Here is a 57,671-nt window from a genome sequence, read left to right as displayed (position 1 = left end):
CCTTGTTGATGATTTCAGTTGGGGATAAATTACTTGCCGTCTTTTCTGAATGATGCTTGCTTTCCGTTTCTAAGTTTGCCTCAGTTCTGTTTGTAGTGGTGGTGTGTACAGGCTTAGTTGAAGGTACTGAATTGTTGATGACTTCTGGCTTAGACAATGGTGACGTGTGAAATAAAAAATCTGCAATGCCCAAACTCTTAAGATGTGGCAGACGGCGAGGCCTGTTCGGTTGTTGTGCCAATTCAAATAGCGTTTCTAATTGTTCAAAAATATTCAGATCAAAACCTTCGCGTGGGCTCATACGCGAATTATTGAGTAAACGCTCCAGATAAACGACGACTTCGTCGGTCGGCCACAGTTCTAATATTTTATTTTGCACGTGCGGGTAGTCAGACAGCTGTTTTTTTTCAGTCGCTGAGTGTGATTGCCAGGCGTGCAATTTGACGTTAAAAAATTTCTTAATTTCTTTACTGATGGATTCAAACCCGTGCTGATCTTTGTTTTGCAAAAAGCCATCGAGCATGTGTAACCATGGGCGTGGCGATTCTGGTTTATTCGCTGCCGCTAAAGCTTCTTCGTAACGTGGGTCACCTGGTTTGTACACATTTAACCAAGCGTCGAAGAACCCGCGTATGTCAGAAAATTCATCGCCATGGGTGCCGGTGTTCGGGTTAATCGTTTTACGAAAAGCGCTATTAGTATGTGGTGCAGAATTTTCGGCTTCTGGTGTTGCGATATGAAATGAAGAAATGTTGCTGACTGTACTGAGCTGCGACGTATCAATGAAAGACAGCGAAAATAGCGAATCCTGAAAGTGTTTTAAAGATGTGGTCAGTGCATCGATACCATGTTGGAATTTGTGCTGCACATGCAAGCGCCAAAATGAAAACAAGGAGATCAACATCATTAACACTAAAAATCCGATCAGGCACTGCGTCCAAAAAACGCGTTGTGATTGAGCTTCCAGGAATTGAATTTTTTCTTTATTGATACGGGTATTTTCAGCGAGTAAATTGTGTAATTCTTGTTGCAACATTGCACGCTGCGAAGGTGTACTGTTCGCTGTGGTATTACTTTGCTGTGTAGTTGGCGATGCGTTTTGATTAGCGCCAACTTCACTGTTCTGTTGTGCATGGATGGGCACATAGAGACTGAAACTGAAGCAAAACACCAGAGCAGTCAAGTAAGGCCGTAGATTGCGTGAGAGCAAAGCAGAGATCGCCATAGCACTGTCATCCTAAAAAGAAGTGCTTGAATTTTAAGGTAGATTGTCTGGAAATCAGGATATATCGCGACAAGTTTGCATAAATCACACACTATCAGCAGCAGTTCTGTTGAAGTACAGAAATAAGCGTTCTTTGCGGTAATATTAGTTTCTCTGTGGAAGTAAATAATGCCTTAAAGCTAAACGAAATTGTTCCCAGAGAATAATTTTCGTCTATTTCGAAAAAAGATTGGAAGCGCTAAATGATTTATCAAGGTAGTTGCCATTGCGGTGCGGTGCAATTTGAGGTGGATGCACCAGATGAAGTTGAGGTGGAAGACTGTAATTGTTCCATCTGTCGGATGACAGGATTTTTACATTTGATCGTGCCACAGCGTGCGTTTCGATTATTGTCTGGTGCTGATCATTTGACTGTGTATCGTTTTAATACCGGAGTCGCCGAACACAAATTTTGTAAGATTTGTGGGATCAAACCCTTCTATGTACCACGCTCTAATCCTGATGGGATGGATGTTAATTTACGGTGCCTGAAAACCCAGCCTGCTGTTGTGAAAATCGTCGGTTTTGATGGGAAAAATTGGGAACAACACGCGGCTGATCTGGCGCATAAAACTTTGTAATTTTCCATTTTTTAATTTGAATTTTTGATTGCTGACCATGTTCAAAAAAATTTCACCAGCACTGTTAGGGATCGCGGCTCTGGCCACAATGATTAGTGTAGCCACTGCAGCCAATGCAGCGAGTACAACAGACAACAGCATTTTGCTGAAACCAGATCGCGTATTTGATGGCCAGCAAATGCATACCGATTGGGTCGTTTTGGTGAAAAATAATAAGATCGTCGAAGCCGGTGCTATGCGTTTTAAATTGGCAGCCGATACGCAGGTGATAGAGTTAAAAGGCATGACCTTGCTTCCTGGTTTAATCGAAGGTCATTCGCATTTATTGCTACATCCTTACAATGAAGTGAGTTGGGATGATCAGGTATTAAAAGAAAGTCGCGCGGAACGCGTGCTACGCGCCAGCAATCATGCAAAGGCAACCTTGAGCGCAGGCTTTACCACCGTGCGTGATTTGGGGACAGAAGGCGCTGAGTATGATGATGTTGGCTTAAAGCGCGCGATAGAGAAGGGAGTGATTCCGGGGCCGCGCATGATCATTGCGACCAAGGCTTTGGTTGCCAAGGGTGCGTATGGTCCGCGCAGTCAAAATCCTGATCTGGATTTGCCGCAAGGTGCTGCTGAAGTGTCGGGCTTGGAGCAAGTTTCGCATGAAGTCCGCAGCCAGATCGGAAAAGGCGCGGACGTGATTAAAGTCTATGCTGATTATCGTGCTGGCCGCGATGGTGAATCCGTTCCGATTTTTTCGGTAGAGGAAATGAGCCTGATGGCGAAAATCGCGAATAGCGGCAAGCGCCAACTAGTCGCACATGCATCGACCCCTGAAGGTATGTTGCGTGCTATCGAAGCCGGTGTCTCCACCATAGAACATGGCGATAGCGGCACACCCGAAGTCTTTAAACGCATGAAAGAAAAAGGAGTAACGCTTTGCCCAACATTGGCAGCGGGCGATGCGATTGAACAGTATCGTGGCTGGAAAAAAGGGGTGAATCCAGAACCCGCAAGAATACTGGCAAAGCGTCAGAGCTTTACGCAAGCATTGAAAGCTGGCGTGACTATGTGCATGGGCGGCGATGTCGGTGTTTATGCGCATGGCGATAATGCCCGCGAAATGGAATTGATGGTGGACTACGGCATGTCGCCGCTAGAAGTGCTGCGCTCAGCAACCTCTGTTAATGCGCAAGCCTTTGGTTATGCAGACAAAATAGGACGTATCGCCCCGGGTTTACTGGCAGACTTCATCGCTGTTGAAGGAGATCCATCAACTGACATCAAATTCATCCGTAAAGTGAAACTAGTGATGAAGGACGGCAAAGTGGTACAACTGCCATAATTTAAATTCCGCAACTTTGCTCGCCCAAAGCAAATGAAGCGATGGGCGAGTGAAGTTTGGATGCGGCGTTGAGCTAGCTTTTTAGATCACACTCAAAGCTAAGCGTGGAGCGGCTTCTTGATAAGTATCGTTCAAGAAGAGAGCGATGAAATACGAACCTGCACTCAGACCGCTAAAACTAGTGCTACCGTCTGCCGTAGTGACATAATTCCACTTTGTTGAAGGTGTGGAACCCGGTGTTGTTCCTGCTTTATACACACCTATCCAATTCTTAGGATTGGCGGCGAGATTTTTCCAATTCACTGTGACTGCCTCCGTGCTACGAATTTGGCTGACAGGGCAAGTAAAACTTACAGCTTCAGGCGGCGTCGATCCGCGATTGATGCCATTGAGAACAGGATCGGTGTAGTCCAGTCCAGCACCTTCTAAATGTCCGGCAAAACGACGTACATAGGTATTGTCACCTTCAATGCTGACACTCAAGTCATACCAACCCTGACTATTGATGAGTGACTTCAGCACCGATTTGGTTTCGCCCGGTAAGGTGTCGAAGGTATAAACCGTGCGATCGCCGTAGGCTTTATCGATGAGCTTGAAACGGCAGGCAGTCTTACTGGAATTTTTGAAATCAATTCGCACTGCTTTAGAAGCCACGTCGTCCACCAAACTAACTTCAGCGCCACGTGAACTGTTGCTAAAAGCACCTGCAAATTCGCGTAGGTAACCGTTGGCGCTGTGAACCACCAGATGATATTCATTGCCCGACCAGTTAAACACTTCATTGTCGATACGTTTGCCAGCTTCGACCGTGTAATGCCAAGGACCATCAGTGCGTAGCTTAGAATAAACACGATAAGCTGCGGCCATATTGCCTATATTGATGAAGCTGAGACTAAACTGAGAATTGCTCAGATGCGTCACACCTTCTGTCACCAAGCGATACGCTAAAGGACAGGCCGCTCTAGGTACGCCGCTAGTCACAACTTCTTGCGTAGGCATCGTTTGGACTGCAGGCGGCAAAGCATCTGCACTCCCCCAGCCTTTGAAATAATTCGCAGTACGCGGAATGCTGGCAACCCAATCCGTATTCGCTGCCGCAAAATTGAACGCGCGTGTCATATCACCACACACCGCGCGGCGCCAAGGCGAGATGTTCGGGCATTGCACATTGCTGCGTGCATAGCCTAAGCCTTGCACTAGCCATTCTTCCATGAAACGTATGAGTGAAGTATGGTCAAATAATTCTGAACATACGCGGCCACCTTTACTCCACGGCGATATCACGAGCACCGGCACACGTGGGCCGAGACCTATCGATTCATTGTTGTAAAGCTCGCCTTGCGTCGCATTTGCCAGTGTGGTTCTGCCGCGATCAGCATTGGGCGGTGGCAGATACGACGGCATGTGATCGAAGTAGCCGTCGTTCTCATCGTAGGTCAGGATCAGTGCGGTCTTAGACCAGACTTCCGGATTATCGACTAATGCCGATAACAGTCTTGCCGTAAAATTTTCTCCGGCATTAGGCGTGGCTTCTGGGTGTTCGCAATATTCAGTCGGCGCGCAAATCCAGGAAACTTTCGGTAAGGTATTGTTCCTGACATCGGCAGCAAATTGGTCAATCAAGTATTGGCCGGTCGTGCCAACTGCATTACCAGAGTTGGAGCCGGGAGCCATGGTGCGGGCTTTTTGATAGAGCGGAGAATTTGGGGTGAGTGGTTTGCCACTCGCATCAACCCGAAAATTTTTGAAATATTGCAGATAGTTATCGCCGTAGTTATCCCATTCCTGATACACCTTCCAGCTAATCCCATTGCTTTCTAAAATCTCGGCATAGGTCTTCCATTCTATGCCTTTCGCTGTAGGCTTATCGTTGGCGATATCGGCGTTATAAATGCCATTCGTGACGTTATACAAACTGCCATCCGATAGTCCGGTAATGTTGTTCGGAGAATGCCCACTTAAGGCGTAGAAACGATTTGGATCAGTGGGGCCAAACACGGAACAGTGATAGGCATCGCAAGTCGTAAAAGCATCGGCCAGCGCATAATAGAATGGGAGGTCAGTGCGATTAAAATAGCCCATGCAACGCACCGTTTTTTTGGTGATCCAGACATTCCAATCCTTCCAAGTCGCTTCGCTGCCTTTCCACGAATGGTCTAATCCTATCCGTAAAGCTTTAGTGTTGCGTACGTCAAAGTGATAAGGCAAAGTGTAGCTGCCGGCATTGGGTTGATACCATACGGCCTTGCCGTCAGGCAGGTTGAGCGCACGTGGATCGCTGTAACCACGAACTCCGGCCAGCGTTCCAAAATAAGAATCAAAAGAGCGATTCTCTTGCATCAAAATGACGATGTGCTCAAGATCTTTGATGCTATTGGTTCTACTGTTGGCGGGGATGGCGAGCGCGCGCGTGATCGCTTGAGCTAGGCTAGGCATGCTGGCAGCCGCGGCTCCAGCAGCCGTACTAGCGAGAAAGGTGCGACGAGTTAGTGTAGTCATGTTTGAATTCGATTTAAAAAAAGAGTGTTGATGAACCGAATAATGGCCATCTGCAATTTCTACTTTGTGAGCAAAATTCAAACGAAAATATCGTCGGCTTGCAGACCTAGGGTCTTACCACTATTGACTTCGTGATTGAATACGATGGATCAACATCGCAACTGTATTATTTTCTCTATTTAAAATGACCATTTAATGACATGGGGATAGCGGTCAAGAAAAATGTCTTTGGTAAAGCCATGAGGAGAATTAATTAGAAGTGTTGAAGCGCCAATTGATACAATGTTTACTTTTCGCCAGTAGTTACCATTAGTCACTAGTAGCCACGGGAAGTCGCTCAATATCGTTTGCGAAAGATGTCAAATGTGCGATCAAAGAATCGTGCCGCGATTTGAAAGTAGGCGTTAATCTGATCGGTAAAATGGAAGTGTAGGCATCAGATTCAGGTATTAGCTTGATAAGTTGTGATTGCTCGGGGAAGTTAGAATTGATAAAAATATTAGTGTGATTTATGGATGTACGAAGCCTTAGTGTTGAGATGAAAAACCGCATTGAAGAAGAGTGATGAACTCTGCTTGTGAATGGCGAGTCGATATTTGAGTTTTGAGTTTTGAGTTTAATGCGAAAAATAATGCGAAAAGTAATGCGAAAAATAATGCGAAAAGAAATGCGAAATGTAATGAAAAATGAAGGGATGTGAAATGAAGAAGTTGATTTGTGTGATGATGATTGCTGGGTTTTCTATGTTTTCCAATGAACTCTATGCGCAATCTAAAGATGGAAAGTCTATTAGCGAAGATGCGCCGGCACTAGGTACAAGTTTGAAGAAGAAGGTCGCAACTTCGTCGATATCAATGGACAGAAGTTATCAAGAACTGAGCGAAGAGGAAAAAGAAGCAATCCGCAGTGTGTATGACAATATGCCCGAAAACGATGAGCCGCCATATCCTCTGTATGGTACGCGTGAGATTCACAGAAAAATGTCGCAGACACAGCAATACGTCGCAGCAAAAGGAGTATTGACGATGACGGTCGATGTTTCCAGTACTGGTGAAGCACAGTCGGTGTCGATTTATGAATCGCCGGATCCTGATATTACGCGAGTGGCGTCACTAGTGCTGATGGAAACCAAATATAAACCTGCAGTATGTGGCGGTAAAGCGTGCAAGATGCAATATTTCTTTCAGGTGCAGTTTTCCAGAGTGTTATAAGAGATTTTGATTTGCCAAGTCACACATGGTCGATTGAAATGAGCATGCAATTTAATTGAAAGCAAAAAGGTCCGTCAATGCGAATAAAGAAAATAAGCATCATTGCATCATTCATCATGCTATGCGTAACTGGCACAATGTTGCATGTAGATGCCCACGCCAGTGAGAAAATTGGAACACATTCTAAGCTGCAAGTGCAGCAGGCTAGCTACAAAGACTTATTACAACTTTTTACTGAGTGGCGTGCGTTTGAACGCCCAGTGTTGAAAAACGGGGCACCGGATTACACCGCGAAAACCAGATTGGCTGCGATGGAACAGGCTAGAGGTTTACATGCTCGATTGATGGCAATGGATACCAAAGCTTGGACAGTGGAACAGCAAGTTGATTGGAAAATCGTCGATGCAGAAATGAATGGCTATGAGTTCAATCAAAGTGTATTGCAGCCATGGGTGCGTGATCCCGCTTTTTATCAAAGCATTTATACGGAGGCGAGTGATACTCCTGCACGTGAAGGGCCTACCAATCACGCAACGATCGAAGTGTGGAAGTATCGCTTCCCACTGTCGGAACAAGATCAACTGCGCTTGACAAAAGAGTTGGCGGTGATGCCGCCTTTGCTTGCCCAGGCAAAAACCAATCTGACTGGCAATGCTCGTGATCTGTGGATGGCGGGAATCAATACTTTTGAGTTGCAGGCAAGCGAATTAAAGTCCTTAGAAAAAGACCTTGCTAGCTATGCGAGTCCCGCACTTAAGCAAGCGTTGACAGCGGCGCTAACAGCGAACACGGATTTTATTCAATGGCTGAGCGCGCTGGCGGCACGCAAGACAGGACCTTCAGGCATAGGCAAAGACAATTACACCTGGTATCAAAAAAATGTGCATTTGGTGCCCATGACTTGGCAACAAGAAGTCGACTTGTTACAGCGCGAACTAGATCGCGCGTGGGCAAATCTGAAGTTGGAGGAACAGCGGAATAAAGATTTGCCACCCATGCACGCGGCGAGTACAGATGCCGAATACAAAGCAATGGCTGATCGTGCCGCCAGCAAACTCATGCGCTTTTTAGCTGACAAGCAGGTGATGCCGATTAAAGCGAATATGGAGCCAGCCTTGCGCGAACATTTGCAAAATTTTGTCCCCGAAGATAAACGCAATTTTTTGCAATAACCTTGCACTACGATCCTTCTGCTTTGTATTGTCATTGGTACCATTGGTTTGATCTGGCACAGGTAAGAGATGAGCCGCATGCGAGTCCAATCCGGCGCGGCCCATTGTTGTATAACATTTGGGATAACCGAAATGAAGGCGTCGCGACTGGCGTAGAAGAAATGTTCATGCATATGGGGTTGCACGATGACAGTCCGCGTTCACGCGAATTGGTATGGATACTCCTAGCACAACGTGCTGCGCGTGGCCTCGGTTCTTTATATGCGCACGCGAATATGAAAAATATGGAAGAAGCTAGTCGTATGCATCTCGACTGGACGCCACGCAACTGGATGCGACGTGAACCGCATTTGATTAAATTTGAACAGCACTTATACTTGCGTCAACCCGGGTATGGTACTAGTTATGTAGTCGGAAAATATTTGATAGAGCGCCTGATGGCGCAGCGCGCTAAACAATTGGAACTGGAAAATAAACCATTTGTGATGCAAGATTTTTTTAAAGCATTTAATGACTACGGTAATATTCCAGTGATGTTGACCAGTCAGCAAATGTTGAATCATTGAGTCCGTGTTGAAGGTGAGAAAAATCCATAAAATGGCAAGGTATTCTATGGATTTTTTTGTCTTCGGTCTTTTTATTGTGCAGCAAACTTGGTCCCCAATAACTTTGACTTGGGATGCGCAGGAACCAGGCTGATGAGTTTCTTGATCTCTGTTTTTGCGCGATCCATATCACCTATTTTCATGTAGGCTTCGGCGAGGTTTTGGTGGATTTCGGCAAACCCGCTCGCCATTGTCTCTGCTTTTTCAAAACTGCGTATCGCTTCTTTGAAGTTATTTCTACTCATTGCATACATACCCAAACCTATCCAGTAATGTGGATTTTTTTCATTGCTGGCTCTAATCGCAGTGGATAATAGTTCGGCTTCACCATCACGTTTCTGCGAGCGTAATAACTCTTGCAAACTGCGCATAACGATTGCATCTTCAGGATTATGAATCAATGCGCGCCTTAAAGTGGATTCTGCAATTTCTTGGGCACCAACTTGCAGATAAAGTTGCGCCAGGTTGTTGAGTGCTAATGAATTATCTGGTGTGGTCATTAAGGCTGCTTTGAAGTAAGCGTATGCAATGTTTTTTTGTTTTTTTGCCAGATATTCAGCACCAAGATTATTGTAAAAACGCGAGAGGATTTGATCCTCACTGAGAACACGACCTCTTTGTAATACCATAGTCTGCGGCTCAAAATCAATAATCAGGTTGCCACGCTGCTCTGAGTCACCTTCAAACCAAAACCCTTTGTGCAATATAATCGCGTTCACATGCGAGCTAAGAAACTCGATGTTGCCTCGACGGTCAAATTGCACAGGTACATCAACATCTTGCATTGTGATAGGCAAATCGAGCGCTTTGCCAACGGCATAGGCGAGTATCGTCAGTGAGATGCAATTGCCACTTTTGTCTTCCCAAGTTTTTCTGGCAATAGTAGTGTCGTTAGGGTTGTAGACAAATGGTGAAACTTCCGGCGAATACACTAATTCAAGAAAATATTTTGTGCGTAAATAGACAGACAGATTCCGAACTTCGGGTTTTAACAATTGCGCTTTTAGCGCCGGGCTAAGCTCGAAAATTTCGTCTTTGCTAAGAATCTGAGGCGCTTGCTCTTGCTTGAAAAGCTGGTCTTGCCAGACGATTTGTTCTCTTTTGAGTGGCGCAGAAATTGTGCTGCAAGCACTCAAACTCAGTAGGACAAGAAGTGTGAGAAATGCACGCATAATAGTTCCCTATTTGATCTGTTTGCGCATGTTATTTTTTGAAAGCCTTAGTTCTATTTTAGTCATTTATTCAAAAAATGTACGATAAATATTAAGAGTTTTTCCTGGTTTTCTGTATATTGTCGACATCCAAAAGATAGAAACAGTAGACTCCCGACTATTCATAAAATTGATATAAGAGAGATGATGATGGCACAACACGAAGTTAAAAGCGATTTAGAGATTGCTCAGAGCGCGAAACTCAAACACATCAACGAGATTGCCCAAGTATTAGGCGTAGAAGTCGATGATCTCGAACACTATGGCAAGTACAAGGCTAAATTGCCTTTGCATTTGATTGACCCAGAAAAAATAAAGAAGAGCAAACTAATTCTGGTTACGGCGATCACGCCGACCCCGCCGGGCGAAGGCAAGACGACGACATCCATTGGTCTAACGGAAGGTCTGAACCGCATCGGCAAGAAAACCACCGTAGTTTTGCGTGAGCCTTCACTCGGCCCAGTTTTTGGTATTAAAGGCGGGGCTGCGGGTGGTGGTTATTCGCAAGTCGTACCTATGGAAGATATTAATTTGCATTTCACCGGCGATTTTTCGGCCATAGAAAAAGCAAATAATTTATTAGCGGCGTTGATCGACAATAATATCTATTTTCAAAAAGAGAGTTTAGGCATCGATCCCCGCACGGTGAAGTGGAAGCGCGTCATGGATATGAATGATCGCTCCTTACGCAGCATCATTACTGGTCTCGGTGGTCGCCCCGGCGGCAATCCACGCGAAGCGGGTTTTAATATCACCGCTGCATCAGAGATCATGGCGATCTTGTGCTTAGCAGAATCCTTTCAGGATTTAAAGACTAAGCTAGGTAATATTTATGTCGGCGATACCTATGACAACAAGCCGATTTATTGCCGAGACTTAAAAGCACAGGGCGCGATGGCCGCTTTGTTGAAAGATGCTATTAAACCGAATTTGGTGCAAACCTTAGAAGGTAATCCAGCGATTATCCACGGTGGCCCATTTGCGAATATTGCACAAGGTACTAACTCCGTTCTGGCAACTAAACTCGGTTTATCCTTATCGGACTACGTTGTCACAGAAGCAGGTTTCGGTGCCGATTTAGGTGCAGAAAAATTCCTTGATATTAAGTGTGGCTACTCAGGTTTGAGCCCCTCGGCAGTGGTGATCGTTGCCACCGTACGTGCACTGAAATATCATGGTGGACAATGTCTGAAAAGTTTAACTACACCTAATTTAGGCGCGCTAAAAGCAGGCTGCGCAAATCTTGAAAAGCACTTAGAAAACATCGCGCAATTTGGTTTGCCCGCCGTGGTTTCTATCAACCGTTTCAGTAGTGATAGCGATGAAGAATTAGATTTCTTAAAAACACGCTGTAAAGAATTAGGCGCACACGTTGCTTTGTCGGAAGGCTGGGCTCTGGGCGGTGAAGGTACGACGCAATTGGCGCGTGCAGTCGTCGAAACGGTAGAGAACTTCAATGGACGCTATACACCTATCTATGATTGGAACAGCGACATTAAAACCAAGGTAGAAACTGTCGCTAAAAAAATCTACGGTGCTGGTTCTGTGGTATTTCAAGCCAAAGCTTTAGCCGATATCAAGCATATAGAAGCACTTGGATTGGGACACTTGCCTATCTGCATCGCAAAAACGCAAAAATCCTTCTCTGACAACGAAGCCTTGATTGGGCGACCTAGCGGTTTTGAGCTAACGGTGAGGGAATTTGAAATCGCAGCGGGGGCGGGTTTCTTAGTGCCGATTACAGGGGCAATTATGCGCTTGCCGGGATTGCCAGCCGTGCCCGCTGCTTTGCATATAGATATTGATGATAATGGCGTGATTAGTGGTTTGTCTTGAGTTTTTGATTTGAGCCAATTTAAGCCAATCGAAGCTTGTAGTTTGAGTCCGTGACCCATAGCAACGGATTGATAGAAACGGATTGATAGAATCGCTAAGTACGGTATGCGCGTGATTCTTAGGCAGATATTTTTGCTGTCTTGCCCCATGCGCAACCTAAGCTTCACGTACTTACATGACAAAAATGGGATTCTACAGATCGCCAGCGGTAATTGTGGCGATCGATTCGGCGCGATACTTTGCAGTGCAAGGACTGAGTATACGAAGCGCCATTTTCAAAGTCGATTCTACGACGATTAAAATGCGCGCCTCGATATAATAATTCTCGTGCAATCACGAGTGAAATATCTTCTAAAATTTCTTGATAGACCAACATATTTTGTTGCGCCAAAGGGCGATACATAGTGAGCATGCACATACAAAATTCTTGCATGTCTGGCGCGCTATGTTGATCGGTGGTGGTATGCATGGCACTGATTTCGGCGATGATATTGAGATCTTCACCGTGATATAAATCATTGTCACAACTATTCATTGCAGCGATAATGGGATTGAGATAATTGAGTGTGATCAAGTGTCTCACTTTGACTTGTTGTAGGGTCGCAAATATCTGTTCTCGTAAGCCCATTTTCCCCACGGGAACTGGAGGAGTATGGGTGCTCGTTACTATCCCTATAAAAACGGCGTCAGCATTATTGATCTGCTCTTTCAATTCTGTGATGTTGGAATGATGAGTCAGCTCGTCGTCATCCTTATATGGATTCGCAGAGTCCATTTCCCAGAGGTAGGGATCAACGAATATGACTTCTGTACCAGCGTTGCCTAAGATGTCGGCAATCTTCCTGACGATGGGATTGATGATGCTGATGATGACAAACATAAGTCGCTGACCATTCATTAAAATAAATTGCGTTACTGCTCAAATTTGGTTTTGACGCGTACTCGATTTACACCTGTTAAGTTGGCGCGTTGTAGCAACTCATCGTCACGAATATGTTTCGGCTACAGAAAATTGGCGTATTAATTCTGAGCAGCATTTGAATACGTCATGAGCACTTACGACATCGCTACGAGTTCAGAATGCGATGAATTTGGCTAATCCACAATATGACAATTGTCGGGGTATATGAATGCACTAGGTAAATTCACTAGCTCAAGATCGGTCTGCTTAGCTTGCGTTGGAAGTCGAGTGTGGCAGTTTGGCTAGAATTGATAATGGTGCGTTTTCAATTTCATATAGATATCAGCAGAGCCATATGTTGGTTTGCAACATATGGCTCGCTTTCGTGCTTTATAACTAAGTTTATATCTGAGCTTTTGACCGAGTAATAAAATTACTTAGCGACGACGCTATATGCCCAATAGCCACCGCTAGGTGTTTTTGCATAGGCGTAGCTCATTGCCACTGGACCGTCCCAAGGATCATTGATTAAGACCGTCGCGCCATTGCTCTTGTAGCCTGTGATTACAACTGCGTGACCACTACCGGAATTCCATGCCCATTCCAGAGCGATAGGTTTGTTCGCATTGATGGCAGAAACGATTTCGCTTTGAGTTAACGCGCGTGTATAGTAATAACCACCAGGCAGACCCCATGCAGCCATGATGACACCTTCCCATCCCCATCCCGGCGAACCATTGGCGGCATTATTCCATGCGGCACGCGGGCCACTACTTGGGCCATTGCAGGCATTGGTGACGCCTAATGCCCAGTTTGCAATGGTGCATTGAGCGACTGATTTTCCTAAGAACTTCATCATCATTTGACTGCTAGCATCCCAGCACCAACGGTCATATTGCTGGTAATACATAGGTACAGCTAAACTTTTGTTTTGGGCATGTGCAGCGCCTGTCAGTGATGTCAGTGATAGACCGAAAAGTGCGCACAGGATTAGACGTTTGATTTTCATAGTGATTCCTTTATTTCAGAAAGTAGATCGAAGTCGACGTTGAACTTGATCATTGATTGTTTGATTTGGAAGAACGGGCTACGGCAGCTTTGAGTTGGGTCAGCACTTCGCTAGAACTCTTTTCCCTGGTTTCTTCTTTTTCATTCAAGGCGTTTTTTGATAAACCAATGAGCGTCGTGTCTGAGCTGAGCGGCACATATTTAAATTCCCCAGAATTCGCTTTGGTTTCCAAAAAATCCGCACTTGCTGCATGAATTCTCACAAAACGGAATGCATCGCCACCTGAATGCGATTTGGCTAACGCCGCAACTTTCTCCGCAGTTTTTGCCGCGCCTGCAGAGCGTACTTCCCACTTACCATTCTCACTTACAAGATCAATCAAACCGACCGGTTTTTTATCGACCATAACAATAACTTTCCAGTTGCCAGTGCCGGCTAACATGCGATCGAAAGGCGCAGAACTATTGCTGATGTTATTGGGATTGGTGGTAAAGACTTCAAATGCAAAATCCAAAGTTGCCTGTTTCATTTGTGAGATGCTTTCCACACTGAATGGGTAATTACTCGGAATGCTATTTGGATCTTCGCCTTCATTGAGTTCGGCGACAAATTTTCTGAGACCTAATTCGGCGGCAGCGCGCAAGCCTGCAGGCTCACGCTTTTGTAAAGCTTGTTTGGTCGACACCATGGCTTGACCTTCTATCAAGCGATTTTCGATTAAGCCTTGGTAGGCGAGGACGGGTAGCGAAACGCTCAATATCGCTCCGAGCGTGATGATTTTTGAATTTAATTTCATTCTGACTATCTCCATAATGAGTTATTTGATCTTCGAACAAGAATGAACTTCTTGTCTGAACGAATAATGGTGGAATGCAGAATGCAAGGCAAAAGAGGGAGAAGTGAGGATAAAACGGGCAAAACACAGATCGCCGGAAGATAATTTATTCGGCTTTTAGGAAAAAACGGCGACCAATTAAAAAATTGGATTTGCTAGAAAGGACGTGAATATTATTCTTTGATTTCATACACAACGATAAATACAGTTTTAATTAAAATCGCGTGTCTTGTCGTATACAAATTGTTTGAATCTAAATTTTTCCTTGGCGAAGCCGAAATTAATGACGTTTTTATCGCGTTCATTTGCACCGATTTTGATATGCACAAAGATGTGCGAACATTCGTCAAGTTCATTGCATTGCATGCAAATTCGAGGAAGTGATTTGTTCGCGGGATGGGGGAGTTATCTAAGTTTAAGAAATAGGGTGTCCTCCTTTGAGTGCCCCAGATTAAGTTGTTATCTACCAAATGGAGGTCAGGAGAGTTTGTATTTTCGCCTGATGTCGCATGAAATCAGTAGGTTCAGGCCATGGTAAGAATGGCTGATTAAGGATAGCTGAGTGAGGATAGCTGAGTGAGGATATCGCCCCATGTGGTTCGTTTTCTTAATAGAAGAATGTTGACGTCAGTTATCTTTTTCTGCGGACATGAAGAGTGGGCCACCTAGGTAGCTCATATATATTTTGCGTTGGCTGAGTGCAACGAGAATCCGATGCTCGCGAATGAAATCCATTCCTAATATGAGCTGGGCACTATCTTTTAGATGTGACGTAATCTCTGGACTGGTTTTGTCTAACTTAGAATTTGCCCAAAGATCGCCCACACTAATCATCGCGTTTTCTATCAACTCTTCACCAATTTGAAATTTTTCGAAGCTCGCTGCTTGGATTTTCATCGTGCGTTTTCCAATCCCTACGGCGCTACCTTGATGCTGACTCAAGGTGGAAAATTTCATGCCTAGGCTTCTCGCAGTTTCCTCATTAATGATCGTTGCCTGCGCGCCAGTATCGAGGATGGTCCGCACTCGCTGACCATTGATGGTGACAAAAAAACTGGGTCGGGCGTCGTATTTATAGCCTAACTCCAGATCAACTTCGTTGGCATTTTTGTCCCAATAGGCCAGATACGAATTTTCACAATTTTGCGGAGTGAAAAATCGAAGTACGCCCTGATTGACTGCAATTTCGAGATCGCTTTGATAAAGAAAATCAGCGCCAATTAATCCATCGTAAGTTTCTGTGGCATTTTCAGAGCCAACTTTTAATAGCGTTTGCCCACCCTTGATTGTGCCTATTGAAAATTCTTGAAGCTTGGTTTTGTATTCACGAGTTTCCCCGCCTATCCCATAGCTGATGGTATCGGTGTGTGCCAATACTAATTCATTTTTTTTCGCGAAGTTGTAGCCAATTACCGTATTGTAGGAACCCGTATCTACTAGGAGTTTTGCGGCTTTTTGATTGACACTGCCAATGACGAAGGCCTGTTGGTTGGTTAACTCTATTTGAAGTTTTGTTGAGTTAATGTAACGACAGCGCTTTGGTGCATCCTGGGCAAAAGTGTTTGTTGTACTGGACAGCAATGTGATGAATGCGAGGATGATTGGGAGCTGTTGACGGAGTTTCTGCATCGGATTTTTAGAAGAAATAGAGTATTGTTGTTCAGAGAAATTAAGTAATCGGAGAAATGCTGGTTGCGTTGCTCAGAATGGAAATGAATTTGTACTCACGTTATCGAGCGGTGAATTGGAACTGCGTCATTTTAACGTAGTCAATGCCTGACCAAAAAGGTTTTCGACCTTGTCAGTTCTGGAATGATAGCTTGCGATACTTTCATCAGTTCATTGACTACACTTGATTGAACTCAAGCACATTTTCATAACTGCATTGACCAATGACTTAAAAAGAGAAATGGACTGCACATCTATTACCAGCACGATATGGAGGAATGATATTCAGTTTGCCGCGCTAATGCAGGTCGATGAGACGCTAACAAGATGGAGTGAGGATGATGTGTTGCATGTTGAGTGTGCTTGGTGCAGATCAACCCGGTAACTACATCATTGGAGAACAGGCATTACGTCGCTTCTTAAATACACAGCAACAAGCAGCACATTTCTTAAACGATGATGAAATCGCGGCTGCGTATCCAACTTACGCACTGCAAGCGCTCAATTTTGGCATCGCCGATTCTTCGGCGGCCGGTGAGTTTCCTAAATTCACCGCACGTCGCGCGCGCGATGTACCAACGCATGTGATCGTCAAATTCTCTGGTGAAGATGACACCCCACAAGAACATCGTTGGGCTGACCTATTGATCTGCGAACACCTAGCCTTAACAACGATCAACGACACCCTAAAACTAAAAGCAGCGAACAGTCGCATCTACCAATTTGCAGGACGTACATTCTATGAGGTCGATCGCTTTGATCGACATGGCGAATTTGGACGCTCTGGTGTTTGCAGTTGGCATGAATTGAATGCGGCACTGTTTGGTGGAACAGGCAATCGGTCAGACGGTGCAGATGCGCTCTTGCATGCGAATTACATCTCAGAAGAAACCGCGCAACAAATAAAACTCTTGGAGCAGTTTGGTCGCATGATAGGCAACACAGATATGCACGACGGTAATCTCGCTTTCTTACCAGATATGTGCTTGGCTCCGGCTTATGACATGCTACCGATGATGTATGCACCGCAGCGTGGGGTGGAGCTGGTTGAACGGAAATTGAATCCTGCTTTGCCTTTGCCAAAAGAGCGTGAAATTTGGTTGCTTGCGGCAAGTGCGGCCAGAGTGTTTTGGCGTCGCCTTGAAGTTGATGAGCGTATTAGTTTGGATTTTCGGCGGATTGCTGGGGTGAATGCTGGATGGATTGATCGGTTTGTTGCTTGATGTAGAGTGAATATCAAAGCTCCATGTTGTCAGGCAATTGGTAATAAAGTGAGGTACAACATGAAAGAGATGCAGAGACATTATTTGTGATCAAAGCCTGTGCAGTACTTTGAAATAGTGTGATGAAAATTATTCGATGGCAGTCATTGCGCTATTGAGAAGTTGAGCGAGTGCCTCAAGTTGACCATGATAAGCAGCAATGTTGGCAGTAATCCATTCAGAGCGTTCAATTGAATTCCAATTGACTTCATAGCCCGCGTTAATGCATATGATTTCAAACATCAGTCGTTGTGTTCGTCCGTTTCCATCGCGAAACGGATGAATAATATTGAGTTCGCAGTAGTAGTGCGCCAAACGTGCAATGAATTGTATACGGGATAAATTGAGTAGATAGTTTTCTTGTCCTAATTGCAGAAACAACTTGTTTGCTTCAGGCTCGATCCTAGTCATATTCGCAAAACGGGTATCACCCTTGCTTATGTCAACCGATCGAATCTGACCAGCCCAATGGTAGATGTCTTGAAATAAGAATCGATGAATTTCGCACAGCGCAGAAAATGAAATATCGTTAAAGTTTGGTTCGAATTGTTCTATACGCGCTTGAGTCAGATCGACCTCTGCCGCTTCTAGATCTGCTTCATTGGTGATACCGAGTTGGTTGATGAGCACCCCTGAACTAGGATAGCAGTATTGCTTGTCTTGTCCTGTGCCGTATTTATCGGACATGTTTGGTTTTTGGTGGGGTAGCTGTCTGCAGCGTTGCAGTTTTGTTTGATACAGTAGGACGCGGGTTCAAACCCTCAAGACGCAGGCTCGCTTGATAATTTGCTGTCCGTGATTTTAGAAAAATCTCGCGCTTTTTTTCATTGCTTAACATAACAATATCCGTTTAAGTTGTTAGCTTTAAAATTATACGCCAACTTCCGAGACTATGACCAAGCAAGTGTTCGCTTAGGTTAAAGTCCATTTGATCGACAATACTTTGCTGCAAGGTTGGTGTTTTTTTGCCTTGGTGAATGGCAAATTTTGATGGTTTTATTGATTATTTGAAAAGTGTGGGAAATTGGTATTTGATTTGTGGCTTTCTTTTCGCTGGCAGCAGCGAAAACAGCGATTTGATGTTGTCGCAAGTGAACCTAGCGTTTTTGATACAGTAGGCTTGAGAATGATTCGAAATTAGGTTTTGAATGCTTGGATTCAAGGCGCGACCCCATGCGTTACGTTGGTCGTGAAATGCGGCCCTCGTAAAGCTTGAGTATTGCTCCCGGAAGTGCTTCGCATTGAATCTCGATCAAAGGTTTTCTTTGAGGCGCCCACATATACACTTATAAGTCCAATGCTTCAAATCATTTTAGGTTATTGGGCGTAACATTAAACGAGCGAATCTTCGGAATTAAGTTAAAAAATATGTATTGCTAAAAAAGTCGTTATTTGAGAGTCGTTTTTCTTTTTTCTAGGCGCTTGCGAATCGTAGCTATTTGTTTGAAGAAAAGTTCTGCGTCCAAGAAGTAACTCGGATATGCTTTTTTCAATGCAATTATCGACTCCGATGAGACCAATACTACTTGCAAATTTTTTCCGGAATTTACTTCCGCTTCTTTTCTTGAATATTCAATGTTCGCAACATTGATATACTTCGCTTCATAGCTTTGAATGTTAGCTCTCATAGAATCTAAGTCTAGGGTGATTAAATGGTACTTCCCTTTTCCTTTGTCGTTACTTATATGCCTAGCGACCACTCTGAATCCAGATAATTTATTCAGTACATCAAGCTGTTTTTCAACTCGTAGTACTTTTTCAAACGTTTGTTGATCGGATAAATTTTCGTGCCCTGGAATTCTTGGCGTGTTTTCTAAAATTGCAAACGCAGAACTAGCTAAAGCAAAAAATTCTAACCATTCTTCAGGTCCTTCGCTTGATTTTAAAGAATTATTGAGAAAGGTTCCCATGGTCTCTACTGCGGTAGCCCACGCATGCTGAATATGTGTTCTAACTTGAAGTTCAATTGAAAAACCATTTTTACATTTGAAAATTAGGTGTATGCCACGGTACCCAGATGTCTTAGGATAGTTTATATAATCTTTTCCACCGTCTACGATTGAAAATACTCTTGTTCCCTTTTTATATGCAGTTTCTAGCTCACGGACTTTTTGAATATTTTTAACTACGGCTCGAATTCCTCCAATATCCTGCATTCTCGACAAAAGCATTTTGGGATTGCGTTCTAGTTTCGAAAGAATCGAAGGCGTGCGCTTCAATCTCTGTGAAACTAGCGAACTATCGTCAATCTTAACCAATTTTTTTCGGAGTGCTTTCTGAAAGCCATTTAGGGGCGTAATATGACATGCTCTCCAGTTGTCTAAAATAACTTTTGCAGCGGCATATTCAGAATCATTTTTCTCAAGTAATTTGATGCCAGCTCTATTTACTTCGCCTTTTGAGTATTTTTGAATATTTTTTTCTATGCTCATAAATTCGGGTCGTAGAGAAGTTTTGTGGGATAGGCAGTATATTAAGTCAATTTTTTATGTGTGAATCGTTAATGTTGTTTATTCGGTTAATTCAATATTTTTTAAGTAATTTTGCACTTCATTTTGGGTTTCATTTTGAAATAAATTTAGGTTTTTCGCATGCTGTAATGGAGCAGAAGAACCTAGAATTATGGAAGATTTAGTATGTCTCAATTTTAGAATTTATGTTCCATAAAACTTGAGTCAAATCTAACCCGCATCAGCAAAAACTCCCCACCTAGTTCCAAAGAACTATCCCACCCTAGTGCCAATGCGCAAGTTCTTCCACCGCACCGACGAATGGGCACATTCGGGTCAGCTCTCTAAAATTTGATCATGTCAAAGTGGAGTGAACATCAGGTTCACTTCATCTCAAACAACAAGGAGTGTGAGATGAGTCATTTTCTGGATAGATTGAAGTTCATGTCTAAGGTGAAATCTACCTATTCTGACGGACATGGTGCGGTGGTGGATGAGGATAGACAGTGGGAGAATGCGTATCGCAGCCGCTGGCAGCACGACAAGATTGTGCGTTCTACCCATGGTGTGAACTGCACTGGTTCTTGTTCGTGGAAGGTGTATGTCAAGAACGGTTTGATTACGTGGGAAACCCAGCAAACCGATTACCCACGTACTCGTCCAGATTTGCCAAATCATGAACCTCGCGGTTGCCCACGTGGTGCTTCGTATAGCTGGTATGTGTACTCTGCGCAGCGCGTGAAATATCCTATGATCCGCGGTCGCTTGATGGAAATGTGGCAAGAGGCGCGTAAGACTATGGGCCCGATTGCAGCATGGGAATCCATTAGTCAAGATCCAGTCAAAGCCAAGCGTTATAAATCCGTACGTGGCCTCGGTGGCTTTGTGCGTGCGGATTGGGATACGGCGCAAGAAATCATCGCCGCAGCGAATGCCTTTACAGTCAAAAAATTTGGTCCAGACCGCGTGATTGGTTTCTCCCCAATTCCTGCGATGTCCATGGTGTCTTACGCTGCTGGCGCACGTTACCTGTCTTTGATCGGTGGCGCTTGTTTGTCTTTCTACGACTGGTATTGCGATTTGCCACCAGCCAGCCCGCAAGTATGGGGTGAACAGACTGACGTACCAGAATCTGCGGATTGGTATAACTCCACTTATCTGATGGTGTGGGGTTCTAACGTACCGCAAACACGTACACCAGATGCGCACTTCTACACAGAAGTGCGTTACAAAGGTACCAAGACCGTTGCTGTCTCATCTGACTTCGGTGAGATGGTGAAGTTTGGTGATATCTGGATGGCACCTAAGCAAGGTACCGACGCGGCGCTCGCGATGGCGATGGGTCATGTGATCCTGAAAGAATTCCATCTCGGCGGTAAGTCTGATTATTTCCGCAGCTATGTCAAACAATATACCGACATGCCTATGTTGGTACGTTTGGTTGAGCGCAATGGTTGCTTCGTGCCAGATCAAATGCTGCGCGCATCGCAATTGCCAGGTGGTTTGAACGAAGCGAATAATGGCGATTGGAAGACACTCGCGATTGATGAAAGCACAGGCGAGATCGTTTCTCCAAATGGTTCCATCGGTTATCGTTGGGGCGAAGGTAAAGTCAATGACGGCGAAAAAGTGGGTCGCTGGAATTTGGAACCAAAAGATGGCGGTTCAGGTCGTGAGATTGATCCACAATTGAGTTTGGTAGCGAAGCATGATGAAGTGGTCAGCGTAGGCTTTAACTACTTCGGTGGTGCCGATGCCAACGATATGGTCTTGCGCAATGTGCCAGCGCGTAAAGTGCAATTGGCAGATGGTTCTGAGATTTTAGTGGCGACGGTATATGACCTCTCCATGGCCAACTACGGCGTGGATCAAGGTTTGGGTGGCGCGGTTGCGACATCGTATGACGACGACGTACCTTACACACCAGCATGGCAAGAAAAACACACGAGCGTCAAACGTGACTTGGTCATTCAAGTTGCCCGTGAATTCGCCCAAAACGCGCACGATACACATGGTAAGAGCATGGTCATCGTCGGTGCGGCTTTGAATCACTGGTACCACAACGATATGATTTATCGCGGCATTATCAATATGCTCATGATGTGCGGTTGCGTAGGTCAATCTGGTGGTGGTTGGGCACATTACGTTGGTCAAGAAAAACTGCGTCCACAATTCGGTTGGGCTCCACTCGCGTTTGCATCTGACTGGACCCGTCCACCACGTCAAATGAATGGTACGAGCTTCTTCTATGCGCACACGAGTCAGTGGCGTCATGAGAAATTGCATATCGATGAAATCCTCGCACCGACTGCGGATAAATCCAAAGTCAGTCATATGAGCATGATCGATATGAATGCCAAGTCTGAGCGTCTCGGTTGGTTGCCTTCTGCTCCGCAGTTAGAAACTAATCCACTGGATGTTTGTGATGCAGCAGCCGCTGCCGGTTTGGAACCAGCAGAATATCTGAAGCAAAGTTTGAAATCTGGCGCAGTGAATATGAGCTGCGATGATCCAGATAATCCTAAGAATTTCCCACGCAATATGTTCGTATGGCGTTCGAATATTCTCGGTAGCTCAGGTAAAGGTCATGAGTACTTCTTGAAGTATTTACTCGGTACACAAAACGCTTTGTTCGATGATCCAGATGAAGCGGTGAAACCATCGGAAGTGAAATTCCGTGAAGAAGCTGCCGAAGGTAAATTGGATCTCTTGACAGTACTTGATTTCCGTATGAGTACGACTTGCTTGTACGGCGACATCGTCTTGCCAACTGCAACTTGGTATGAAAAAGACGATTTGAATACCTCCGATATGCATCCTTTCATTCATCCATTGAGTGAAGCGGTGCAACCATTGTGGGAAAGTAAAACCGACTGGGAAATCTACAAAGGTATCGCCAAGAAATTTACTGAAATTGGTGGTGACTATCTAGGTACACGCAAAGACATCGTCTTGCAACCTTTGATGCACGATACCCCGGGCGAACTCGGTCAAGCGTTTGAGCCTAAAGATTGGAAAAAAGGCGAGTGCGATTTGATCCCAGGTAAAACTGCACCGAGCTTTGTGGTGGTTGAACGTAACTACAAAGAAATCTACAAAAAGTTCACATCGATTGGACCTTTGTTAGACAAACTTGGTAATGGCGGTAAAGGTATTAACTGGAACACCGAACATGAAGTGCATGAAATCGGTGGCATCACCAAAGTGGTGACAGAAGAGGGCGTATCAAAAGGTCGTCCACGTCTGGAAACGGCGATTGATGCTTGCGAAATGATTTTGACCTTTGCACCAGAAACCAATGGTCACGTCTCAGTGAAAGCATGGGAAGCACTGGGTAAAATTACTGGCCGCGATCATACGCATCTGGCAGTTGGTCGTGAACATGACAAGATCCGTTTCCGTGATGTACAGGCACAACCACGCAAGATTATTTCTGCACCGACCTGGTCTGGTTTGGAATCGGAAGAAGTCAGCTACAACGCGGGTTACACCAATGTGCATGAACTGATCCCATGGCGCACACTGACTGGTCGTCAACAGTTCTACCAGGATCACCGCTGGATGCTCGATTTCGGTGAAGGTTTGTGTGTGTACAAACCAGCGATTGATACCAAGACCGTTGCGCCGATGTTGAATAAATCACCGAATGGTGAAAAAGAGATCGTCTTGAACTGGATTACACCGCATCAAAAATGGGGTATCCACTCAACTTACTCTGACAACTTGCGTATGTTGACTTTGTCTCGTGGTGGTCCACACGTGTGGGTCTCTGAGATCGAAGCGAAAGAAGCAGGCTTAGTGGATAACGATTGGGTCGAAGTGTTTAACAGTAACGGTACCTTGACAGCGCGTGTGGTGGTCAGTCAGCGTGTGCCAAAAGGTATGTGTCTGATGTATCACGCTCAAGAAAAAATCGTGAATACGCCGGGTGCAGAACTCTCAGGTATGCGTGGCGGTATCCATAACTCGGTGACCCGTGCGGTATTGAAACCTACGCACATGATTGGTGGTTATGCGCAGCAAGCTTACGGCTTTAACTACTACGGCACCGTCGGTAGTAACCGCGATGAGTTTGTGGTCTTGCGTAAGATGAAAAAAGTGGATTGGCTTGAAGGTAAGTTAGAAGAATCAGAAGGAGCAGCGTCATGAAAATTCGCGCACAAGTAGGCATGGTGTTGAACCTGGATAAATGTATCGGTTGCCACACCTGTTCCGTGACCTGTAAAAACGTCTGGACTAGTCGTGATGGTGTTGAGTATGCCTGGTTCAATAACGTCGAAACCAAGCCTGGTATTGGTTATCCTAAAGAATGGGAAAATCAGGCGAAGTGGAAGGGCGGCTGGCATCGTAATGAGGCAGGTACACTAGAGCCAAAACAAGGTGGCAAATTACGCATCTTGGCGAATATTTTTGCCAATCCCAATCTGCCACAGATTGATGATTACTACGAGCCATTTACCTATGACTATGAGCGCCTGCAAAATGCGCCCTTGTCACAGACGCCACCAACGGCACGCCCAGTTTCTGTCATCACTGGCAAAAAAATGGACAAGATTGTTTGGGGTCCGAACTGGGAAGATGACTTGGGTGGTGAATTTAGCTCACGTAGTCGTGATCAGTTATTCGAAGGCGTGCAAAAAGAAATGTACAGCACTTTCGAATCGACTTTCATGATGTACTTGCCACGTTTGTGCGAACACTGCTTGAATCCAGCCTGCGTAGCATCTTGCCCATCTGGCTCGATCTACAAGCGTGAAGATGACGGTATCGTTTTAGTCGATCAAGACAAGTGCCGCGGCTGGCGCATGTGTATCTCTGGTTGCCCTTACAAAAAGATTTACTACAACTGGAGTTCAGGCAAAGCAGAGAAATGCACATTCTGCTATCCACGTATCGAAGCTGGTCAGCCAACTGTCTGTTCTGAAACTTGCGTAGGTCGTATTCGTTACCTCGGCGTCTTGTTGTATGACGCCGACAAAATCGAAGCAGCCGCATCGACACCGAACGAGCAAGATTTGTATCAGGCGCAGTTAGATTGCTTCTTAGATCCACACGATCCAGAAGTGATCGCCGAAGCGCGCAAGCATGGCATTCCAGAAAGCTGGATTGAGTCTGCTAAGAAGTCGCCAGTCTACAAAATGGCGATGGAATGGAAGATCGCTTTCCCACTGCATCCAGAATATCGCACCTTGCCTATGGTTTGGTATGTACCACCGCTGTCACCAATTCAAAAAGCGGCAGAAGCAGGTCACATGGGCATGAACGGCATTATTCCTGATGTGAAGTCTTTGCGTATTCCTGTGCGTTATTTGGCGAACTTGCTGACCGCTGGTAAAGAAGAACCTGTCTTGACTGCACTAGAACGTATGTTGGCAATGCGCGCTTACAAGCGATCTGAAGTGGTGCATGGCGAGCTCGATCATGCAGTCTTGAAACAAGTCGGTTTGACCGCAGCGCAAGTTGAAGACATGTATCAAACTATGGCGATTGCGAACTACGAAGACCGTTTCGTGATTCCTTCTTCACACAAAGAAATGGTGGAAGACAGCTTCAACGAAAAAGGTAGTTGTGGATTTACTTTTGGCAATGGCTGCTCAGGCGGTACTTCTGACGGTGCCTTGTTTGGTAAGAAACCGCAGGGTAGTGTGATTTTTGTGGATATGCCGAAGTCGAGGAAGAAGTTGTCGACGACGGAATAGCTCCCTTCTCCCGCGAGCGGGAGAAGGGTTGGGGATGAGGGTAGTTGAGTGAGCGTGATGAATTTTGTCGGGATACATTAAGCCTCCTGCCAAACAACTCGGATTACTCAACGCCCCTCACCCTAACCCTCTCCCGCTTGCGGGAGAGGGGATGTTAAAGGTCGAAACGACGCCACGAACGCCACAAAAAATAAAGGAAATCGTATGCAAATTTATCGCATTTTATCCGCACTACTCAGTTATCCGCAGCCAGATCTGATCGCGGCATTACCAGAGATTCGTACTGAGCTGGCTGCCGATTCGGAAGTCCTGGAAGCAGTGCAACCCTTGCTCAATTATTTGCAAGAAAACAGTTTGATCAGCGTGCAAGAAAACTATGTGGGTACCTTTGATCGTACGCCATCAGTTGCCTTGCATTTGTTTGAGCACATCCATGGTGAAAGCCGTGATCGTGGTCAGGCGATGGTGGATTTGATTTCGGAATATCGTCGTTATGGATTTGAGCCAGAAGCGAGCGAATTGCCGGACTATGTGCCACTGTTCTTGGAGTTCTTGAGCCTAGTTGATGCAGACACCGCAGAAAAACTCTTGGGTGAAGCTATCCACGTATTAGCGGCGATTGGTATCCGCTTGCAACGCAAAGATAGTCCGTATGCGAATGCGTTTTTATTGCTGACTTCATTTACTGATGTGGTGCCGCAAGAACAAGGCGAGCCACCAGTGCGGGATATGGACGATGCGATGGAAACCTTTGGTCCGGGCGCGGATGGTGTTGAGCCTTTGTTGAAACCAGGTTTGTCTTGCTCATCCAGCGGAGCATCTGGCGGTGCGCAGGCGATTAATTTTTATCCACGTCAACCCAATGCTGCTGGTTCTGAATTGCGGGGCTAACTGTCGATTGGGGACGAGGCGCTGATTAATTTGTATGTGTTGCTCCTTCCCATTCAAGGGGAGATTCGTGGGGTTTCGCAAAGCATGCTTTGCGCCACGAATCTCTAAGACGCTTGCAAGCGTCGCGGTGGAAGGTCGGGATGGGGATGGGTTTTAGTAGGGTAAACCGTGCATTAATTAAACAACCCAAACCCATCCCCACCCTAACCCTCCCCTTGGAAGGGGAGGGAATACAGTAAGTTAATTTCATTCGGGCGTGAATTTTGGAATGCAAAGTAAATAAGAGGAAACATCATGGACTACTTACATCAATTTATCTATGGGATCTATCCCTACATCGCTCTGGCGATTTTCTTGTTCGGCAGCTTGGCACGATTTGAGCGCGAACAATACACGTGGAAGAGCGATTCTTCGCAAATGCTGCATGCCGGTAATCTGCGTGTTGGCAATATCTTGTTCCACATCGGCGTACTCGGTTTGTTCTTCGGTCACATGGTTGGTTTGCTGACACCTATCGTCGTATGGGACACACTCGGCGTGACACATGGTTTCAAACAAATGATCGCGATTGTGATGGGTGGCGTGTTTGGCACTTTGTGTATGCTTGGATTGTTGATTTTGATGCACCGTCGTTTTACCGATGCACGTATCTCTGCAGTGACCAAAACGGGCGATAAAGTCTTGTTGTTGTGGATTTTCATTACGCTGGGCTTGGGCTTGTCCACCATCTTTGAATCTTTGCATCACACTGATGGCCACATGATGGTTTTGTTGATGACTTGGGCACAGCATATCGTGGCCTTCAAAGGTGATGCAGCTACTTTCATCGTCGGCGCACCGTTCTTGTTTAAGGCACACTTGTTTATGGGCTTGAGCTTGTTCGTGATCTTCCCATTCACTCGCTTGGTTCACGTGTGGAGTGGTTTTGCGTCGGTTGGTTATTTGAGCCGTGCGTGGCAGTTGGTACGTCCACGCTGATCGTCATTCCTGCGAATGCAGGAATCCAGTGACGTCAGGTGATCAACGAAAGACACTGGGCTCCTGCCTGCGCAGGAGCGGCAATGAAACAAATTGCCAGCATAAAATTTTTAGGAGGCAATCATGCCCGTTATAGTCAATGGTTACGAACTCAGCGATGCTGAGATGGAAAAAGAACTGCCCGAGCACCAAGGTGCAGCTGATGCTATGAAAAGTGCGATGACCGCTTTGGTCTTGCGTCGTGTTCTGTTGGATAAGGCAAACGAGTTGGGTTTGCAAGGTGAGGATGAAGACAAAATCGAAGCCTTGTTGGTGCGCGAAGTGGTTGTGCCTAAGCCAAGTTCAGAAGAATGTCTGCGTCATTATCAGGCGCATCCACAGCGTTTTACGGTGGGTGAATTAGTCGAAGCAAATCATATTTTGTTTCAAGTGACCCCCGCCTTAGATTTAGATCATCTGCGTAAGCATGCAGAAATTGTGTTGCAGGATTTGTTGGATAATCCAGCCAATTTTGCCGCGATGGCGAAGGCGAATTCGAATTGCCTATCGAGTGAAGTCGGCGGCAATCTCGGGCAACTGACACGCGGCGACACGGTTCCCGAATTTGAAAAAGTGATTTTCTCAGCGGAAGAACACAAGATCGTGCCACGTTTAGTCGAGACCCGTTTTGGCCTGCATATCGTGCAGCTTGGTCGCAAACTGACAGGAAAATTACTGCCGTTCGAACAGGTAGAAAGCAAGATCGCTGATGCTATGCAAAGAGCTAGCCACGATCACGCGATGCGTCAGTATCTGCAATTGATGGTTGGACAAGCCAAGATTAGCGGCATAGAACTCGAAGGTGCGGATACGCCTTTGGTGCAGTAAATTTCAATAAAGTAGGGTGCGCCGTGCGCACCTTTGTAACGCAGGGAAGAGTGGCGCGCATGGCGCACCCCCTTGCCTTGAATTATGACTGACTAGAATTTGGAGCAAATCATGTCGCAAGCAATGATGAGTTTGGTGAAACAGCACCAAGAATGTGACGATCAGTTAAATCGCGTCGAAGCGGCTTTGCATAAAGCGGATCTGGCTTCAGCTGGTAGAAACTTCCGTTTGTTCGACGAGCAGTTAGAACATCATTTCCGTCTGGAAGAGGAGCGCTTGTTTCCTGCGTTTGAAAAAGCTACAGGCATGACCAATGGTCCTACGGTGGTGATGCGTGGTGAACACGCAGAAATCCGCGAACTGCGCGATCAGGCGATGGAGGAAATTGAAGAGGGGAAAATCGAATCTGCTTTAGCGACGATTGACACCTTGAATGTTTTGATCCAACAGCATAATGTGAAAGAAGAAAATATTCTTTACCCTATGTGTGGTGGCAGTGTACCGAATCTGATGTCCGTGCTCGGCATGGGCGGCTGTGGTGGCGCTTGTTCTTGCGCGGCTTGAACTTTTGAGCCCTTGATCCTTTTGCACCATTGATGTTTGGATATTGATGTCGCTTGGCATTGCGCGTAGTGAAGTCCATGATTTTGTCTGATTTGAATCATGCTGGATTGAATCATGTTCGACTTCGCTTTACTCAACACCAAGTTACCAACCTAGGTTGTTGATTGCTAGCTTTGCCATGTCCGCACCGAATATCCTCAATTACGAACTCGCCCCTTCGCCCGCAACCATCTTCGGTTGCTTGTTACCCGCGCCGTGGTTGGGTGTCGCCGCCGGGCTCTTACTTGCCTTCGGTCCTGCTGCCGGATTACCTGATCGCTACTCCCCCTTAGTCTTGGCTGTGACGCATGTACTGGTCCTTGGTATGTTGGCACCGATTATGGTTGGTGCATTGTTTCAATTATTCCCTGTCGTTGCCGGACAAGTGGTGCGCCTAGCGAAATGGATTGCACCTTTTGTTGCGGTGGGATCTGCCACGATCGCCGCCGGATTGAGTGCGGGATTTTTACAAGGCAATCCAAATGGTTTTGTGCTCGCGGCATGGGTAGCGATGATCTTGTATGGCGCGATTGTGCTGGCATTAGTTAGCGCAGCCTGGCGTATGTTTCTGCCAGTACATCCGGATGCAACCTTGAAAACCTTACGCGGTATTGCGCTGGCCCTAAGTTTGGTGATTGGATTAGGTGTGGCTTTGGCTGGTGCTTTTGCGGGCTGGTGGCAAGTCGATATCGCCTATGTCTTACGTTTGCATGTGGCGTGGGGCTTAGTTGGCTGGATTGCCAGCCTGGTGCTCGGTGTGGCATCAACCGTGGTGCCTATGTTTTGGCAAACCAGACGCCCGAGCCCGACTTGGCATAGGCACCTGCCGTGGGATATCTGGTTGGGATTACTGATCTTGTTTTTACCTCTATCCGACACTTTGTTAAAGCTGTTGATATCGGCACTGGCATTGTTCGTTTGTGTGCTGGCCTGGTCGTCTCTCCGTACATTATTGCAAGCAAAACGTAGCTTCGATCCTGCGTGGACCTTGTGGCTGGTGTGCGCTGCCAGTTGGGGCAGTGCGGCGATATTGCTTCTGTTGCATACGCACCTAGAGCATGTACTTGCACCTAGTTGGATCTCATTCTTACCGTGGTGGATAGGCGTGCTTAGCTTGGTTGGCGGCGCAGTCATGCCAGTCAATGCGATGTTGGGAAAAATTATTCCCTTCCTGATTTTCTTACATTTGCGTCGCCAAATTCCCATGGGCAGGCGCGTGCCCAGCATGCAAGTGGTGTTGCCACCGGAGCGTTTGCGCTGGCAAACATGGTTGGTGTGTTTTAGTTTGTTCAGTCTTTTGCTGCTTCCTCTTGCACCGGAATATCTGAAATATCTGGCGGGTTTGAGTTTCGCCGCATCGCAAGCAATGCTCGCCGTATTTTTGTTAATGAGTTTATTTCGCTATCGCCGGGAGTTGCGGAACAGTATTTTTCCTAGTGTGATTTGAATTTATTACTTATCCACTTTTACTTATCCACGTTGTCGCGCGCTCGTCACATTGTTGAGTGTAAATTCTATAGATAAATTTGCTTTCTTGCCCGCATTCTAATACGATCATGCGCTTGTCTATTTGACACATTTTGTTAAGTCTACGCATATTCCAACGCAGCCACATTCCTATCAAAATCCTTTCGGGGTTCGGTGTTGAACAAGCCATTTACATTCACCAAACCACATTCACCAAACCACATTCACCAAACCACATTCACCAAACCACATTCACCAAACCACATTCACCAAACTACAAGGATTTGTTCATGTTCAAAAAAATCAGCTTATCTATTTTGCTCGTCGGCGCCGCCATTTTTTCTCATCTTGCGATTGCGCAAAAAAGTGAAGAACCTAAACAAACTGCCGAAGCTTTTTTAGCAAGCATCAAATTTCAGCAAGGCAGTATCAAACTGCCTAACGGTGTTGCAACACTCAATTTGCCTGAGACATTTCGTTACCTCTCCCCCGACGATGCTGACAAAATTTTAGTACAAGCTTGGGGTAATCCACCCGGCGCTAAGACTTTGGGCATGTTGGTGCCTTCTAATACTTCGCCGCTCAGTGAGAGTGGTTGGGGCGTGATCATTACCTATGATGAAAGCGGTCACGTCAAAGATGATGATGCCGACAGCATTAACTATGACGACTTATTGAAAGACATGAAAGAAGCAAGCGTCGCGGCCAATGAAGAAAGAAAAAAAGCGGGCTACGGCGAAATGAATCTGGTCGGTTGGGCAGAACGTCCGAGTTATGACAAGCAAACGCATAAATATTTTTGGGCGAAAGAACTGTCAACAGGCCAAACAGAAAATACCTTGAACTACAGCATTCGCGTACTCGGACGCAAAGGTGTTTTGGTCTTGAATGCGGTGGCAGGTATGAAGCAAATTGCAGCGATTAAACAAGAGATGAAATCGGTGGTGGCATTTACTGAATTCGTAGAGGGCAATCGTTACACCGATTTTAATTCCAGCACAGACAAAGTGGCCGAGTATGGTTTAGCTGCCTTAGTCGCTGGTGGTGTCGCTGCTAAGTTGGGTTTCTTTGGTAAATTGTTTGCCTTACTGATTGCATTTAAGAAGTTGTTATTTGTTGGTGCCATCGCCGTGTTTGCTGGTATTGCAAAATTCTTTAAGAAAAAAGAATCGACATAATCACTTTGATTGCTCTGGCAATCGGTTGGATTGCGCGGAGTTTTATGAGGGTATTTCTGCATAGTTGGAGATACCCTAAGTTTTGACTGCGATGCTTGTCACCTCAATGTGAGCGCCCATGATCTCGTGCTCACTCTTGTATGCTTACCTCGAATCCTATCTGTTATGTTGAAATTATTTGGTGCTCTGTTTGCTGCAGGAAAATTAGGTAAATTATTTATCAGTGGCGGCAGTATGTTACTGACCGTGATTTTGTATTCCTGGGTGTATGGCTGGAAATATGCTATCGGATTTGTGTTACTCATTTTGATTCATGAAATGGGACATTTTGTCGCGGCCAGATTGTGTGGCATGCAAGTTGGCTTGCCGACTTTCATCCCCTTTGTGGGAGCATGGGTAGAGTTAAAGGATCAAGCTCATACCGTCGAGACGGAAGCCTATATTGCTTTTGCCGGCCCCATTGCTGGTACTGCTGCTGTCTTAATTTGTTATTGGCTGGGACGTCAATTGGATAGTGATTTGATGTTGGCGCTGTCTTATTCAGGATTCATTATTAATTTGTTGAACCTGATACCGATTTCTCCTTTAGATGGTGGCCGCATTACCGCGATTATTTCACCTAAGGTTTGGTTGCTTGGTGTGCCTTTATTGATTGCGCTCTTTTTGTACCGGCCAAGTCCTATGTTGATATTGATCGGCATATTGGCTTATCCGCAATTGAAGCTCGCATTCTCCAATACTATGGCGGACGGCTTACCTGCAGGGTATTACGAGGTGGCTTTCAATACGCGGGTTAATTACGGAGTCATGTATTTGTGCTTAGTGGTGTTTTTGGCCTTGATGAGTTATGAATTGCATGAAGCTCTGCCTAAAGCAGCTTTCTAAGAATGACGATGGCAGTGATATTGTTGATGGGATTTTTTCTTGATTAATAATGATTTTATGTTGTTAATGTGCTGTCGATCACTGTTTGGAATGATTAGGAATGGTAAGTAAGGGTAAGGAAAAATAGGTTGTGTTGTGCACTGCAGCTAAATTGCTGCCAGATAAATACTTTTAGAGCATTCCCCAGTTTTTGTCTGCTATAGTTTCATTACTGAAATCCACTTTGGTGGCATAGATGTTTTGAAAAAGGTGCTGGCATTGCAGTTCCATCTCAAACTAGCTCAATTGTTTAGCCATTTTTCTAGCGCGCTGCGTGCGCGCTTGTTCTGCTGTCTGCGCTCTTCGTCGTCGCGCTTATTGCTCTTATTGCTCTTATTGCCCTTATCTCGCTCCTTGGCCTTGTCGCGATTCACGTCGTTGTTCATTAGCCAAACCATCTTATTCTGCTCTATTCTAATAAGCTCCCTTCCCGTGCAAGCGGGCGCTTTGCATCGCCTTCGCTTTGATCATTTCAGCATCGATCAGGGCTTGCCTAGCACCGGCATCATGACCGTGTATCAAACTCGCAATGGCTATATCTGGATGGGCACCGCCAACGGTTTAGTTCGTTATGACGGTAGGCATATGCGCGTGTTTTCCCATTTGCCGTCGGATGTGAATACGATCAATCATGACCGTATCTTGAGTTTATTTGAGGATGGACAGCAACGCTTATGGATAGGCACGCGCCTTGGCTTGAATGTACTTGATTTGAAAACTGATCAGATCCAACGTATTTCCATGCCCGAGGATTTTTCTGCGAAAGCGCGGTTTATTTATGCTATGAGTCAGGCTGACGACAAACAGCTATGGCTGGGAAGTTCTTCAGGCTTATTACGTTTTGATACCGAGACTAAAAAATTTACAAGGTGGCAGCCTGATCCAGAATCGCAAGCGTATTTTAGCGGTGAAGTGCGTGCATTGATGAGCGACAAGGCAGGTGGGGTTTGGATAGGGCAAGGTCATCGGGTTGCGCATGTTAATCAAGCTGGACAGCTGCTTTTGCAATTCAAAGCGAGTGATGATCTGAACGATAAACAACTCCTGCCCAGCCAACGCCTAGTGCGAAGTCTGGCGTTTGATCATCAGGGACAATTATGGGTCGGTTTGACTGGTGGCTTAAGCATCTGGCGAATTAATCAGCAACAAGTTAGCGCGGTGCCTGTACCAATTCAGCTAAAGATTCCTAAAGCCAGTGTCGTCACGCTTTTACCTGATGATGAAAAATCGATGTGGTTGGGCTTCGGTGAAGACCAAGGCTTATTGCGTTGGCGCGAGAATAAAAATACCTTGGAAAAATTTGTCAATCTACCTTCGGTCAATAGCAGCTTGAGCGGCGATACCATCACCTCCTTAATGCTTGATTCGAGTGGCGGTTTGTGGGTAGGTACCAGTGATTATGGCGTCAGCCTCGTGGATTTACGTGGTAGAAGTTTTACGACTTATCTGAATATTCCTGGCGATGAGCGTAGCCTCTCACATCGCTTAGTGACCGCGGTTGTTTCTGAAAACGAAGAGTTCGCTTGGATAGGCACATTGGGTGGTGGTTTAAATCGATTACACATTCCTTCGGGTGATACCCAAAGATTTACGAGCAAACAAGCTGGAGTCGACTATATCCGCGTATTGATGTTGGATGATAAGAAACAACTGTGGATAGGGGGAGAGAGCCTGCAAGTTTTTGATCCGAAAACTGAACATAGTCGCGATGTCGATGTGGACAAGAATTTTCCTGTGGGTGCACGCTTCACGGCATTAGCTAAAGATTCACGTGGCGATGTGTGGGCGGGTAGTAGTGTGGGACTGTATCAAATTCAGTCTAACGGCAATGTACGAATATTTAAAGCCGAACCTGGAACGCCTGGTCGCCTGAAAGATGACGCGATTGATAGTTTGCTGGTTGATAAAGCGCAGCGCTTATGGGTAGGTAGTAAGGGAGCGCTGTATTTGTATGACGACCGTAAGGATAGTTTTCAAGCGATAGGGCGTCCGGCTCCAGGTTTGCCAACGCCAGAAAAGTTAGGCGTTACCAGCTTGCGTCAAGACCACACAGGGCGCATATGGGCCGCCACTATCTTGGGTGGTTTGGTTGAGGTTAGGCCGCGTGCGCCTACTGCCGACAATGACAGTGAATGGGAATTGATTTCTTGGGCCAATACTCCACAAATCCCCAATGACGTCATTGAAGCAATGCAAGATGCGGATAACGGCGAGATTTGGATGAGTAGCGAACGTGGTTTGATGCGAGTGCGACCTGAAACTAAACAAGGGCGCAACTTCCCTTCATTTGGACGCTTCGATGGGGCATTCAATTTTGCCGCTGCGGCGCGCGCACGTGACGGTAGCTTACTTTTTGGTGGCGTAGGATTAGTCTATTTTCACCCAGCTAGTATTTCGGATAATTCGATTGCGCCGAGGGTAGTTCTCAGCGATGTATTACTCTTTAATAAGTCGTTGATGACTTGGGCAACTAAGAAAGAACAAAGCGGCATTCACGATGCTAATGCTCGCAATGATGGATTACCTATCGACCTGGAAAGTATCGGTATTAGCGGCCCGCTGAGTAGTGCAAAGCGAATACAACTCAATTACAAACAAACTATGGTCAGTTTCGAACTGGCGGCTTTGTATTTCTATAACCGTACACAAAACCGCTATGCATGGAAGTTAGAAGGATATGACATTGATTGGATCTACGGTCAGGCCGACCGCAGCGTCGCGACCTACACTAATCTGGATGCAGGTAGTTATCGTTTGTTGGCGAAGGCCGCGAATCCTGATGGCGTTTGGAGTGAATCGGTTGAAGTCGTTCAGGTTGTCGTGTTGCCTCCATTTTGGCGCACATGGTGGTGGTATGGATTATGGATATTGGTCGTACTGGCACTTGCCCGTCTGGTTTATCAACAACGCTTGCGTAGCATACGAGAAAACCAACTTTATCTTGAGCGTCAGGTAAAAGCGCAAACTCAAGAAGTTGTTGAGCAAAAACGGCTGGCCGAAACTCAAAGAGAAATTGCCGAGCAGGCGCGTAATGATATCGGTCGACTAAGTGAGATTGGCCTGAAGATTACTTCATCGCTAGACAAGCGTCAGATTCTGGAAACCTTGTATCAAAGTATCCGCAGCCTGATTCCTGCGTCAACTTTTGGGGTTGGAATCGTCGATTGGGATAAACGCATTATCAGTTTTGAATACACGATACAAGGCGACAAATTCATCTTGCCATATGAACGTAGCTTAGACGCGAATGAGCAACCGTCTACCCGTTGCGTATTGAGCGGCCAAGAACTGATTGTTAATCATATAGAACATGATAGTCGCAAGCTGGATAATGTAATTGCCGACCGTATGGGCGATGATTTAGTGCGTTTGGAAGATGGATCTGAAACTGAAGATTCGCGTTCTGGAGTGTATGTTCCCATTATGTTGGGTGGTCGGGTGATGGGCGTAGTTGGCGCGCTGAGCAACGATACGAACGCCTTTAGCCTGAACGATTTGAATATTTTACGCACGCTGGCCGCGTATATAGGCGTAGCTTACGACAATGCAGAAGCCTACCGTCGCTTAACGATTACCCAATCAAAGTTAGTCGAGCAAGAAAAACTGGCCGCATTAGGATCTTTGGTTGCCGGTGTCGCCCATGAATTGAATACACCTATCGGTAATAGCTTACTTATGGCAAGTACGATGCAAGACATGAGTGAGAAGTTTTCACTCAAGGTGAAAGAAAATCAATTGCGTCGTTCTGATCTGGAAAACTATACACAAAATGCGATCAACTCTTCGGATCTGATTGTGCGGAGTTTGACCAGCGCAGCGAATTTGGTCAGTAGCTTTAAACAAATCGCTGTCGATCAAACGTCGGACAAGCGGCGTGAATTTGACTTGCAATTTTTCTGTGAAGAAGTGGCATTGACCTTATCGAATCGTAGCAAGCGTGAAGGACATGAAATTCGGGTTGAGATTGAAGCTGGATTGAGCATGGATAGTTATCCTGGCGCTTTAGGGCAAGTGTTAAACAATCTTATTATCAATGCGATGGTGCATGGCTTGCATGAGCGTAGTCTAGGTGTGATTACTGTACTAGGACGGGCGCTTGGCGATCAGCATATACAATTGGTGGTGCAGGACAATGGCGCAGGTATCACACCAGAAAACATAGAGCGTATCTTTGAACCATTTTTCACAACACGCTTGGGAACTGGGGGAAGTGGATTGGGGCTGCATATCTGCTACAACATTATTCATTCTGTCTTGGGAGGAACGATCACCGTGGATAGTATCGTGAATCTTGGCACAAATTTTACGCTGGTATTACCACGTCACGCGCCGATTAAAGCAGCCAATGCTGAAGGCAAGTCTGATAGCTAAATAGAAAGCTAATTCGAGACTGCTTGTGGATATTTGCCACTCCCCAGACGGCGCTTCAAGTAAATTTCACCATCTCGATGTCATTTCACATCGATACGTAAAATTGATTTGCGACAAATTTTATCCCCCAAAAGAACTAGACGTCTTAGCTTGGCGGCGAATTGTGCACTCACTTTAATAAGCACAAAATAGCGTCATGAAAAAATTTCTATCCTCCGCAGAGCAAGGGCAAGACGCGCAATTGATCGACCGCTTTGGCCGGCAATTGAATTACCTGCGCGTATCGGTGACTGATAAATGCGATTTACGTTGTAGTTATTGCATGCCAAAAGGCTTCAATGGTTTTGAAGAACCTGAAAACTGGTTGAGCTTTGCAGAGATAGAACGCGTCGTCGCTGCTTTTGGCCGAATGGGAGTAGGGCGCGTGCGCTTGACTGGTGGCGAGCCTTTATTGCGTAGAAATTTGCCACAATTGGTGCAGTCTTTGGCAAGTCATCCAGAAATTCGCGACATTTCGCTCTCCACCAATGCCACACAACTACATAAACACGCCGACGCTCTATATCAGGCGGGAGTCAGCCGTATCAATGTGAGTCTAGATAGTCTGGATAAAGCCTGCATGGAAAATATTACTGGGCGCGATAGCTTCGCCAGCATCATGGCGGGTTTGCAGGCCGGTAAGCGCGCAGGTTTTAAACCTATCAAATTGAATATGGTGGTGATGGGCGGCGTGAACGAACATGAAGTCAAACGCATGGCGGAGTTTTGTTTTAACGAAGGTTTTATTTTGCGCCTGATTGAAGCCATGCCCATGGGCAGTACCGGACAAAATAGCCAGTATCGCGATATCGGCCCCATCCGCGATGAATTGGTGAAACAATTTGATCTGGTGCCAGTTGCCGAAGAACTGGGTGGAGGCCCTGCACGCTATTGGAGTAGTCGTGATGGGCAGGGAACGATAGGATTTATCTCACCGATCAGCCAGCATTTTTGCGCTACCTGCAATCGGGTCAGATTGGCAGTCGATGGTACTTTGTACATGTGTCTGGGGCAAGATGAAAAATTTGAATTACGCCCTTTACTACGCGCCGGTATCAGCGATCAGGAATTAGAACAAGCAATACGCGAGGCGATAGAGTTAAAGCCTGAGCGTCACGAATTTACGACACAAAAACATAAGATCATTCGATTTATGTCACAGACAGGTGGCTAAGCAACAAGAGGCCAAGCAACGAAAGGCCAAGCAAATCGACATGGGAGAGCAAGATGGAAGTACGCAATATTCACCAATTTATAGAAGGGTTTCAGCGGTTCCAATCTAAGTATTTTTCTGGTGAAAAGCCTTTATACAATAAGCTCAGTAACGGGCAAAATCCAACAACCTTGCTGATAGGCTGCTGTGATTCACGGGTCGATCCTGCTTTGCTACTCGATTGTGATCCTGGCGATATTTTTGTGATTAGAAATGTCGCGAATCTTGTCCCTCCATGCAATGAATCGGGTAATCAGCAAGGGGTGAGTGCAGCGATACAATTTGCGGTCGAGGCACTAAATGTAAAGCGGATTATCGTGATGGGGCATGAAAAATGCGGTGGTATCCGTGCGCTGATGCAAGGTTATCAACCTAGTCGTGAAATTGATTTTATCGGACGTTGGATGCGTATTGTGGAGCCTGTTAAGCAGCAGGTGCTCAACCAACTAGGTCATTGTGCGACAGAAGTACAGAATCACGCCTGTGAGTTAGGGGCGATCATTTTGTCTTTGAATAATTTGCGTAGCTTTCCCTGGGTTGCTGAGCGCGAACTCAGTGGTGATATTGCCTTGCATGGCTGGTATTTTGATATGACGAATGGTGCTTTGCTGGCATACTCAGACAGAACCGACAGTTTTTTGCCTATGGTCTGCCCGCTTGGAGTTCCCCATGCGGCAGAATTAGCGACTACACTATAGCTGATGCATTTGCAGCGAGCCCCTATTGAGTTTCAACCTTGGTAAAGTAATCCACATGGACTCCGACAATCAATTACCTATCGGCAAACGACTTACTTTTCGTATCCTAATGACGACGGTGCTGGGGCTCGCCCTGACTTTGGCCGCCATTGGTTATACCTTGCTTTTGTCTTGGCAACTGGAAGGGGGCGGTGCAGCGATTAATGAAGCAGGCAGCCTGCGTATGCGCTCCTATAGACTGGCAATGGTGTTAGAACATGCACAGCCTGGTACTAGTGTGGAGCAAGAGCTGCAAGAATTTAATCGCACCTTACTTGATCTGCAAACCGGTGATGCGAAACGACCGCTGTTCTTGCCGCAAACTGCAGCGATTCGTGAACAGATGAAAAATGTGCAGCAAACCTGGCTGCAACATATCCAAGTCAATGCCAAAAAAGTTGCAGGTGAAACCGATCCGCAGTTAAAGCAAATTGCTTTGCAAAATTACGCGCTAGATTTGCCAGAATTCGTTAAAACGATCAATCAACTGGTGTCCTTGGTGGAGGTCGAACTTGCCGAAAAAACGACGTGGCTACGACTATGTCAAACTTCCTTGATATTCATGTCTTTGGCCGCCAGCGTGGCTTTGCTGTATCTCTTGTATTTGTGGATAGTCGGCCCTGTAACGCGTATGCAGGCAGGGATCGCACGTATGAGTAAAGATGATTTAAGCGTGCGCTTGCCGATAGAGACAGAAGATGAATTTGGTGTGCTGGCGCAAGCTTTCAATCAAATGGCGGATCACGTGCAAAGCGTGCATAGAACATTAGAAGTCAGGGTCGTTGAAAAGACTGCCAAATTACAATCGCAGAATCATGAAATTAGTACCCTGTATGAGATCGCGGCATTTTTGTCTGGGCCTCATGCGATCGAGGAATTATGTCGCGGTTTCTTGCATAGAATTATGCAACGCATGCAAGCCGATGGCGGTACCGTGCGCATCCTCGACAGTCAAAAAGATAATGTGCATATCACGGTGCATGAAGGTATTTCTGAAAAAATGATAGAGGAAGAACATTGCATCAAAAAAGATGATTGCCTGTGTGGCGCCGCTACAGAAAAAGGAATTATTTTAGTGCGTGATTTCCGTTTGCTAGACCAGCAAAAACGTTATCGTTGTCAGGAAGAAGGTTACGTCTCGCTTGCGGTGTTTCAGATTCAAACTCGGGATCAGGTAATCGGCAGTTTCTCTCTGCATTTTTCACAAGAGCGTATCGTGTCGGGGGAGGAGCGTCGACTCTTAGAAATTCTCGGAAAAAACCTCGGCTCTTCGATAGAAAATCAACGCTTGATTTCCAAAGAAAAAGAATTCGCCGTTTCACAAGAACGCAACTTATTGGCGCAAGGTTTGCATGACAGCATTGCCCAAGGTCTGAACTTCCTCAATCTGCAAGTGCAGATGTTGGAAGACTCTTTGAAACGCAACGACGTGCAAGAGATTCATGACATCGCACCGCTATTGCGCGCGGGTATCCAAGAGAGTTATGAAGATGTGCGTGAGTTGTTATTGAATTTCCGCACCCGCTTGCAAGACAGTAATTTAGAATCAGAAATGCGCAATGTCGTGGCGAAGTTCCAGCGCCAGACTGGCGTCCATGGCACGATAGAGTTCGAGGGTAATGGTGCTCAATTACCTTCTGAGCAGCAATTGCAAGTGCTGTTCATTTTGCAGGAAGCTTTATCAAATGTACGAAAACATGCACAAGCGAGTGAAGTTAATGTGATAGTCATCAATGATCGTGATTTCGCGATGACTGTGCATGATGATGGCTTGGGATTTGATATGGACACGGTCAAACAAAAGGGCGAAGATCACGTGGGTTTGCGGATTATGCAAGAGCGGGCCGAGCGCTTAGCCGCCCAGTTCTCGATCCAAAGTGATCTCGCTCATGGCACCACGATTGCGCTACATTTGAAGCGCGAAGAACGTCTAGTGGCATAATTCGATTTTTCTCATCAAGTAAAAAACATACGAAAAAATCACACGAAAAAATCACACAAAAAAGTCAGCCGAAAAAATCAAAAGAAAGTGAAGTAAGAGACATGAGCATAAGAATTTTATTGGTAGATGATCACAGTTTATTTCGCAGCGGCATACGTTTGCTACTGCAACGCAATCCAGAATTTGAAATTGTCGGTGAAGCGGCTGATGGATTGGAAGGTGTAAAACGCGCTAAGCAGTTGAAACCCGACGTGGTCTTGATGGATTTAAATATGCCTGGTTTGTCGGGGTTAGAGGCGATGCAATTGATCGTCGAAGACTTACCCGATACAGCAGTTTTGATGTTGACCGTATCAGAAGAAGCAGAAGACCTGACGACGGCATTAAAAAATGGTGCGCGCGGCTATTTGTTAAAAAATATCGAAGCCGATTACCTGACGCAATCGATTAAGCGTGCAGCTGCTGGCGAACCGGTCATCGCGGAATCTATGACCGCCAAATTGGTCATGCAATTTCGTTCAGGGAATAATGTTTCAAGCACGCCAGAGCGTGAAAAACTCACACCGCGCGAACGTGAAACCATGGTGTGTTTAGCACGGGGCGAAAGTAATAAAGAAATTGCGCGCAATCTTGATGTCGCAGAAAGCACCGTCAAAATTCATGTGCAGAACATACTCAAAAAACTTAATCTCACCAGTCGCGTGCAAATTGCCGTGTACGCGGTGGAGCACGGCATGGACAAATAGTGTTTCGATTATTTCCTGAGCGTTTTAAATCGTAACGGGTCTTAGTCTTTTGCGATGACGATCTAGTCCTAATGGCGTATAGGCGCTGTTGAATAGCCCAATTACACTTGCCCCCATACATTAATAAGATGGGGGCTTGCAATGAGTAAGATCAATCTTGACGGACTATTATCCAATCAAGCTTTGTTTCGTCACATTTCACCGTTTGAGTTAGAGAGCTTAAAAAAGGAAGTGGTGAAACTGGAATTGGATAAAGGTCTCAGTCTATTCCAAAAAGGCGATACTGCCGACGCCTGTTTTATCTTAGTGTACGGCTTGATCAAACTGGCGATTCCCTCTTCTAACGGTAGTGACAAAATCGTGGAATTGATTCGCCCCGGTCAATGCTTCGGTGAAGCAATGTTGTTTTTGGAAGAACCCTATCCATTCTACGCAGAGTCGTTAGAACCCTCGCTGTTATTGCGTTTGCCTAAGAACGCATTGTTCAAACTGCTCGATCAGTCGCCAACGATAGCACGACAGATGATGACGGGTTTGTCGCATCGTTTGCTTGGATTTATCCGCAGTGTAGAACGTCAATCTTCACACAACGCAATGCAAAGAGTCGTTGATTATCTAGTACAAGTGGCGGAGACCCAGGACAGCAATGACATCCGGCTCGAATTGAAAAAAAATGTCGTCGCCTCTTTATTAAATCTCACGCCAGAAACTTTCTCGCGCATGTTGCATCATCTTAGCGAGTTGGATTTAATCCGTGTCAGCGCGTCGCGCATACATATTAATTGCCTGACCGCGCTAAAAGCTTACGCTAGCACCAATGCGGCGCAAGAGAATACGTCGAATAAAAATTCAACCCGTGCTGCAAACCGCAAATCTACATCAGAGCTAACATCTGAGCAGGCGCCTGAACGTACTAGTTCTTTTGGCTGAGTTTCTCCCTCCTTTGCGTAGGGCTTTAAGCCCATACGAAGAATTCCTAATTTATCGCGCAGTCCTTAAAGTAATCACTAAGGACTGCGCGTTTTTTTTGGTGGTGTCATCGGAGTGCGGCGCGTTGTAAGTTGGCTAAATACGTTGGCTAAGTAAGTTAGCTCAGTAAATTAGGTAAATAAGTAATTCATTAAAGAGGGGGTACAAAATGAGTCACGTCTTAAGTCGTTGGGAACCCGAAGACGGCGGGTTTTGGAAGAAAGAGGGCAGCAATATCGCCAACCGCAATCTGTGGATTTCTATTCCCTGTCTGATGTTGGCATTTTCTGTTTGGATGTTATGGAGCGTAGTAGCAGCCAATTTGGATAAGGCAGGTTTTAAATTCACCAAAGATCAGTTGTTTTTCTTAACCGCATTGCCTGCGCTTTCTGGTGCGACTTTGCGGATTTTTTATTCCTTCCTCGTGCCGGTGTTTGGCGGTCGTCGTTTTACAGCGATTTCGACTGCGAGTTTGCTGATACCAGCAATCGGTATGGGCTTTGCCTTGCAAGATCCAACAACTAGTTATTCCACACTGTTAATTCTTGCGCTGCTGTGTGGTTTGGGGGGCGGCAATTTCAGTTCCAGTATGGCGAATATTAGTTTCTTCTTTCCAAAATCGCGTAAAGGTTATGCCACAGGGATGAATGCAGGGATAGGTAATCTCGGTGTATCCGTGGTGCAGTTCGTCGCGCCCTTGGTCATTTCGTCTGCGGTGTTTGGTGCTGCAGTTTCTGGCGACGGTTTCTTGTATCACAATGTCAAAACCAATACCGACAAAATGTTTTGGCTCGCGAACGCAGGATTTATCTGGGTACCATTTATTGTGGTAGCGACGATTTCTGCCTGGTTCGGTATGAACGATATCGCTTCCGCAAAAGCTTCATTTTCTGATCAAGCGATTATCTTTAAACGCAAACACAATTGGTTAATGTGTTGGTTGTACATTGGCACCTTTGGTTCATTCATTGGTTTTTCTGCCGCTTTTGCCATGTTGATTAAAGCGCAGTTCCCCGAAATTGATGTCGCTAAATTCGCTTTCTTGGGGCCTTTAGCAGGCGCGTTGGCTCGTCCTGTTGGTGGCATCTTGTCAGATAAATTAGGTGGCGCACGTTTGACCTTCTGGGTATTTGCCGCGATGGCCGCGACGATTGCTTTTGGTATTCTGCCTGCCTTACATGCGAACCAATTCAGCGTGTTCTTGTTCTCCTTTATCGGCATGTTTATTCTGACTGGTTTGGGCAACGGTTCTACGTTCTGCATGATTCCGATTATTTTCCAAACCGACAGAGAACGTGCAGCCGCTGGCAAAGGCGAAGCAGCAATCAAACAAGCACGTTTGGATGCGGCTAAAGAATCTGCGGCAGTGTTGGGCTTCTCTGGTGCGATTGGTGCCTACGGTGGTTTTTTCATTCCACAAGGCTTTGGTACTTCTATCAAAATTACTGGTGCACCGGATATGGCGCTGTACACTTTCATCGTGTTTTACCTTAGCTGCATGGTCATTACCTGGTGGTTCTATTCACGTAAAAATGCTGAAATGCCTTGCTGATTTACTGTCAGAATCAGTCTCTATTTTTCAATCTGCAAAGAGCCCGCAACACGTTGCGGGCTTTTTTTGTCTGAACGCTATACGATTTTTCTATACCAAATTGTCGATCTAATAATTTTAAGAATTTCTTTATTGATATAAATCTGCTTTGTTGACAATTGTCACAAATGCAAAGATACTTCCTGCCAATTTCTATGGTTCTACCATGATATGGCTATTTAGGAAAAATCGATGATTGCATTAAAGAATATTCGTAAGACTTATCAGCAAGGGGGAAACGATATTCGTGCCTTAGATGGCGTGGACTTATCGATTGCTCGTGGTGAATTTGTCGCGATTATGGGGCCGTCTGGGTCTGGTAAATCCACGTTGTTGAATGTGCTGGGGGCACTTGATAAACCAGATAGTGGCACTTACCACTTAGAGCAAGATGAGATTGGCAGTATGGATGATGATGCCTCCTCGGATTTACGCAATCGTCGTATAGGGTTTGTGTTTCAATCGTTTCATTTATTGCCGCGCTTGTCGGTGTTGGAAAATGTTTTATTGCCGCAGCGTTACGCCGAGCAAGCTGACCCTGAGGCAGAAACTCGTGCCCGACATCTGTTAGAACGTATGGGATTAGGTCAACGTATCAGTCATTTGCCGGGTGAATTGTCAGGTGGACAGTTGCAACGAGCAGCGATTGCGCGCGCTTTGTTGAATCAACCAGCATTGCTGCTTGCGGACGAGCCAACCGGTAATTTGGATTCTAAAAGTGCGAATGATGTACTGGAATTACTCGCAGAATTGCACGCCAATGGGCAAACCATGGTGCTTGTTACCCATGATCCGCATATCGCAGCAAAGGCACAACGTACTATTTATTTGAAGGATGGCAAAGTCGATGAGGTGCATGCATGAGGCGCCTAGTGTTTGGACTGACATTATCGATTTGTGCAGTTGCGTATGCTGACAAATTACCTGCACCTGCTTATCAGCGTCCGGTTTTATTTACTGGCGAACTGCAGGCCGTGGATTCGGTTCCTATTATCGTTCCATCATCGAATATCTCGCCTGTTACTTTACGTTATTTTGTTCCCGAGGGCAGCAAGGTTAAAGCGGGAGATGTCATTCTAAGGGTCGACTCACAAGGTAATTCAGAATTAGAACGGCTGGAATTAGAACTGGTGCAAACTCGCGAACGTGGTTTGCGCGAAGCGGCAGATCTGGACGTCAAGACGGTAGAAGCGGATAGAGCCTTGATTACCGCTCAAGCTGCATTGGCAAAGGCGAAGATTGATGCCGCTTTGCCAAAAGCACAGATTTCTGCACTGGATTTTGATAAATATCAGGGTGAGCTAGAGCGTGCTATTCGAGATTTAACGGTCAAGCAAAAGGCACAAGAAAACGCGAAGTCAGCGGTCAAACGCAAATTAGAAGACGCCGATCTGGCAGTTAAACGTCTGCAAATTCAAATCGCATTTGCCAAACTCCAACAGTCACAAAGCGAGGTAAGAGCTGCACGCGATGGGATAGTGGTTCATGGTTATGATATTTGGAACGGCAAACGCTTAGATGAAGGCGGACACGCACAAATTGGTTCGTCGGCGGGTCAAATTATGGGCGAAGGGAAGCTAAAAGCAATCGCTTGGGTATTGGAAGCGGATCGACCATTTTTGGAACAGGGACAAGTCCTGCAGTTGCGATTTGACGCGATACCACTTTCTGGTGCGAGAGGAGTCATTGAGCGTATTGCCAGTGCTCCAGAACCACGTGCAATCTGGGGAAATGGCCGTTACTTCAAGGTTGAAATCAGTTTGCCAGAAAATTTACCCTATGATCTGCAGCAGGGCATGAGTGTGGCGGTCGAGACGATAAAAACGCAAAAGATAGCGGTAAATAATGATGCCAAATCTGAGTATAAAGCTGGCTTAAATCTAAGTAAGAAGAACGCGCAAGTCACTGCACAAGAATTAACATTTGAAGGTGAAGTGTTATCGCGTCAATCGGCACAAATCGCTCCACCCAGTATTCATCAAGTGTGGACCTATAATTTGGTTATGCTGGCGCCGGAAGGTAGCCATGTCAAAGCGGGTGAACCAGTAGCGATATTCGAAGCGAATGAAGCTAAAACCAGACTTGATACGCATCGTAGTTCACTCAAAGAGAAGCAACGTAATCTGGAAAAGATCGTACTCGATCATGCAGAAGCAGCGAAAGCAGCGGATCTGTCAGTGAACGAGGCAAAAAGTAATGCCGAAAAAGCGCAGCGCAAAGCCGCTTTACCGCGCGAGTTGGTCAAGCGTATTGAGTATGACAAATTAGTGATTGAACGCGAGCTATTTAACCAATTGGCCCAATTATCAGAACGTCAGCGCGAAGCCCAACAGCGCGCCAGAACTGCTGAACTACGCGGTTTGAAATCTGAAATTGCGCAATTGCAGCAAACCATTTCTGTGCTGGAGAAAGGCTTGAATGGGTTAACAGTGATTGCACCACGCTCCGGTACGGTTGTACATAATGCAGGTTTCGATGATGAAAAATTTGCGGTCGGTAGTCGCGTTTTTATGGGTTCTGCGGTGGCCAATTTAGCTGACCCGGAAAAAATATTTGTAGCGGCTAAAGTTCCTGAAGCTCAAGTGTCTTTACTTAAATTAGGGCAGCAATTATTAGTCACTGTGCCGGGTGCAAATACCCAAGTGGCGGCCAAACTGAGTGGATACGGCCCGGTATTTCATGGTAAATCGAAGAATCAACCGATTATCGTGCGCGACATAGAATTAGAATTTGATGCCTTACCGAAAAATCTGAAACCCGGTACTGCAGTGCAAGTTAAATTAGGTGACAGCAAAGTGCTAGTAAAGGACAAAAACAATACCGACAATACCCGTGCACAATCTGTCACACAATTGGGAGCAAAAAATGGGAAAAATTAAATGGCGATTGCTTGCCCTTAGTTTGCTGACTGGTTTAAGTGCTTGTCGTGGTGAGCAGGCTAACGATAGTGTGCCGGTTGAAGTGCTACAAGCACGTAGCTGGCAAGAAGAACTTGTTGCAGATGGAGAAATTAAAGCTGCCGCCAGTACACAGTTGAATGTGCCTGGTACCGGTTGGGATCAACGTAATTTAGTTTCTATGGTGGCCAACGGCAGTATGGTCGAAAAAGGTCAGGTGATCGCGCAATTTGATGCAACGCAGGCCAGAGTGACCTTATCCCAGGCTGAGACGGATATGTTACGCAAAGAATTGATGGAACTTGGGGTGCGGGCGAATACAGAGTTAGGGCGTGCTGAACTCAGTTCTGATAGTGCCAAAGTAACTGCCGATCTGAATTTGAGTCAGCGTTATGCGAATGCTGACTTAAAAATTTTTGCTCAAAATAAAATTCTTGATACTTTGGTGGACATTGGTTTTCTGCATCATAAACAAGATTATTTGAAATGGAAAAACAATCAAATAGGTGCACGTAATAATGCTGATCAGGCGGTCATTAATTCGCAAAAGGAGAGTGTGGCGCTGACCATAGAACAGCAGCGTAAGAGTTTATCTTCACTGGAATTGAGAGCGCCGCATCAGGGAGTGTTCTTTCTAAAGACGCGATGGGATGACTCGGTTCCACAGATAGGAACTAAATTATGGGCTGGAGAAGAGTTTGGTTCACTGCCAGATCTCGAACAACAAGTCGCAAAATTTAGTATCGCAGAAGGTGCAGCTTTTGGTTTAAAAGAAGGGCAGGCGATTAAAGTTCGTTTGTCAGGTACTGGCACAGAACTTGATCTTAAAGTTAGTAAAGTCGGTAAAACAGCTAGCACCAAGTCGCGTGAATCCCCTGTTAAATATTCTGATTTTGAGGCGCATATTGGGCAGGATCTGGTGCGTCGCTATGGATTAAAGCCTGGTCAGGCCATCACTGGACGAGTGACTTTATTGGCGGCAAATAAGGTGCTTACTGTTCCGAATATCGCTTTGGTGCAAGAGGGCGCAGACTACTTTGTTTATCTGAAGGAAAGTTCTCAATTGTTGAAACAAAAAGTGGAGCTGGGATTGCGCGGACAGATTCGTAGTGAGATTAAATCTGGTATTAGTGCTGGCGCCAAATTGGTCTTGGTTCCCGAGAAAAAAGAGGTGAAGTCATGAACCGCGCTTTGATTCTTGAGGCAATCGTTGAATTACAACGTCGCAAGTTGCGCACTGGTTTGACCTTGCTTGGTATGATATTTGGGGTGGCGGCAATAGTTGCTATGCTCGCTGTTGGTGAGGGTAGCAAGCGTGAAGCTTTACGTTTGGTGGCTGAATTAGGTTTGAATAATATTTTGCTGGAATCAAAAAATATCGCAGCCGAAAAATTAAAAGACGTACGTGTCCGCTCTCTTGGTTTATCTGCAGCCGATGCTGCCGCAGCAATGTCGGTAGTGCCTGGTGCGCAATCAGTGGCTCTCAAAAAAGAAATCAAAGTGGATCAGTTGGTGTACGGTACCAATATTGTGGCTGGCCGTGCCTTTGCAGTATCGCATGCCTACGCTGAACATGGCGGTTTGCAAGTCAATCTTGGACGCTGGTTAGTTCCCGAAGATGGCGCTAGTTTGGCACCTGTGTGTGTGTTGGGTGCACGTTTGGCAAAGAGCTTGTTCGGCGATTTTAATCCTATCGGTGAACGCATTAAGCTCAACCATACCTGGTTGGAAGTCGTTGGTGTGCTGGCTGATCGGTCTGCCGGAAAATCTGATTTTGAAGGTGTAAAACTTGGGCTGGATGATGAACGTTTATTCGTCTCTTGGGAAAGTGGCCGTGCGCGTTTTCTGTTCAAACAAATTGAAGATGAGGTCGACGGTATCAGTTTGCGGCTTGATGAGAAGGTCGCGCCAGATGCGGCGGCGCGTGTATTGCAAACTTTAATTGAACAACGTCATGCAAACGCAGACGATACGAATTTGATCGTGCCTATGGGCTTGTATCGGCAGAATCAACAAACGCAAAGAATCTTTACGATAGTCATGAGTTCAATCGCAGCTGTGTCTTTGCTGGTGGGTGGTATAGGCATCATGAATATTATGCTGGCTAACGTATTGGAGCGTCGACGCGAAATTGGTTTGAAACGGGCTTTGGGCGCACGTCGCAGAGACGTGGTTGAGCAGTTCTTGGCGGAAGCTTTGGTGATTGCTGTTACAGGGGCATTAATGGGACTTCTGTTAGGTGCAATTACGGCGTATAGCATTGCAAGCTTAGCGGGTTGGTCGGTTGCCTGGTCTCCGCTTAGTTTGTTGATCGCGGTGGCTATGTGTATTGCAGTCGGATTGGCATTCGGTGTATTTCCGGCTAAGCAAGCGTCACGTCTAGATCCTATCGCTGCATTACGCAGCGATGGATAAGCAGGTTCAGGTATAGAGTTAAATGCTGAACTGAACTCAGTACTTAATTGAGTTCAGTAGGGAGGCCAAGGGCGCTTAAATTCAAGCGTCCTCGCTGCATAGGTGGACACCAAAAGTACGTACTGTGAATAGGATGGGATATTTGAAATAGTCTGTAGATAATGCCATCCTCTAAACCTAATATGCGTCGCTTATGCCTCGATTTACAGCGCCTGTCAGGTTTGCAAGATAGTGGCTGCTTCAATCAAGCCTGAGCCATTACATCGATTCAGTGTGATGAAATTGGCTTAAGAACTTAGGCTCAATATCGCGCTATGATAGCTGAGCTGTCAGCCATGAATTTATTTGGCAAAGATACGTTCCAGTTCGCCATTTTTTCTTGCTTGAATGAGCACTTTATCGATTTTTTCTAAAATGTCTTTATCGTAATTTAAGCCGGTAGCAAAGTGCGCATCGATAATGGAAATTGGACGGGGAAGGATGCAAAACAGATCGGTTTTCTTTTTCTTGTATTCGTCGAATTCGGCAGCGTATAACTGATTTAATTCTTTTTGTACTTCTTTGAGATTAGTGCGCGGTTCGTAAAGTAAAAAAGCATCCATACGTTTTTGGTATAGCTTGGAAAACCGACCCGCGAGGCTGCTGGTATTGTATTCGGCCTTGAAAAGGACATTGACTTGTTTATCAAATTCATCTCCCGCACTAGAACCTTGCACTATGCCTATGGTCTTGCCTTTGAGGTCACTCATAGAGTTAAAGTTGAAGTTGTCTTCACAGCGTTTCACTAGCCAGACTTTGTCGGAATACACGGGCTCAGAAAAATGGAAAATCTTTAATCGCTCAGGAGTCTTATAGATGCCAAAAATGAGTCCCTCGCCATTCTCACCATTGTGTAATACGCGACGCCATGGATAGCGGCGAATATCAATTTTGACATTCGCCGAGCTTTCTATGTAATTGAAAAGTTGTAAAACATTTTTGGTTAGCGGAAGGATCTGATCCCGGTCGCCTTTTTGTTCAGGCATTAACACTGCCACTACCGGGGGCGTGGTTTTTGCGGAGGGAATATGCTTGGCACTGGCTTGCTGTATCGGCAAGATAAAGCTGACCACGGTGCAGATAAGCAGTGATTGAAGTGAAGTGAACAAAATGCCGTTTTCCAAGGAACTAGTAGATTTATTTTTATAACCTATTCTAGCGTAATTCCCTACGCCTGACGCTGAATCAGGTGGATAATCTCCTAGATGGAACAAGGTAAATTTTGCTTATTTCTCATCGAAATGATGCAATTTCTAAGGTAATGCGCTAGGAATATTGATGCTCAGGCGTTTGCCATCTCCTAATTGACCTTCATTATTTCTACCCCAAACCCATAAACTACCGTCGGCCCGAACGGCAAGCGTGTGGGCGATGCCAGCGGAGATAAATTTCCAATTCTTTGCATCACCAACTGGCATTGGTAATAATTGTGTCAGATTGTTGCCAATACCAAGTTGCCCGTCTTCGTTCGCACCCCAAGCCCACAGGCTGCCATCGCTCTTGAGGGCCAGACTATGTTTGCTTCCTGCTGCTACTGACGCCCAATTGCTGAGTGTGCCGACTTGACTAGGGTTGAGACGATCTGATAGTGCGCCGTTACCGAGTTGGCCTTGATCGCTTGCTCCCCAAGAAAATAGCGCGCCGTCGGCACGAATCGCCAGGCTATGATTTTGACCAGCCGCGATTGAAACCCAAGTGGCGGTGCCAATTTGGGTTGGGGTGGTAACCGTGGCACTAGGGCCAGTACCAACTTGTCCATTGGTATTGTTACCCCAGCCCCAGATCGTGCCATCGGAGCGGCGTGCGATGGTGTGGCTGGCACCAGCGGCAACACTGGTCCAATTTTTTGCAGTGCCGATTTGTACCGGTTCTACTCTATCGATGACCGTACCATCACCTAATTGTGCATAAAAATTGCGTCCCCATGCCCACAGGGTGCCGTCTTTTTTAACTCCGACCGTGTGCGATTTTCCGGCTGCAATAGCGATCCAGCTTGCACTGCCTATCTTAGTCGGATTGAGTTTATCGACGAAACTGGCATCACCTAATTGTCCGTTTTGATTGAAACCCCATGCCCACAGAGAGGCGTCACTACGTAGTGCGACGGTATGAAATTCGCCCGATGCAATTTGTGTCCAGGTGTTGACGCTACCCATTGCTGCCATGCTTGACTGATCATTCGCAGTGCCGTTACCCAATTGACCTGTGCGATTTAGACCACTGCTGTTCACCGTGCCGTTTGCTTTTAACACCAAGGAATGACTGCCTCCGGCGGATACCCCAACATAGGGGCCTTGCACGATCAATTTGGTGTTGCCGCTGATTTTGCCTGAGGTTGCGGTGATGGTTTCTGTGCCTATCGTCTTACTGGTCGCTAGCCCTGTAGTTTGTACTATGCTGGCGACTGTACCGGGTGAACTCCACACCACATCTTTTGTGATAACAGCACTACTTCCATCGGCATAATTACCTGTCGCTGCAAATTGCTGTGTAAGGCCCAGCGCTATGGTCGAATTGGCAGGACTAAGACTGATCGAAACCAGAGCTGGCGCTGTGCTAGTCGTGGTGGCCGTGCTGTCTTTTCCACCGCCACAGGCTGTCAGAATTAGGCTTAAGCAAATGGCCATGGATAACTTGAGACTAGAAGGTTTTGGAATTGAGAGGCGTATAGTCATAGCGGTATTTTTACTAAAGCAATTTGATTGGTGGTGATGAGCTAAATTTGAGATTTGGCTCTACCATATAGCTGTTAGTGTATTCAAAAACATAGTCGACTGATCTGCCAATTAGACAGGTCTTCATGGGTTTGTTAGACAAATTGAATCCCAAGGAAGTTTTGCATGATGTCGTAGTGGATAAGACTATTTCTATGCTGAATCGAGGCTGAATCGAGGCTGAATCAAGGCTGAAGTAGCCCCTAGCAACGAGAAGCAGAGCATCAAGTTTTCATGGGCGGTGATATTTCTGTAAAGTAAGATCGAATTGCTGCCGATAACACGATATCGGCGACTCTGCATATCTTGGCAGAGACTGAAGAAGTAGCCTGAGATTTGTCAATCTGAGCAGCAGTGTGAACGTCACTTTGAGCCTCATTTTTAACAGTCTTAATTAATATTTACCGCTTTGATCCATCCCGCAAGATTTGGTATCACCTGTATTTTTCATCGAAAGTGACTATGGCTAGTGTCGGTTATCAAAATGAGTTAATAAAGATGTACTTGGCTGCATTTATCCGCCCGCCGGAGAAAAGTGGTCTTGAATATTGGTTATTGCAGCTCAATGGTGGTAAGACTTTCGATAGCGTCTTAGAGACTGTTTTTAGCTTGGATATTGTGAAAGAGATTTATCCAACTAACCTACCTTTTGAATCTTTTGTGACGCTCATTTACGTCAATGTTTTTGGTAAATCGCCGGATTTGGAAGGCTTGAATTACTGGAAGCAGCAGATGATAGATGGGCGTAGTCGCGGTAATTTGGTGATGGACATGATCAATGCCGGACTAAGCACCGTGGACGGTACCCCCGGTAAGGCATATATCGTTAACCGCTTGGCTGTCTCGCAATTTGCAGTTGATCAACAATTCACACAAAAAGCGGATTTGTCTCCGGCCTATTTAAAGACGGTGATGCAAGGAGTGAATGCCAATCCCGATACGATAGCGATTGCGAATAAGGCCTTGGGCTCAGGTGCCACGGGTATTGGACTCGGCGCACCGGTGAATGCCTTGATCGTGACTGCGGCTGCGGACGGCATCAGTGCGGCGGAAGCCGCCGCGGGTGTTGATGTCGTCGTCAATTTACTTGGCACAAACGCGGTGGCAAATAATGTGGTGGAGTTGTTGATAGACGGCAGCTCTTTTCCTACGGCGATTACTAAGCAACTCAGCGCGGCGGATATTACAGCCAAAAAAGTGAGTTTGTTGATTCCAAAAACTATGAATTGGGGCGCGGATGGGATTAAATTATTGCAAGCGATTGTTAAAGACAGTAGTGGCAACACCAGCGCTCCGGGCGGCGATTTGCGCGTTGATCTTAATATTGTTGCACCAAAGGCACCGAGTTATCCATTAAGTGTAACGGCAGCGCTTGATAGTATTAATTTGCTAGAGAAATCTGCGGGTGTCACCGTGTCGGTCGATATTACCGATACCAACGCGGTTGTCGGTGACAGGATAGAAATCCTACTCAATGATGTCAGTTTCAGTAACAAGGTTTTGGCGACTTTGACTGAGGCAGATCTCGAACGTGGCACAGTGGAACTGGTCATTCCTGGCACAGCAAATTGGGGAGTAGACGGAGATAAGGTGTTGGCAGCCAGAGTGATTGATGTGGCAGGCAATATTGGCGGTATCGGTGGCGCGGTCAATGTTAAGCTCGATACCATCGCACCGAATCCACCAGGCAATGCGATAAAAATCCCTGTAGCGACTGCTGGCATTAGTTTGCCTGAGCGTGCCAACCCCATCAGTGTGGTGGTTGATCTTACCGGCACCAATGCGAAAGCGGGCGATGCTGTTGAGCTATTTATCGACGATAAGGTATTTGGTTCAAGCACACTGCATGTATTAAGCGCAGAGGAAGTACTGGCGAATACGGTAACGCTCTCCATTTCTGCTTTTGATACTGCATGGTCGCTAGCCGATGGCAATCGCAGTATTTCGGTTCGGATGTCAGATAAAACGGGCAACGTTAGTAAAAGCGGCGGAAACCTAACGGTGTTGCTGGACAGTCTTGCACCTAAATCCGAAACCACTAGCTTCACGATTGACGCTGCGAAAGATGGGATTAGTAGTGCAGAAAAAACGGCAGGTGTGGCGGTGGTCGTGAGTTTGCTCGGTTCGGGTGCAGTCGCTGGTGACACGGTGAGCATTTTAAGCGGAACACAAACGCCTGTGCTCTTAGCTAGTCAGGTACTCACCGCAGCACAAATTAGTGCCAAACAAGCGATAGTCACCATCCCCGCTAGCAGCGCGTGGGGAGCCGATGGTAGTAAGGTAATCGCTGTCAGCTTTACAGATATTGCAGGTAATACTAGCATTGCCAGTCCCGCATTGAATGTCATACTCGATACGACCGCGCCACTCGCATCGACCAAAGATTTGCTAGTGCCAGCAAGCTTAAATGGTATTAATACTGTCGAAAAAGCAGATGGCGTTGTGGTGAAATTTAATTTGTCCGGCACCCAAGCACAGGCTAAAGATAAAGTAGAAATCTTATTGAACGGGGCTGCGTTTTCCAGCCCTATCACTTATGTCTTAAACGCCGATGATATTGCCAATGAACTCGTCTCACTGACTATTCCTGGAAACGCGGCATGGGGTGCAGATGGCATAAAGCAATTGAGTGCACGTGTTACCGATCTTGCCGGAAATGTTGGCGCACTGGGCGCGTCCTTGCCGGTTGTGATTGATACTATCGCATTGGCAGCACCGTCGACTCCTTTGGTCGTTCCGGCGAATGCGGATGGCGGTATTTCTATCGTCGAAAAGAATGCAGGCGTTGAAGTTAAGCTTAGCCTCGCTGGTACCAACGCGCAAATCGGCGACCGTGCGGAGTTGCTGATTGGCGGGCAAGGTTTTGCGACGCCTGTCACTCGTATTTTGACCAATGCTGATTTATTGGCCCAAAGTGTGTCTCTAAATGTCGGCCCCAATGATGGTTGGGGCGCAGATGGTGCCAAAGTTTTGACCGTCAGGTTGATCGATTTTGCGGGAAATGTGGGCTTGCCAGGTGGTTCTAAAACCGTCACCTTAGACGGCGTTGCGCCGAATCCAACCGCTGCGGTGCTGACTGTGACAGCTGCCCAAAATGGTATTAATTTACAAGAAAAAACGAGCGGCTTTGATGTCGTCGTCGACTTGAATGGTACGGGCACATTCAGTGGCGACACCCTGAATTTATTTATTGATGGACAGGCATTCTCGACACCGATCAAGCAGACGATTACTGCTGCTCAAGCCTTAGCGAAATCCGCCATTATTAAAGTACCTGCGAATGCAGATTGGTTAGCCGATGGAAGTCATGTATTGACCGTGGTGATCAATGATGCCGCGGGCAATGTGAGTAGCGCCGGCGGTGCTTTGATTGTTCAAGTGGATACTACCGCACCAAAAGCCGCCACCAATCCTGTGGTGATGCCAGCCGCGATCAATGGAATCAGCAGCATAGAAAAGAATGCTGGCGTAGCGGTTGAATTGAATTTGGCGGGGACTAATGCGACGGTTGCCGATAAAGTCGAATTGCTGATCAATGGCATTGGTTTTTCTACGCCTATCGTGCAAACACTGAGCAGTAGCGATATTGCGAATGGTCTAGTTAATTTACTCATCCCCGCCAATGCGAACTGGGGTGCGGATGGCAGCAAAAATATCTCATTTAGAGTGAGTGATGTTGCTGGAAATGTGGGTGCGATTGGTGGCACCCTGAGCGTGACCCTAGATACCACGGCGCCTGCGGGTCCATCAGGCAGTTTGAATGTACCAGCGAATAGTGGCGGTGGCATATCGCAAGCGGAACTCAATGCGGGTGTTGACGTGATTGTGAGCCTAGTCGGCGCGGCTGTCACTGCAGGAGACAGTGTCGAAATTTTAATCGGTAATAGTCCATTTACTACACCTGTACGCCATGTCATTACGACAGAAGAATTGGCAACTAAGAGCCTGATCTTGACGATTGCGGGAAGCAATAGCTGGGGGGGAGATGGTACCAAAAATCTGACCGCACGCTTCATTGATATCGCCGGAAATATTGGCACCGCAACGGGCTTAAGCAGCGTCACCGTAGATACCACAGGCGTCAATCCGATTACAGGCATATTGAAGGTGAGTGCAGCACAAAATGGTATCAGTGCCGCAGAAAAAAATGCGGGCGTTGATGTGGTCGTAGATCTCACTGGTACCGGCGCGGTAAGCGGGGATCAGATTCAAATTTTCATTGATGGTGTCGCGTTTGCGACGCCGAATATTTTTACGATTACCGCGGCGCAGGCATCAGCAAAAACAGCGACCGTCAAAATTCCAGGAAATGCCAATTGGATTAGCGATGGCAATCATTTATTGTCAGCAAGTTTGTTCGATAAAGCCGGCAATGCGAGCATCGCTGGTGGTGATTTGATCGTTTCTCTCGACACCCTCGCACCGAATAGTCCATCCGCCGCACTAAATATTCCAGCCGCTCTTAATGGAGTGAACAATGCAGAAAAAAACGCGGGCGTTACTGTTGTCGTGAGCCTGAGTGGCGCCGGTGTAGTAGCAGGAGACAGCGTGGAATTGCTGATAGGGGGAAAATCATTTTCGCCCAGTGTCAGTCAGATAGTGAGCAGCACTGATATTGTCAACGGACAAATGAATGTGACGATAGGCGCTGCGGCCGGATGGGGGACTGATGGCCTCAAGGCTATCTCCGCAAGGTTTGTTGATGCCGCTGGCAATGTCGGCCTTGCTGGTGGAAATGCGAACGTTGTTTTGGATACGGTTGCTCCAGCAGGTCCATCAAGTAGTTTGACTGTGCCAGCAAATGATGGCGGTGGTATATCGCTAGCGGAACTCAATGCGGGTGTTGACGTGATTGTGAGCCTTGTCGGCGCGGCGGTTATTGCTGGAGATAGTGTCGAAATTTTGATCGGTAATAGCCCGTTTTCCACGCCCATACGCCATGTCATCACGACAGCGGAGTTGGCAGCCAAGAGTGTGAGCTTGACGATCGCGGGGACTAATAGTTGGGGAGCAGATGGCACCAAGAATTTGACTGCGCGCTTCATTGATATCGCTGGAAATACTGGTACGGCGACGGGCTTAGTTAGCGTCAGCTTAGATACTACAGGCATCAATCCGATCATCAATATATTGAAGGTGAGTGTCGCCCAGAATGGAATTAATGCTACAGAAAAAAATGCGGGCGTTGATGTGGTGGTAGATCTCGCTGGTACCGGAGCGGTAAGCGGAGATCAAATTCAAATCTTGATCGATGGTGTCGCATTTGCGACGCCGAATATTTTTACGATTACTGCGGCGCAGGCATCAGCTAAAACAGCCACCGTCAGAATTCCAGGAAATGCTGATTGGATTAGCGATGGCAATCATTTATTGTCCGCGAGTTTGGTCGATAAGGCGGGAAATACAAGTATCGCCGCAGGCGATCTGATCGTTTCCCTCGATACCATCGCACCGGGTAGTCCATCCGCCGCGTTAAGTATTCCAGCCGCCCTGAATGGACTTAATGCCGCGGAAAAAAACGCGGGCGTAACTGTTGTTGTTAGCTTGAGTGGTG

At 46.2% G+C, this 57,671-nt stretch carries 41 protein-coding genes (2 of these 41 running past the window's edge); 28 read left to right on the top strand and 13 right to left on the bottom strand.

Annotation, left to right across the window (positions count from 1 at the left end; translation table 11 throughout):
• Positions 1-1,225, bottom strand: the 5' portion of a protein-coding gene (locus H8K55_RS04695; protein ID WP_186940913.1) for a FimV C-terminal domain-containing protein. 401 nt of this gene lie to the left of the window's left edge; 1,225 of the gene's 1,626 nt are visible here — the first part of the coding sequence; the start codon lies at positions 1,223-1,225; its stop codon lies beyond the left edge, outside the window.
• 242 nt (positions 1,226-1,467) lie between these two features.
• On the opposite strand from H8K55_RS04695, the gene H8K55_RS04690 reads away from it, so the two are divergent.
• Both H8K55_RS04690 and H8K55_RS04685 read left to right on the top strand, forming a co-directional pair.
• A complete protein-coding gene (locus H8K55_RS04690; protein ID WP_186940912.1) occupies positions 1,468-1,845 on the top strand; it encodes a GFA family protein in 378 nt (125 codons plus the stop codon).
• 37 nt (positions 1,846-1,882) lie between these two features.
• Positions 1,883-3,178: a metal-dependent hydrolase family protein gene (locus H8K55_RS04685; protein WP_186940911.1), complete on the top strand. Its 1,296-nt coding sequence runs from the start codon at positions 1,883-1,885 to the stop codon at positions 3,176-3,178.
• Positions 3,179-3,259: 81 nt separating this feature from the next.
• Here the strand turns inward: H8K55_RS04685 and H8K55_RS04680 are convergent, their stop codons facing one another.
• Positions 3,260-5,677: a phosphocholine-specific phospholipase C gene (locus H8K55_RS04680; RefSeq protein WP_186940910.1), complete on the bottom strand. Its 2,418-nt coding sequence runs from the start codon at positions 5,675-5,677 to the stop codon at positions 3,260-3,262.
• A gap of 701 nt (positions 5,678-6,378) precedes the next feature.
• On the opposite strand from H8K55_RS04680, the gene H8K55_RS04675 reads away from it, so the two are divergent.
• The 3 genes from H8K55_RS04675 (at position 6,379) to H8K55_RS04665 (ending at position 8,626) form a co-directional block, all read left to right on the top strand.
• Positions 6,379-6,888 (top strand): hypothetical protein, encoded by a 510-nt coding sequence (locus tag H8K55_RS04675; RefSeq protein WP_186940909.1) that lies wholly within the window; start codon positions 6,379-6,381, stop codon positions 6,886-6,888.
• A 116-nt stretch (positions 6,889-7,004) separates the two neighbouring features.
• Entirely contained in the window at positions 7,005-8,060 is a 1,056-nt protein-coding gene (locus tag H8K55_RS04670; RefSeq protein WP_186940908.1) for a DUF885 domain-containing protein, read from the top strand.
• A gap of 2 nt (positions 8,061-8,062) precedes the next feature.
• Entirely contained in the window at positions 8,063-8,626 is a 564-nt protein-coding gene (locus H8K55_RS04665) for a hypothetical protein (protein WP_186940907.1), read from the top strand.
• 71 nt (positions 8,627-8,697) lie between these two features.
• On the opposite strand, the gene H8K55_RS04660 is transcribed toward H8K55_RS04665, so the two are convergent.
• A complete protein-coding gene (locus H8K55_RS04660; protein ID WP_186940906.1) occupies positions 8,698-9,837 on the bottom strand; it encodes a tetratricopeptide repeat protein in 1,140 nt (379 codons plus the stop codon).
• A 189-nt stretch (positions 9,838-10,026) separates the two neighbouring features.
• On the opposite strand from H8K55_RS04660, the gene H8K55_RS04655 reads away from it, so the two are divergent.
• A complete protein-coding gene (locus H8K55_RS04655) occupies positions 10,027-11,712 on the top strand; it encodes a formate--tetrahydrofolate ligase (RefSeq protein ID WP_186940905.1) in 1,686 nt (561 codons plus the stop codon).
• A 163-nt stretch (positions 11,713-11,875) separates the two neighbouring features.
• Here the strand turns inward: H8K55_RS04655 and H8K55_RS04650 are convergent, their stop codons facing one another.
• The 4 genes from H8K55_RS04650 to H8K55_RS04635 form a co-directional block, all read right to left on the bottom strand.
• Positions 11,876-12,592 (bottom strand): hypothetical protein, encoded by a 717-nt coding sequence (locus H8K55_RS04650; protein ID WP_186940904.1) that lies wholly within the window; start codon positions 12,590-12,592, stop codon positions 11,876-11,878.
• Between the two features lie 454 nt (positions 12,593-13,046).
• Entirely contained in the window at positions 13,047-13,622 is a 576-nt protein-coding gene (locus H8K55_RS04645) for a C39 family peptidase (protein ID WP_186940903.1), read from the bottom strand.
• Positions 13,623-13,671: 49 nt separating this feature from the next.
• Entirely contained in the window at positions 13,672-14,418 is a 747-nt protein-coding gene (locus tag H8K55_RS04640) for a hypothetical protein (protein ID WP_186940902.1), read from the bottom strand.
• A gap of 666 nt (positions 14,419-15,084) precedes the next feature.
• Entirely contained in the window at positions 15,085-16,086 is a 1,002-nt protein-coding gene (locus H8K55_RS04635) for a retroviral-like aspartic protease family protein (RefSeq protein ID WP_186940901.1), read from the bottom strand.
• 389 nt (positions 16,087-16,475) lie between these two features.
• Here H8K55_RS04635 and H8K55_RS04630 point away from each other — a divergent pair, with 389 nt between their 5' ends.
• A complete protein-coding gene (locus H8K55_RS04630) occupies positions 16,476-17,348 on the top strand; it encodes a HipA domain-containing protein (RefSeq protein ID WP_186940900.1) in 873 nt (290 codons plus the stop codon).
• Between the two features lie 129 nt (positions 17,349-17,477).
• Here the strand turns inward: H8K55_RS04630 and H8K55_RS04625 are convergent, their stop codons facing one another.
• The 3 genes from H8K55_RS04625 to H8K55_RS04615 form a co-directional block, all read right to left on the bottom strand.
• Positions 17,478-18,074, bottom strand: a complete 597-nt coding sequence (locus tag H8K55_RS04625; RefSeq protein WP_186940899.1) for a putative adenosine monophosphate-protein transferase Fic — start codon at positions 18,072-18,074, stop codon at positions 17,478-17,480.
• Positions 18,064-18,225: a YhfG family protein gene (locus H8K55_RS22270; RefSeq protein WP_186940898.1), complete on the bottom strand. Its 162-nt coding sequence runs from the start codon at positions 18,223-18,225 to the stop codon at positions 18,064-18,066. The genes H8K55_RS04625 and H8K55_RS22270 overlap by 11 nt, the downstream gene beginning before the upstream one ends.
• Before the next feature lie 550 nt (positions 18,226-18,775).
• Positions 18,776-19,819 (bottom strand): RelA/SpoT domain-containing protein, encoded by a 1,044-nt coding sequence (locus H8K55_RS04615; RefSeq protein ID WP_186940897.1) that lies wholly within the window; start codon positions 19,817-19,819, stop codon positions 18,776-18,778.
• A gap of 432 nt (positions 19,820-20,251) precedes the next feature.
• Between H8K55_RS04615 and H8K55_RS04610 the strand changes: the two genes are divergently transcribed.
• The 9 genes from H8K55_RS04610 (at position 20,252) to H8K55_RS04570 (ending at position 32,405) form a co-directional block, all read left to right on the top strand.
• On the top strand, positions 20,252-23,986 hold the full coding sequence (locus H8K55_RS04610; RefSeq protein WP_186940896.1) for a nitrate reductase subunit alpha: 3,735 nt from the start codon (positions 20,252-20,254) through the stop codon (positions 23,984-23,986).
• Positions 23,983-25,536, top strand: a complete 1,554-nt coding sequence (narH, locus tag H8K55_RS04605; RefSeq protein ID WP_186940895.1) for a nitrate reductase subunit beta — start codon at positions 23,983-23,985, stop codon at positions 25,534-25,536. Before H8K55_RS04610 ends, narH begins: the two co-directional genes overlap by 4 nt.
• Positions 25,537-25,740: 204 nt before the next feature.
• The gene (gene narJ / locus H8K55_RS04600) at positions 25,741-26,427 is read left to right on the top strand and encodes a nitrate reductase molybdenum cofactor assembly chaperone (RefSeq protein ID WP_186940894.1); all 687 of its coding nucleotides are present in this window, start codon (positions 25,741-25,743) and stop codon (positions 26,425-26,427) included.
• A gap of 294 nt (positions 26,428-26,721) precedes the next feature.
• Positions 26,722-27,405, top strand: coding sequence for a respiratory nitrate reductase subunit gamma (gene narI / locus H8K55_RS04595; protein ID WP_186940893.1), 684 nt, complete (start codon positions 26,722-26,724; stop codon positions 27,403-27,405).
• 123 nt (positions 27,406-27,528) lie between these two features.
• Entirely contained in the window at positions 27,529-28,272 is a 744-nt protein-coding gene (locus H8K55_RS04590; RefSeq protein ID WP_186940892.1) for a peptidylprolyl isomerase, read from the top strand.
• A gap of 111 nt (positions 28,273-28,383) precedes the next feature.
• Positions 28,384-28,836 (top strand): hemerythrin domain-containing protein, encoded by a 453-nt coding sequence (locus H8K55_RS04585; RefSeq protein WP_186940891.1) that lies wholly within the window; start codon positions 28,384-28,386, stop codon positions 28,834-28,836.
• A 178-nt stretch (positions 28,837-29,014) separates the two neighbouring features.
• Positions 29,015-30,322 (top strand): hypothetical protein, encoded by a 1,308-nt coding sequence (locus H8K55_RS04580; protein ID WP_186940890.1) that lies wholly within the window; start codon positions 29,015-29,017, stop codon positions 30,320-30,322.
• A gap of 310 nt (positions 30,323-30,632) precedes the next feature.
• Complete coding sequence (locus H8K55_RS04575; protein ID WP_186940889.1) at positions 30,633-31,520, top strand: DUF2167 domain-containing protein; 888 nt, start codon at positions 30,633-30,635, stop codon at positions 31,518-31,520.
• Between the two features lie 165 nt (positions 31,521-31,685).
• Complete coding sequence (locus H8K55_RS04570; protein WP_186940888.1) at positions 31,686-32,405, top strand: site-2 protease family protein; 720 nt, start codon at positions 31,686-31,688, stop codon at positions 32,403-32,405.
• A gap of 281 nt (positions 32,406-32,686) precedes the next feature.
• Here H8K55_RS04570 and H8K55_RS04565 read toward each other — a convergent pair whose 3' ends face one another.
• On the bottom strand, positions 32,687-32,830 hold the full coding sequence (locus H8K55_RS04565) for a hypothetical protein (RefSeq protein WP_222612360.1): 144 nt from the start codon (positions 32,828-32,830) through the stop codon (positions 32,687-32,689).
• 61 nt (positions 32,831-32,891) lie between these two features.
• Between H8K55_RS04565 and H8K55_RS04560 the strand changes: the two genes are divergently transcribed.
• The 11 genes from H8K55_RS04560 to H8K55_RS04510 all read left to right on the top strand — a co-directional run bounded on the left by H8K55_RS04560 (position 32,892) and on the right by H8K55_RS04510 (position 49,364).
• The gene (locus H8K55_RS04560; RefSeq protein ID WP_186940886.1) at positions 32,892-36,815 is read left to right on the top strand and encodes a two-component regulator propeller domain-containing protein; all 3,924 of its coding nucleotides are present in this window, start codon (positions 32,892-32,894) and stop codon (positions 36,813-36,815) included.
• Between the two features lie 196 nt (positions 36,816-37,011).
• On the top strand, positions 37,012-38,028 hold the full coding sequence (gene moaA / locus H8K55_RS04555) for a GTP 3',8-cyclase MoaA (protein WP_186940885.1): 1,017 nt from the start codon (positions 37,012-37,014) through the stop codon (positions 38,026-38,028).
• 53 nt (positions 38,029-38,081) lie between these two features.
• Positions 38,082-38,765, top strand: coding sequence for a carbonic anhydrase (locus H8K55_RS04550; RefSeq protein ID WP_186940884.1), 684 nt, complete (start codon positions 38,082-38,084; stop codon positions 38,763-38,765).
• Positions 38,766-38,820: 55 nt separating this feature from the next.
• The gene (locus H8K55_RS04545) at positions 38,821-40,746 is read left to right on the top strand and encodes a type IV pili methyl-accepting chemotaxis transducer N-terminal domain-containing protein (protein WP_186940883.1); all 1,926 of its coding nucleotides are present in this window, start codon (positions 38,821-38,823) and stop codon (positions 40,744-40,746) included.
• Positions 40,747-40,847: 101 nt separating this feature from the next.
• Positions 40,848-41,492, top strand: a complete 645-nt coding sequence (locus H8K55_RS04540) for a response regulator (RefSeq protein ID WP_186940882.1) — start codon at positions 40,848-40,850, stop codon at positions 41,490-41,492.
• A 141-nt stretch (positions 41,493-41,633) separates the two neighbouring features.
• Positions 41,634-42,422 carry a Crp/Fnr family transcriptional regulator gene (locus H8K55_RS04535; protein WP_186940881.1) on the top strand — a complete coding sequence of 263 codons (789 nt, stop codon included), beginning with the start codon at positions 41,634-41,636 and terminating at the stop codon, positions 42,420-42,422.
• Positions 42,423-42,630: 208 nt separating this feature from the next.
• Positions 42,631-44,013 carry a NarK family nitrate/nitrite MFS transporter gene (locus H8K55_RS04530; protein WP_186940880.1) on the top strand — a complete coding sequence of 461 codons (1,383 nt, stop codon included), beginning with the start codon at positions 42,631-42,633 and terminating at the stop codon, positions 44,011-44,013.
• Between the two features lie 231 nt (positions 44,014-44,244).
• Positions 44,245-44,916, top strand: a complete 672-nt coding sequence (locus H8K55_RS04525; protein ID WP_186940879.1) for an ABC transporter ATP-binding protein — start codon at positions 44,245-44,247, stop codon at positions 44,914-44,916.
• Positions 44,913-46,931: an HlyD family secretion protein gene (locus H8K55_RS04520; protein ID WP_186940878.1), complete on the top strand. Its 2,019-nt coding sequence runs from the start codon at positions 44,913-44,915 to the stop codon at positions 46,929-46,931. Before H8K55_RS04525 ends, H8K55_RS04520 begins: the two co-directional genes overlap by 4 nt.
• Positions 46,918-48,132, top strand: a complete 1,215-nt coding sequence (locus H8K55_RS04515; RefSeq protein WP_186940877.1) for an efflux RND transporter periplasmic adaptor subunit — start codon at positions 46,918-46,920, stop codon at positions 48,130-48,132. The genes H8K55_RS04520 and H8K55_RS04515 overlap by 14 nt, the downstream gene beginning before the upstream one ends.
• On the top strand, positions 48,129-49,364 hold the full coding sequence (locus H8K55_RS04510) for an ABC transporter permease (RefSeq protein WP_186940876.1): 1,236 nt from the start codon (positions 48,129-48,131) through the stop codon (positions 49,362-49,364). Before H8K55_RS04515 ends, H8K55_RS04510 begins: the two co-directional genes overlap by 4 nt.
• A gap of 341 nt (positions 49,365-49,705) precedes the next feature.
• On the opposite strand, the gene H8K55_RS04505 is transcribed toward H8K55_RS04510, so the two are convergent.
• Together H8K55_RS04505 and H8K55_RS04500 are read right to left on the bottom strand one after the other, a co-directional pair.
• On the bottom strand, positions 49,706-50,617 hold the full coding sequence (locus H8K55_RS04505) for a substrate-binding periplasmic protein (RefSeq protein ID WP_186940875.1): 912 nt from the start codon (positions 50,615-50,617) through the stop codon (positions 49,706-49,708).
• 39 nt (positions 50,618-50,656) lie between these two features.
• Entirely contained in the window at positions 50,657-52,078 is a 1,422-nt protein-coding gene (locus tag H8K55_RS04500; protein ID WP_186940874.1) for an RCC1 domain-containing protein, read from the bottom strand.
• Between the two features lie 501 nt (positions 52,079-52,579).
• Between H8K55_RS04500 and H8K55_RS04495 the strand changes: the two genes are divergently transcribed.
• A protein-coding gene (locus H8K55_RS04495) for a DUF4214 domain-containing protein (RefSeq protein ID WP_186940873.1) crosses the window boundary here: on the top strand, positions 52,580-57,671 show its 5' portion. Its footprint extends 3,629 nt past the window's final position; 5,092 of the gene's 8,721 nt are visible here — the first part of the coding sequence; it begins with the start codon at positions 52,580-52,582; the stop codon falls past the right edge of the window.

Origin of the sequence: Affinundibacterium flavidum, assembly GCF_014284175.1 — a bacterium.
Lineage (GTDB): Bacteria > Pseudomonadota > Gammaproteobacteria > Burkholderiales > Burkholderiaceae_D > Undibacterium > Undibacterium flavidum.
The sequence above is the reverse complement of the archived record's forward strand: the minus strand, read 5'-3'. Positions and strand labels throughout refer to the sequence as shown.

What these genes read in the sequence shown, in the direction of transcription:
- H8K55_RS04690 (WP_186940912.1), top strand. Translation starts at nt 1,468, where the DNA reads ATGATTTATCAAGGTAGTTGCCATTGCGGTGCGGTGCAATTTGAGGTG.
- H8K55_RS04685 (WP_186940911.1), top strand. Translation starts at nt 1,883, where the DNA reads ATGTTCAAAAAAATTTCACCAGCACTGTTAGGGATCGCGGCTCTGGCC.
- H8K55_RS04680 (WP_186940910.1), bottom strand. Translation starts at nt 5,677, where the DNA reads ATGACTACACTAACTCGTCGCACCTTTCTCGCTAGTACGGCTGCTGGA.
- H8K55_RS04675 (WP_186940909.1), top strand. Translation starts at nt 6,379, where the DNA reads ATGAAGAAGTTGATTTGTGTGATGATGATTGCTGGGTTTTCTATGTTT.
- H8K55_RS04670 (WP_186940908.1), top strand. Translation starts at nt 7,005, where the DNA reads ATGCTATGCGTAACTGGCACAATGTTGCATGTAGATGCCCACGCCAGT.
- H8K55_RS04660 (WP_186940906.1), bottom strand. Translation starts at nt 9,837, where the DNA reads ATGCGTGCATTTCTCACACTTCTTGTCCTACTGAGTTTGAGTGCTTGC.
- H8K55_RS04655 (WP_186940905.1), top strand. Translation starts at nt 10,027, where the DNA reads ATGGCACAACACGAAGTTAAAAGCGATTTAGAGATTGCTCAGAGCGCG.
- H8K55_RS04650 (WP_186940904.1), bottom strand. Translation starts at nt 12,592, where the DNA reads ATGTTTGTCATCATCAGCATCATCAATCCCATCGTCAGGAAGATTGCC.
- H8K55_RS04645 (WP_186940903.1), bottom strand. Translation starts at nt 13,622, where the DNA reads ATGAAAATCAAACGTCTAATCCTGTGCGCACTTTTCGGTCTATCACTG.
- H8K55_RS04640 (WP_186940902.1), bottom strand. Translation starts at nt 14,418, where the DNA reads ATGAAATTAAATTCAAAAATCATCACGCTCGGAGCGATATTGAGCGTT.
- H8K55_RS04635 (WP_186940901.1), bottom strand. Translation starts at nt 16,086, where the DNA reads ATGCAGAAACTCCGTCAACAGCTCCCAATCATCCTCGCATTCATCACA.
- H8K55_RS04630 (WP_186940900.1), top strand. Translation starts at nt 16,476, where the DNA reads ATGTTGAGTGTGCTTGGTGCAGATCAACCCGGTAACTACATCATTGGA.
- H8K55_RS04625 (WP_186940899.1), bottom strand. Translation starts at nt 18,074, where the DNA reads ATGTCCGATAAATACGGCACAGGACAAGACAAGCAATACTGCTATCCT.
- H8K55_RS22270 (WP_186940898.1), bottom strand. Translation starts at nt 18,225, where the DNA reads ATGTTAAGCAATGAAAAAAAGCGCGAGATTTTTCTAAAATCACGGACA.
- H8K55_RS04615 (WP_186940897.1), bottom strand. Translation starts at nt 19,819, where the DNA reads ATGAGCATAGAAAAAAATATTCAAAAATACTCAAAAGGCGAAGTAAAT.
- H8K55_RS04610 (WP_186940896.1), top strand. Translation starts at nt 20,252, where the DNA reads ATGAGTCATTTTCTGGATAGATTGAAGTTCATGTCTAAGGTGAAATCT.
- narH (WP_186940895.1), top strand. Translation starts at nt 23,983, where the DNA reads ATGAAAATTCGCGCACAAGTAGGCATGGTGTTGAACCTGGATAAATGT.
- narJ (WP_186940894.1), top strand. Translation starts at nt 25,741, where the DNA reads ATGCAAATTTATCGCATTTTATCCGCACTACTCAGTTATCCGCAGCCA.
- narI (WP_186940893.1), top strand. Translation starts at nt 26,722, where the DNA reads ATGGACTACTTACATCAATTTATCTATGGGATCTATCCCTACATCGCT.
- H8K55_RS04590 (WP_186940892.1), top strand. Translation starts at nt 27,529, where the DNA reads ATGCCCGTTATAGTCAATGGTTACGAACTCAGCGATGCTGAGATGGAA.
- H8K55_RS04585 (WP_186940891.1), top strand. Translation starts at nt 28,384, where the DNA reads ATGTCGCAAGCAATGATGAGTTTGGTGAAACAGCACCAAGAATGTGAC.
- H8K55_RS04580 (WP_186940890.1), top strand. Translation starts at nt 29,015, where the DNA reads ATGTCCGCACCGAATATCCTCAATTACGAACTCGCCCCTTCGCCCGCA.
- H8K55_RS04575 (WP_186940889.1), top strand. Translation starts at nt 30,633, where the DNA reads ATGTTCAAAAAAATCAGCTTATCTATTTTGCTCGTCGGCGCCGCCATT.
- H8K55_RS04570 (WP_186940888.1), top strand. Translation starts at nt 31,686, where the DNA reads ATGTTGAAATTATTTGGTGCTCTGTTTGCTGCAGGAAAATTAGGTAAA.
- H8K55_RS04565 (WP_222612360.1), bottom strand. Translation starts at nt 32,830, where the DNA reads ATGAACAACGACGTGAATCGCGACAAGGCCAAGGAGCGAGATAAGGGC.
- moaA (WP_186940885.1), top strand. Translation starts at nt 37,012, where the DNA reads ATGAAAAAATTTCTATCCTCCGCAGAGCAAGGGCAAGACGCGCAATTG.
- H8K55_RS04550 (WP_186940884.1), top strand. Translation starts at nt 38,082, where the DNA reads ATGGAAGTACGCAATATTCACCAATTTATAGAAGGGTTTCAGCGGTTC.
- H8K55_RS04545 (WP_186940883.1), top strand. Translation starts at nt 38,821, where the DNA reads ATGGACTCCGACAATCAATTACCTATCGGCAAACGACTTACTTTTCGT.
- H8K55_RS04540 (WP_186940882.1), top strand. Translation starts at nt 40,848, where the DNA reads ATGAGCATAAGAATTTTATTGGTAGATGATCACAGTTTATTTCGCAGC.
- H8K55_RS04535 (WP_186940881.1), top strand. Translation starts at nt 41,634, where the DNA reads ATGAGTAAGATCAATCTTGACGGACTATTATCCAATCAAGCTTTGTTT.
- H8K55_RS04530 (WP_186940880.1), top strand. Translation starts at nt 42,631, where the DNA reads ATGAGTCACGTCTTAAGTCGTTGGGAACCCGAAGACGGCGGGTTTTGG.
- H8K55_RS04525 (WP_186940879.1), top strand. Translation starts at nt 44,245, where the DNA reads ATGATTGCATTAAAGAATATTCGTAAGACTTATCAGCAAGGGGGAAAC.
- H8K55_RS04520 (WP_186940878.1), top strand. Translation starts at nt 44,913, where the DNA reads ATGAGGCGCCTAGTGTTTGGACTGACATTATCGATTTGTGCAGTTGCG.
- H8K55_RS04515 (WP_186940877.1), top strand. Translation starts at nt 46,918, where the DNA reads ATGGGAAAAATTAAATGGCGATTGCTTGCCCTTAGTTTGCTGACTGGT.
- H8K55_RS04510 (WP_186940876.1), top strand. Translation starts at nt 48,129, where the DNA reads ATGAACCGCGCTTTGATTCTTGAGGCAATCGTTGAATTACAACGTCGC.
- H8K55_RS04500 (WP_186940874.1), bottom strand. Translation starts at nt 52,078, where the DNA reads ATGACTATACGCCTCTCAATTCCAAAACCTTCTAGTCTCAAGTTATCC.